Annotated in this window: 41 protein-coding genes, 3 tRNA genes and 2 pseudogenes (1 of these 46 running past the window's edge); 26 read left to right on the forward strand and 20 right to left on the reverse strand. The window is 75.1% G+C overall.

Annotation, left to right across the window (positions count from 1 at the left end; translation table 11 throughout):
- Positions 1 to 387: 387 nt before the first annotated feature.
- From ACIQ9P_RS24265 to ACIQ9P_RS24280, 4 genes are all read right to left on the reverse strand, one after another.
- Complete coding sequence (locus ACIQ9P_RS24265) at positions 388 to 1,104, reverse strand: nucleoside/nucleotide kinase family protein (RefSeq protein WP_402359794.1); 717 nt, start codon at positions 1,102 to 1,104, stop codon at positions 388 to 390.
- A 9-nt stretch (positions 1,105 to 1,113) separates the two neighbouring features.
- Complete coding sequence (locus ACIQ9P_RS24270; protein ID WP_402359797.1) at positions 1,114 to 2,097, reverse strand: LD-carboxypeptidase; 984 nt, start codon at positions 2,095 to 2,097, stop codon at positions 1,114 to 1,116.
- 107 nt (positions 2,098 to 2,204) lie between these two features.
- The gene (gene trpS / locus ACIQ9P_RS24275) at positions 2,205 to 3,347 is read right to left on the reverse strand and encodes a tryptophan--tRNA ligase (protein ID WP_402359800.1); all 1,143 of its coding nucleotides are present in this window, start codon (positions 3,345 to 3,347) and stop codon (positions 2,205 to 2,207) included.
- Positions 3,348 to 3,603: 256 nt separating this feature from the next.
- The gene (locus tag ACIQ9P_RS24280) at positions 3,604 to 5,118 is read right to left on the reverse strand and encodes an APC family permease (RefSeq protein ID WP_402360347.1); all 1,515 of its coding nucleotides are present in this window, start codon (positions 5,116 to 5,118) and stop codon (positions 3,604 to 3,606) included.
- A gap of 406 nt (positions 5,119 to 5,524) precedes the next feature.
- On the opposite strand from ACIQ9P_RS24280, the gene ACIQ9P_RS24285 reads away from it, so the two are divergent.
- Positions 5,525 to 6,643, forward strand: a complete 1,119-nt coding sequence (locus ACIQ9P_RS24285) for an ABC transporter substrate-binding protein (RefSeq protein WP_402359803.1) — start codon at positions 5,525 to 5,527, stop codon at positions 6,641 to 6,643.
- 348 nt (positions 6,644 to 6,991) lie between these two features.
- Positions 6,992 to 7,765 carry a hypothetical protein gene (locus tag ACIQ9P_RS24290; RefSeq protein WP_402359806.1) on the forward strand — a complete coding sequence of 258 codons (774 nt, stop codon included), beginning with the start codon at positions 6,992 to 6,994 and terminating at the stop codon, positions 7,763 to 7,765.
- A 93-nt stretch (positions 7,766 to 7,858) separates the two neighbouring features.
- Here ACIQ9P_RS24290 and ACIQ9P_RS24295 read toward each other — a convergent pair whose 3' ends face one another.
- Positions 7,859 to 8,395 (reverse strand): NUDIX hydrolase, encoded by a 537-nt coding sequence (locus ACIQ9P_RS24295; protein ID WP_402359809.1) that lies wholly within the window; start codon positions 8,393 to 8,395, stop codon positions 7,859 to 7,861.
- 188 nt (positions 8,396 to 8,583) lie between these two features.
- Here ACIQ9P_RS24295 and ACIQ9P_RS24300 point away from each other — a divergent pair, with 188 nt between their 5' ends.
- Positions 8,584 to 9,624, forward strand: a complete 1,041-nt coding sequence (locus ACIQ9P_RS24300) for an ATP-grasp domain-containing protein (protein ID WP_402359812.1) — start codon at positions 8,584 to 8,586, stop codon at positions 9,622 to 9,624.
- A 111-nt stretch (positions 9,625 to 9,735) separates the two neighbouring features.
- Here ACIQ9P_RS24300 and ACIQ9P_RS24305 read toward each other — a convergent pair whose 3' ends face one another.
- Positions 9,736 to 13,614 carry an ABC transporter ATP-binding protein gene (locus ACIQ9P_RS24305; RefSeq protein ID WP_402360350.1) on the reverse strand — a complete coding sequence of 1,293 codons (3,879 nt, stop codon included), beginning with the start codon at positions 13,612 to 13,614 and terminating at the stop codon, positions 9,736 to 9,738.
- Positions 13,615 to 14,138: 524 nt separating this feature from the next.
- Positions 14,139 to 14,825, reverse strand: a complete 687-nt coding sequence (locus tag ACIQ9P_RS24310) for a TetR/AcrR family transcriptional regulator (RefSeq protein ID WP_402359815.1) — start codon at positions 14,823 to 14,825, stop codon at positions 14,139 to 14,141.
- Between the two features lie 134 nt (positions 14,826 to 14,959).
- Here ACIQ9P_RS24310 and ACIQ9P_RS24315 point away from each other — a divergent pair, with 134 nt between their 5' ends.
- The 4 genes from ACIQ9P_RS24315 (at position 14,960) to ACIQ9P_RS24330 (ending at position 21,465) form a co-directional block, all read left to right on the forward strand.
- Positions 14,960 to 16,681 (forward strand): carboxyl transferase domain-containing protein, encoded by a 1,722-nt coding sequence (locus ACIQ9P_RS24315; protein ID WP_402359818.1) that lies wholly within the window; start codon positions 14,960 to 14,962, stop codon positions 16,679 to 16,681.
- 114 nt (positions 16,682 to 16,795) lie between these two features.
- The gene (locus tag ACIQ9P_RS24320) at positions 16,796 to 19,072 is read left to right on the forward strand and encodes an acetyl/propionyl/methylcrotonyl-CoA carboxylase subunit alpha (protein ID WP_402359821.1); all 2,277 of its coding nucleotides are present in this window, start codon (positions 16,796 to 16,798) and stop codon (positions 19,070 to 19,072) included.
- Positions 19,069 to 20,088: a hydroxymethylglutaryl-CoA lyase gene (locus ACIQ9P_RS24325; protein WP_402359824.1), complete on the forward strand. Its 1,020-nt coding sequence runs from the start codon at positions 19,069 to 19,071 to the stop codon at positions 20,086 to 20,088. Before ACIQ9P_RS24320 ends, ACIQ9P_RS24325 begins: the two co-directional genes overlap by 4 nt.
- A 189-nt stretch (positions 20,089 to 20,277) precedes the next feature.
- On the forward strand, positions 20,278 to 21,465 hold the full coding sequence (locus tag ACIQ9P_RS24330; RefSeq protein ID WP_402359827.1) for an acyl-CoA dehydrogenase family protein: 1,188 nt from the start codon (positions 20,278 to 20,280) through the stop codon (positions 21,463 to 21,465).
- 172 nt (positions 21,466 to 21,637) lie between these two features.
- Here the strand turns inward: ACIQ9P_RS24330 and ACIQ9P_RS24335 are convergent, their stop codons facing one another.
- The 3 genes and pseudogenes from ACIQ9P_RS24335 to ACIQ9P_RS24345 all read right to left on the reverse strand — a co-directional run.
- The gene (locus ACIQ9P_RS24335) at positions 21,638 to 22,426 is read right to left on the reverse strand and encodes a hypothetical protein (RefSeq protein WP_402359830.1); all 789 of its coding nucleotides are present in this window, start codon (positions 22,424 to 22,426) and stop codon (positions 21,638 to 21,640) included.
- A gap of 22 nt (positions 22,427 to 22,448) precedes the next feature.
- A complete protein-coding gene (locus ACIQ9P_RS24340) occupies positions 22,449 to 24,236 on the reverse strand; it encodes a hypothetical protein (protein WP_402359833.1) in 1,788 nt (595 codons plus the stop codon).
- Between the two features lie 164 nt (positions 24,237 to 24,400).
- Positions 24,401 to 24,841 (reverse strand): annotated as a pseudogene (locus ACIQ9P_RS24345) (universal stress protein); the annotation flags it as partial.
- A 766-nt stretch (positions 24,842 to 25,607) separates the two neighbouring features.
- Here ACIQ9P_RS24345 and ACIQ9P_RS24350 point away from each other — a divergent pair.
- From ACIQ9P_RS24350 to ACIQ9P_RS24375, 6 genes and pseudogenes are all read left to right on the forward strand, one after another.
- Positions 25,608 to 26,705, forward strand: a complete 1,098-nt coding sequence (locus ACIQ9P_RS24350; protein WP_402359836.1) for an HAD-IA family hydrolase — start codon at positions 25,608 to 25,610, stop codon at positions 26,703 to 26,705.
- 1,522 nt (positions 26,706 to 28,227) lie between these two features.
- Positions 28,228 to 29,436 (forward strand): annotated as a pseudogene (locus tag ACIQ9P_RS24355) (helix-turn-helix domain-containing protein); the annotation flags it as partial.
- Between the two features lie 647 nt (positions 29,437 to 30,083).
- On the forward strand, positions 30,084 to 30,686 hold the full coding sequence (gene orn, locus ACIQ9P_RS24360; protein WP_402359839.1) for an oligoribonuclease: 603 nt from the start codon (positions 30,084 to 30,086) through the stop codon (positions 30,684 to 30,686).
- Between the two features lie 158 nt (positions 30,687 to 30,844).
- Positions 30,845 to 30,920 (forward strand) — tRNA-His (locus tag ACIQ9P_RS24365).
- Between the two features lie 233 nt (positions 30,921 to 31,153).
- On the forward strand, positions 31,154 to 31,600 hold the full coding sequence (locus ACIQ9P_RS24370) for a DUF4442 domain-containing protein (RefSeq protein ID WP_320436388.1): 447 nt from the start codon (positions 31,154 to 31,156) through the stop codon (positions 31,598 to 31,600).
- Positions 31,601 to 31,748: 148 nt separating this feature from the next.
- A complete protein-coding gene (locus tag ACIQ9P_RS24375; protein WP_402359842.1) occupies positions 31,749 to 32,807 on the forward strand; it encodes a hypothetical protein in 1,059 nt (352 codons plus the stop codon).
- A 118-nt stretch (positions 32,808 to 32,925) separates the two neighbouring features.
- Here the strand turns inward: ACIQ9P_RS24375 and ACIQ9P_RS24380 are convergent, their stop codons facing one another.
- From ACIQ9P_RS24380 to ACIQ9P_RS24390, 3 genes are all read right to left on the reverse strand, one after another.
- Complete coding sequence (locus ACIQ9P_RS24380) at positions 32,926 to 33,396, reverse strand: GNAT family N-acetyltransferase (protein ID WP_402359845.1); 471 nt, start codon at positions 33,394 to 33,396, stop codon at positions 32,926 to 32,928.
- A 261-nt stretch (positions 33,397 to 33,657) separates the two neighbouring features.
- Positions 33,658 to 34,596 carry a spermidine synthase gene (locus ACIQ9P_RS24385; protein WP_402359848.1) on the reverse strand — a complete coding sequence of 313 codons (939 nt, stop codon included), beginning with the start codon at positions 34,594 to 34,596 and terminating at the stop codon, positions 33,658 to 33,660.
- A gap of 40 nt (positions 34,597 to 34,636) precedes the next feature.
- A complete protein-coding gene (locus tag ACIQ9P_RS24390; RefSeq protein ID WP_402359851.1) occupies positions 34,637 to 35,137 on the reverse strand; it encodes a hypothetical protein in 501 nt (166 codons plus the stop codon).
- Positions 35,138 to 35,543: 406 nt separating this feature from the next.
- Here ACIQ9P_RS24390 and ACIQ9P_RS24395 point away from each other — a divergent pair, with 406 nt between their 5' ends.
- Positions 35,544 to 37,211 carry a tetratricopeptide repeat protein gene (locus ACIQ9P_RS24395; RefSeq protein WP_402359854.1) on the forward strand — a complete coding sequence of 556 codons (1,668 nt, stop codon included), beginning with the start codon at positions 35,544 to 35,546 and terminating at the stop codon, positions 37,209 to 37,211.
- Between the two features lie 67 nt (positions 37,212 to 37,278).
- On the opposite strand, the gene ACIQ9P_RS24400 is transcribed toward ACIQ9P_RS24395, so the two are convergent.
- Positions 37,279 to 37,935, reverse strand: coding sequence for a histidine phosphatase family protein (locus tag ACIQ9P_RS24400; RefSeq protein ID WP_402359857.1), 657 nt, complete (start codon positions 37,933 to 37,935; stop codon positions 37,279 to 37,281).
- A gap of 255 nt (positions 37,936 to 38,190) precedes the next feature.
- On the opposite strand from ACIQ9P_RS24400, the gene ACIQ9P_RS24405 reads away from it, so the two are divergent.
- The 6 genes from ACIQ9P_RS24405 (at position 38,191) to ACIQ9P_RS24430 (ending at position 44,111) form a co-directional block, all read left to right on the forward strand.
- On the forward strand, positions 38,191 to 39,471 hold the full coding sequence (locus tag ACIQ9P_RS24405) for a hypothetical protein (RefSeq protein ID WP_402359860.1): 1,281 nt from the start codon (positions 38,191 to 38,193) through the stop codon (positions 39,469 to 39,471).
- A complete protein-coding gene (locus ACIQ9P_RS24410; protein ID WP_402359863.1) occupies positions 39,468 to 41,099 on the forward strand; it encodes a hypothetical protein in 1,632 nt (543 codons plus the stop codon). The genes ACIQ9P_RS24405 and ACIQ9P_RS24410 overlap by 4 nt, the downstream gene beginning before the upstream one ends.
- 8 nt (positions 41,100 to 41,107) lie before the next feature.
- The gene (locus tag ACIQ9P_RS24415; protein WP_402359866.1) at positions 41,108 to 42,535 is read left to right on the forward strand and encodes an AAA family ATPase; all 1,428 of its coding nucleotides are present in this window, start codon (positions 41,108 to 41,110) and stop codon (positions 42,533 to 42,535) included.
- Positions 42,536 to 42,791: 256 nt separating this feature from the next.
- Positions 42,792 to 43,181 carry a hypothetical protein gene (locus ACIQ9P_RS24420; protein WP_402359869.1) on the forward strand — a complete coding sequence of 130 codons (390 nt, stop codon included), beginning with the start codon at positions 42,792 to 42,794 and terminating at the stop codon, positions 43,179 to 43,181.
- Between the two features lie 135 nt (positions 43,182 to 43,316).
- Positions 43,317 to 43,916 carry a bifunctional DNA primase/polymerase gene (locus ACIQ9P_RS24425; protein WP_402359872.1) on the forward strand — a complete coding sequence of 200 codons (600 nt, stop codon included), beginning with the start codon at positions 43,317 to 43,319 and terminating at the stop codon, positions 43,914 to 43,916.
- 121 nt (positions 43,917 to 44,037) lie between these two features.
- Positions 44,038 to 44,111, forward strand: a tRNA-Lys gene (locus ACIQ9P_RS24430).
- Positions 44,112 to 44,266: 155 nt separating this feature from the next.
- Here the strand turns inward: ACIQ9P_RS24430 and pgi are convergent.
- Both pgi and ACIQ9P_RS24440 read right to left on the reverse strand, forming a co-directional pair.
- Positions 44,267 to 45,928: a glucose-6-phosphate isomerase gene (pgi, locus tag ACIQ9P_RS24435; RefSeq protein WP_402359874.1), complete on the reverse strand. Its 1,662-nt coding sequence runs from the start codon at positions 45,926 to 45,928 to the stop codon at positions 44,267 to 44,269.
- A 268-nt stretch (positions 45,929 to 46,196) separates the two neighbouring features.
- Positions 46,197 to 47,780, reverse strand: a complete 1,584-nt coding sequence (locus ACIQ9P_RS24440; protein ID WP_402359877.1) for a Na+/H+ antiporter — start codon at positions 47,778 to 47,780, stop codon at positions 46,197 to 46,199.
- 210 nt (positions 47,781 to 47,990) lie between these two features.
- Here ACIQ9P_RS24440 and ACIQ9P_RS24445 point away from each other — a divergent pair, with 210 nt between their 5' ends.
- Together ACIQ9P_RS24445 and ACIQ9P_RS24450 are read left to right on the forward strand one after the other, a co-directional pair.
- Positions 47,991 to 48,899 carry an NADP-dependent oxidoreductase gene (locus ACIQ9P_RS24445; protein ID WP_402359880.1) on the forward strand — a complete coding sequence of 303 codons (909 nt, stop codon included), beginning with the start codon at positions 47,991 to 47,993 and terminating at the stop codon, positions 48,897 to 48,899.
- Between the two features lie 88 nt (positions 48,900 to 48,987).
- A tRNA-Lys gene (locus ACIQ9P_RS24450) sits at positions 48,988 to 49,061 on the forward strand.
- 98 nt (positions 49,062 to 49,159) lie between these two features.
- Here the strand turns inward: ACIQ9P_RS24450 and hemC are convergent.
- Entirely contained in the window at positions 49,160 to 50,095 is a 936-nt protein-coding gene (gene hemC, locus ACIQ9P_RS24455; protein ID WP_402359883.1) for a hydroxymethylbilane synthase, read from the reverse strand.
- Positions 50,096 to 50,137: 42 nt separating this feature from the next.
- On the reverse strand, positions 50,138 to 50,932 hold the full coding sequence (locus ACIQ9P_RS24460; protein ID WP_402359886.1) for a DUF2306 domain-containing protein: 795 nt from the start codon (positions 50,930 to 50,932) through the stop codon (positions 50,138 to 50,140).
- Between the two features lie 228 nt (positions 50,933 to 51,160).
- On the opposite strand from ACIQ9P_RS24460, the gene ACIQ9P_RS24465 reads away from it, so the two are divergent.
- Together ACIQ9P_RS24465 and ACIQ9P_RS24470 are read left to right on the forward strand one after the other, a co-directional pair.
- On the forward strand, positions 51,161 to 52,495 hold the full coding sequence (locus ACIQ9P_RS24465) for a sensor histidine kinase (protein ID WP_402359889.1): 1,335 nt from the start codon (positions 51,161 to 51,163) through the stop codon (positions 52,493 to 52,495).
- Complete coding sequence (locus tag ACIQ9P_RS24470) at positions 52,492 to 53,211, forward strand: response regulator (RefSeq protein ID WP_402359891.1); 720 nt, start codon at positions 52,492 to 52,494, stop codon at positions 53,209 to 53,211. The genes ACIQ9P_RS24465 and ACIQ9P_RS24470 overlap by 4 nt, the downstream gene beginning before the upstream one ends.
- A gap of 49 nt (positions 53,212 to 53,260) precedes the next feature.
- Here ACIQ9P_RS24470 and ACIQ9P_RS24475 read toward each other — a convergent pair whose 3' ends face one another.
- Positions 53,261 to 54,502, reverse strand: coding sequence for an MFS transporter (locus ACIQ9P_RS24475; RefSeq protein WP_402359894.1), 1,242 nt, complete (start codon positions 54,500 to 54,502; stop codon positions 53,261 to 53,263).
- A 65-nt stretch (positions 54,503 to 54,567) separates the two neighbouring features.
- Between ACIQ9P_RS24475 and ACIQ9P_RS24480 the strand changes: the two genes are divergently transcribed.
- The gene (locus ACIQ9P_RS24480) at positions 54,568 to 54,930 is read left to right on the forward strand and encodes a MerR family transcriptional regulator (RefSeq protein WP_402359897.1); all 363 of its coding nucleotides are present in this window, start codon (positions 54,568 to 54,570) and stop codon (positions 54,928 to 54,930) included.
- Between the two features lie 73 nt (positions 54,931 to 55,003).
- Here the strand turns inward: ACIQ9P_RS24480 and ACIQ9P_RS24485 are convergent, their stop codons facing one another.
- On the reverse strand, positions 55,004 to 56,701 hold the full coding sequence (locus ACIQ9P_RS24485; protein WP_402359900.1) for a chitinase: 1,698 nt from the start codon (positions 56,699 to 56,701) through the stop codon (positions 55,004 to 55,006).
- A 314-nt stretch (positions 56,702 to 57,015) separates the two neighbouring features.
- Between ACIQ9P_RS24485 and ACIQ9P_RS24490 the strand changes: the two genes are divergently transcribed.
- A protein-coding gene (locus ACIQ9P_RS24490) for a S41 family peptidase (RefSeq protein WP_402359903.1) crosses the window boundary here: on the forward strand, positions 57,016 to 57,671 show its 5' end (the start). It continues 2,584 nt past the right edge of the window; only the first 656 of its 3,240 coding nucleotides appear in the window; its start codon is at positions 57,016 to 57,018; the stop codon falls past the right edge of the window.

Here is a 57,671-nt window from a genome sequence, read left to right on the forward strand (position 1 = left end):
TGACTTTTGGCACGCTGTTGAGTTCTCAAGGAACGGACACTTCCTTCAGGCGGCTTTCACACCGGCCCTCCGGGCGCTTCGTTCTTTCGTGTTCCCAGCTTATCAGACGTTTTCCGTGCCGTTCCCGGCGCTTCCTTCATCCAACTCGCTGGTGTCTTCTGCGGCTTGACGCCCCGTCCGACGTTTCAAACTCTAGCCGATCCCCGCCCCGAAAAGCGAATCCGGCCGCAATCCTCAAAAGCAGGCACACCGAATAGACCCTGGGCCGGAACGTATCGAAAGAAATAACGACACGACTGAGCCCGAATGGGATTGATGGTGTTCCAGAGGATTGGCCGCCCCGGGACCGTCCGCGCCGATGCGTGTCCGGTGCTCCCTGCCGAGCGACTACAGAACACTACGCCCGTTCGGAGGCAAAGGCAAACAGTCCGCCCGGACGATGCGGGTGCAGACCGCACGGCCGGCCTTCACGTACTCGCCGTTGGGGCGGTCGTTGCCCGTGACCCAGCGCCGGGCGGTGGCCTCGTCCCGGCCGCCGGCGCGGTGGCGGTCGAGGAGACGCGCCTCGCGGACGGCGTCGTCGGTCTCGACGTACCAGAGCTCGCGCAGCAGTCGGCGGGCCTCCGGCCAGGGGTGGTCCACGGAGGCGAGGTAATTGCCCTCGGTGACCACCAGGCGGGTCCGCGGGTGGACGACGTGGCGGGCGGCCACCGGTTCGTCGAGGTCGCGGTCGAAGTCGGGGACATAGATGTCCTGGAAGCGCTCGGTGGCGACCCGGCGCAGCAGGGCGACGTAGCCGTGCGCGTCGAAGGTGGCGGGTGCGCCCTTGCGGTGACCGAGGCCGAGGCGGTCGAGCTGGGCGGCGGAGAGGTGGAAGCCGTCGAGGGGGAGGTAGGCGGCACTGCCCGGGCCTTCCCGGCGTTCGACCTCGGCGACGAGGTGCCGGGCCAGGGTGGATTTGCCGGCGGCGGGCGGGCCGGCGAGTCCGAGGACGGTGCGGGCCTCGCTTCCGGGGCCTCGCAGAAGGCCGAGGGCGAGGGCCGTCAGGCTGTCGGCGCCGGGGGTGTCCCCCGTGCGGTCCCCGGTGGTGCGGTCCGCGTTCATGGGCGAACCCTACTCAGCGGGCGGCCCCGGCTGCGTGGGGCGGTCGGCGAGGGCGGGCAGGTCCAGGGTGAGGGTGCCGGCGTCGGCGTCCAGCAGGGCGGGGACCCCGAGCGGGACGGTGAGGGTGGACGGGCAGTGGCCGAAACCGAGCTCCCAGACGACGGGGATGCCGAGCGGTCCCAGCCGGTCGAGCATGACGTCCCGGACCCGGTCGAGCGGGCCGCAGCCCTCCCAGGAGCCGAGGGCGATTCCGGCGACGCCATCGAAGGCGCCGGAGCGCAGGAACTGGGTGAGCAGACGGTCGAGCTGGTACGGGTGCTCGTTGACGTCTTCGAGGATCAGGATGCTGCCGGCGTAGGAGGGGCGGGCGGCGCGGGTACCGCGCTCGGCGGCGAGGACGTGGGTGCAGCCCCCGGCGGTGACGCCGCGGGCCCGACCGGGGACGAGCGCGGTGGCGGTGGGTGAGGTGATGACGGTGGTGGCGGCGGGGTCGAAGAGGGTGCGGCGCAGGTGTTCGGCGGTGGGCCCGTCGCCGACGAAGCCGGCCGTGGCGCTCATCGGCCCGTAGAGGGTGGCCAGGCCGAGTTGCTGGGCGACGGCCTCGTGCAGGGAGGAGACGTCGCTGAAACCGATGAGGATCTTGGGCGGGGCGGCGCGCAGGGCGTCCCAGTCGAGCAGGTCGACCATGCGGTGGACGCCGTAGCCGCCACGGGCGCAGATGACGGCGGCGACGGTGGGGTCGAGCCAGGCGTCCTGGAAGTCGGCGGCGCGGTCGGCGTCGGAGCCCGCGAGGTGGCCGAGGACGGGGTGGGTGTCGAGGACGTGCGGGGCGACGGTGACGCGCAGTCCCCAGGAGCGGAGGACGGCGGTGCCCGCGTCGAGGCGCTGCGGGTCGATGGGACCGCTGGTGGCGACCACGGTGATGTGGTCCCCGGCACGGAGGTGCGGCGGGCGGGTCAGCCCTCGGCCGGGGGTGGTCGGGTGCTGGTCCATGGCCGGGTTCCTTCCGGGCGGGGGTGTTCGCGGGGCGGGTGTCGCCGGGGCGGGTGCTCCCGGGGCCGGCGCGGGACCGGCCCCGAGAGGTTATGCCCCGGCCGGGGTCACAGCGATCCCATCACGGCCCGCACTTCGGTGAGGGTGGCGTCGGCGATCGCGTTGGCGCGTTCGGAGCCGGTGCGAAGGACCTGGCGGATGTGGCCCCGGTCGGCGGCGAGTTCGGCGCGGCGGGCGCGGATCGGGCGGAGGTGCTCGTTCACGGCCTCGGTGACGGTGCGCTTGAGGGCGGCGGCGCCGCCGTCGCCGATCTCCTCGGCGATCTCCTCGGGGGCCCGGTCCTGGCAGAGGCCGGCGAGCAGGAGGAGGTTGGAGACCTCGGGGCGGCCGACGGGGTCGTAGCCGATGCGGCGCTCGGTGTCGGTCCTCGCGCCCTTGAGGAGGCGGGCGGTGGTGTCCTCGTCGGCGGCGAGGGGGACGGAGTTGCCGCGGCTCTTGCTCATCTTGCCGCCGTCGGTGCCGAGGAGCAGCGGTGCGGCGGACAGCAGGGCGCGGGGGCGGGGGAACACGGTGGTGCCGTCGGGGTGCGGGTACCGCTCGTTGAAGCGGCGGGCGACGGTGCGGGCGATCTCCAGGTGGGGCAGCTGGTCCTTGCCGACGGGGACGAGGTCGGCCTTGCAGAAGAGGATGTCGGCGGCCTGGTGGACGGGGTAGGTGAGCATCAGTCCGTTCACGGCGGCCTGGCTGGAGTGGGCGATCTCGTCCTTGACGGTGGGGTTGCGGTGGAGTTCGGCGACGCTGACCAGGCTGAGGAAGGGCAGCAGCAGCTGGTTGAGGGCGGGAACGGAACTGTGGGTGAAGATCGTGGCGCGGTCGGCGTCGATACCGGTGGCGAGGTAGTCGACGACGAGGTTCTCGGTGTGTTCGGCGAGGTGGTCGGCGAGGTCCCGGTCGGTGATGACCTGGTAGTCGGGGATGACGAGGAACATCTCGACGCCGAGGCGTTGGAGGTGGACGCGGTTGCGGAGGCTGCCGAAGTAGTGGCCGAGGTGGAGCGGGCCGGTGGGGCGGTCGCCGGTGAGGACACGATGGGCGGCCGGGTCGTCGCGGATGCCTTGGTCCAGGTCGGCCGGCCCGGTCAGGACGGTCGCGGCACTGGGGTCGGCGTTCGCCGCGGCGGTGGCGTCGGGGTCGGCCGCCGGGGCGGCGTTCGGGGCGGCGGGGCCGTTCGTGGTGGTCGGGCTGGTCACGGAGTTCTCCTCGGTACGGCGGTGTTCGCGGCCGTCCGGGGCTCGGGGCCCGTCCCGTCGGAGAAACGCGACAGGGCCGTCCATCCCGGACGGCCCTGGTCAGGCGTGGCTGGTGGCCGTCCTAGGACGGCCACCAGTCGAGACCTGCGAAGCGCTTCATGGGTTCGAGGGTAGCGCTGGCGGTGGCCGGCCCGCCGCCGGTTTTCCGCTCCCCCGCCGTACGCTGTCGCGGTCCTCCGCGGTCCTCCGCCGCCCGTCAGTCCTCGACGACGAGGGCGGGGGTGTCCTGGCGGAGGGTCTCGCCGCGGAAGAACGCGGGCCGGTAGGCGCCGTACCCGAACATCAGGACCGCGCCGAGCAGCAGGATGCCGACGCCGATGACGAACACCGAGCCGATACCGAGAACGGCGCCGCTGCCGTACTCCGGGTCCCAGGCGTCGGTGAGGGTCTGCAGGAAGACCCCGCCGAGCAGGAGGCCGCCGAGCAGGGGGGCGAGGCCCTTGAGGACGAGGTCGCGCAGGCTGTTCCGGAGCGAGCGGCGGAAGTACCAGACGCAGGCGAAGGCGGTCAGCGCGTAGTAGAAGCAGATCATCAGGCCGAGGGCCAGGATGGTGTCCTGGACGACGTTCTCGCTGATCACGCTCATGCCGACGTAGAACACGGCGGTGGCGGCGCCGGCGGCGAGGGTGGCGAAGCCGGGGGTGCGGTGGCGCGGGTGCACGGTGCCGAAGCGCGGCGGCACGGCCCGGTAGGCGCTCATCGCGAGCAGGGTCCGGGCGACCGGGATGAAGGTGGTCTGCAGGCTGGCGGCGGCGCTGGCGACGACGGCCAGGAAGAGCAGGATGCTCCAGGGCGAGCCGAGGACCGGCCGGGCCAGGGCGGAGAAGACGTTGTCGGCGGTGTCCGGGTTGCCGAGGCCGTTGCCGGTGCTGCCGACGCCCGCGAACATCTGGGCGGCGACGGCGACCAGCAGGTAGGAGCCGACCAGGGTGACCATCGAGATCATCGCGGCCCGGCCCGGGGTCTTGGCGCTGCCGCTGGTCTCCTCGTTCATGGTGAGGCAGGTGTCCCAGCCCCAGTACATGAAGATCGAGAGCGACAGTCCCGCGGTGAAGGCGCTGAACGAGCCGACCTCCAGCGGGTTGAGCCAGGAGGCGGAGAAACCGACGGAATCGGGCAGGTCGCCGGTGGCGGCCTTGCCGATGGCGATGCCCGCGAACAGCAGCAGGACGGCGAGCTGGAGCCCGACCAGGCTGTACTGGAACCACTTGGTGGCCGTCATGCCGCGGTAGCTCATCGCGGTGGCGGCGGCGATCAGCACGACGACGGTGGCCAGATGGACGGCCTTGTTGTCGTTGAGGTCGGCGACGGCTCCGCTGCCGGTCATCTCGCCGAGCATGAGGTACAGGAAGTCGGTGGCCACCCCGGCGAGGTTGGACAGCACGATGATGGTGGCGACCGTCAGACCCCAGCCGGCCATCCAGCCGACCCGGGGGCCGAATGCCTTGACCGTCCAGGTGAAGGAGGTGCCGCAGTCCGGGAAGTCCTTGTTCAGTTCCTTGTACGCGAACGCGACGAGCAGCATCGGCAGGAAGCCGGCCAGGAAGACCGCGGGCATCTGGACGCCGACGGCGGTGACCGTCGGTCCCAGGGTGGCGGTCAGGCAGTAGACCGGGGCGACCGTGGAGACGCCCAGGACCACGCTGCTCAGCAGGCCGACGGAATTGCCCCGTAGGCCCTTGTCCCCCGCTGCCCCCGTCGCCCCCGCCACCCCCGTGTCGGGGGCTCCACCACTGGTGCCACTGACCGGGGCACCCTGCGGAGCGGCGGGCGCCGTTGCCCGGCCGCTGCTTCCGTGCTCTGTGAGCTGCTGATCAACCACCTGCGCACCCTAGGTGCGGGTACCGAAGGTTGTGTAGGCCAACCCTTGGTGATTTGAACCACTCCCTTCGATTTCGCCGGACCAAGCTGATCGCTTGCCATTGATGCATGGGACATAAAGGCGTGTACCTTGATTTCAAAGGACTGAGGCCGAAGCGATTCGCCTGCTGTGTCATCTTTTGAGACGTTTTGCCATCGGTCGCGCGGGCCCGGTCGACGCCGACGGGAACCCCTCGCGGGATGTCGGGATAGGTTTGCCTTGCCTAACCCCCACCCCCGCCCCGAAGGAGCGCCGCGTGTCCCCCACTCCCGGCCACCCGACCACCCCCCGCCCCGGCCGACGGGCCCTGCTCACCGCGGCGCTCACCGGCGGAGCCGTCCTCGGCCTCGGCGGACTGCTCACCGCCTGCGGCAGCTCGGACGGCTCCGGCGGATCGACCGGAGCGGGCGGTTCCGGCGGCACGGCGAAGCCCTCCGGCGGCTCCTCCCCCGACCAGAAGTCCGTGAAGCAGGGCGGCGACGACTACGCCACCGTGATCGAGAAGATGAAGGGGTTCGGCACCGACGCCGCGCCCGGCGTCTACCCCCGCACGATCAGGCACGCGCTGGGCGAGACCGTCGTCCCGGCGAAGCCGACCCGGGTCGTCGTCCTCGACACCGGCGAGCTCGACAACGTCGTCTCGCTGGGCGTCCAGCCGGTCGGCGTGGTCCACACCGACGGCTCCAAGAGCATGCCGTCGTACCTCAAGGACAGGGCCGGCAGCCCCGCCGCCGTCGGCACCATCAACAGCCTCAATCTCGAGGCCATCGCCGCGCTCAAGCCCGACCTGATCCTCGGCAGCCAGCTGCGCGCCCAGGACCAGTACCAGCAGCTCTCCAAGATCGCGCCGACCGTGTTCTCGCTCCGCCCCGGCTACCCGTGGAAGGAGAACTTCCTGCTCAACGCGAGCCCGTTCGGCCTGGAGGCGGAGGCCAGGACCCAGCTGGACGCCTACCGGGCGGCGGCCGCGGCGATCGGCGCCGCGCTCGGCGACAAGCGGCCCACCATCACGCCGCTGCGCTTCATGCCCGGCAAGACCCGGCTCTACGCGGAGCTGTCCTTCATCGGCACCGTCCTCACCGACGTCAAGCTGCCGCAGCCCGCGATCGAGCAGGTCAAGGAGCTCGCGGTGGAGATCGGCCCCGAGCAGATCGACAAGGCCGACGCCGACTGGATCTTCTACGGGGTCTACGGCACTCCCAGCTCCACCAACCAGGACGCGGTGCTCGGCGGGGCGCTCTGGAAGACCCTGGGCGCCGTCAAGTCCGGGCAGGCGCGGCCGGTCCCGGACGAGACCTGGTTCCTCGGGCTCGGTGTGGCCGCCGCGAACGTCGTCCTGTCCGATCTGAAGGGCTTCGTGGCGCCCGGCGCCTGACCGACGCCCGACCGGCGCCCTCCGGGGGGAGGGCGCCGGGACGTACCCGGACGGGCCGGACCGGCGCGGGAACCGGGGAGCCCGATGGGACGTCAGGGTGTTGTGCAGGTGGGACCGGTGGTACGAGGGGGACTCGTGGGGCATGACGGCGTGGTCGGGCGCAGGGGACGGAAACGCGCTTGGAGCGCGTCGCCCGGTACGGGAGGATCGACGGGACCGTACCCCGAAGGGCCCGTGCCAATGACCACGCTCGACCGGACCGCCGTCGACCGGACGCCGTCCGCCCCATCCGTTTCGCCGGCCGTGAGTCTCCCGGCCTCCGTCCCCCCGGCGCCCGACCCCACTTCGGTGGACGGGGCGAACCGCTGCTCGGTCACGACGGCGGGCGGCGACGGCCGCACGGGCGGCACCGCCGGCGGCCTGCGCGGCGGCTCCGTGCCGCAGCCGCGCGGCGGAGACGCCGACGGCGGGGGCGAGGCGGACAGCACGGCCCCGGCGGGCGAGGACTCCCTCGGACTCCCACCGACTCCGGCCGACCCGCGGCGGACGGTCCCGGTACTGCGGGCGGCCTACGAGGAGCCGCGCGCCGCGTTCGGCCGACGGCCCTCGCCGTCGCGCCGACTGCGCCTGCTGCATCCGCTGACGACGACGGCCCCCGTCCGGGCGGACAGCGTGCGCACCGGCCCGGCGCCGGCCACGGGCGCGCCGGTCGTCCCCGGGGCGCGCGCCGACGACGACCGGCAGGCCGCCCGGCCGAGGGCGGCGGCGGCCGAACCCCAGCTGGGCGTACTGATCGGCGGCACACCCCGGCTGCCGGAGTCCGGTGGACGTCCGGGCCGCCCCGAGGAACGCCCCGCCGTCCGGGCCACCGCCGAAATCCTTCGGCTCGGCCGGGGGACCTGTCTGGTCGTGCTGCCCGTCTGGCGGCCCGCGATCGCCGTCTCGGTTCCGACCGAGCTGCTGCTCGACGCCACCGGGCTCGCCTTCGACCAGCTCGCGGAGGCGCGGCTCTCGGTCGTGATCAACCCCGGTGCCCTGCACGACCGGGAGCTGGAGCTCCGGGACTGGCAGGTCGGCCCGCCCGGGCGGCCGGGCCGGCGCGGTCGGCGGCGCCCGCTCTAGCCGGCGGCCTGGACGGCGGCCCCGGACGGCCGCGCTCCCCGGACGGCCGCTCCAGGCTGGTCGGGCGCGGTGGGGCGCGGTCGGGACCCGTGCTCAGGGGCGGGCGCGGCGGCTGTTCGGGATGTAGCCGAGATCGATGGGCCGGGGCTCGCGCCGCTCGGTGAGCCAGCCCTCCCGCACCTCGTCCAACAGCTCCGGCAGGCGGGGCGGCCAGAGCGCGTCCGCGTTCTCGTCCGCGAGGTCCGCCGGGGTCCACCAGCGCCAGTCGAGGATCCGGTCGGCGGCGTGCACCGCGCTGACGTCGCCGACGGGGCCCCGGTGCGGGCCGCCGGTGAGGTAGATGTGCTCGTGCTGGCGGACCGGCGTGCCGTGCCAGGTGAAGTCGTGCTCCCAGGTGCAGAGCAGCGGGCCGGGTTCGAGGTCCGACCAGCCCGTCTCCTCCCAGAGCTCGCGGCGTGCGCCCGCCCACGGCGTCTCGTCGGCCTCGATACCGCCGCCCGGCATGGTCCAGTGCACGCCGACCTCGCTGTTGTCGGAGCGCAGGAGGAAGACGGAGCCGTGCTCGTCCAGGACGACCGTCCTGGCGGCCCGGCGTGGGGTCCTTCGCGCGTTTCGCCACGGGTTTCGCATCGGGTCACTCTGCCAGCGGTCCGCGCCGGCCGTCGAACGGATTGCACCGCGCCGCCGCCGCCGTCGGCGTCGGCGACGGCGACGGCGACGGCGACGGCGACGGCGACGGCACGACCTGGCCGGTCGGGGCCGGTGGCGTCGGGGTTTTGACGGCTCGACGGGCTGTCCGTGGCCGTACCCTGACGCCCATGCCCGCACCCGCGTTCCTGCTCCCCTCCCATCCGCTGGACCCGCGCCGGATCGACCCCCGGTTCGTCCGGGAGGCCAGGTTGCTGCGGGACCTGGGCGGCGAGCACCACCTCGTCGACCACGACGCGCTTCTCGCCGGGGACGCCCGCGCGGCCGTCGACCGGGTCCCGGCGGGGCGCGGACCGTTCTGGTACCGGGGGTGGATGCTCCCCTCGGACCGTTACGCGGCCTTCGCCGCCGCCCTGGCCGAGCGCGGCGGACACCTGCTGACCAGTCCGCCCGGGTATGCGTCGGCGCATGAACTGCCGGGCTGGTACGGGGTGTTCGAGGGAGCGACGCCGCAGAGCGTCTGGCTGCCGCTGGCGGGAGCCGGGAACCGCCGCGGGGGCGAGGGCGGCGAAGGCGGCAAGGGGAACGGTGGCGGTGGTGGGGCCGGGATCGCGCCGCCCGGTCCGGAGCGCCTGGCGGCGGCCGTCGCCGGACTCGGCGGGCGCGGACCGGCGATCGTCAAGGACTACGTGGAGTCCCGCAAGGACGAGTGGGGCGAAGCCTGCTTCGTCCCGGAGCTGGCGGACCTCCCGGCCGTGGCCCGGGTGGTCGCCCGGTTCGTGGAACGGCAGGGCGACCGCCTGGCCGGGGGCGTGGTGCTGCGGCGGTTCGAGGAGTTCGCCCGGGTGGTGTGGGACGCCGACGACGCGTCGTCCGCCGGTTCCGGCCGCGGCCGGGGCCAGGACCCCGGGCTGCCCGACGACGGACGGGGCGGGCGACGGCGGGCGGTGGAGTCCCGGGTGTGGTGGCTGGACGGCGAGCCGGTGCTGGTCGGACCGCATCCGGACCTTCCCGGCTGCCCGTCCGACCCCGACCTGTCCGGGGTGCGGCCGCCCGTGCGGACGCTCGGCTGCCGGTTCGTCACCACCGATCTGGCCGAGCGGGCGGACGGCTCCGGCTGGCGGGTGGTCGAGGTCGGCGACGGGCAGGTGAGCGAACTGCCCCGGGGGATCGATCCTTCGAGGCTGCTGATCGCGCTGCTCGCGGCGTGAACGGCCGGGGCGGGCGAGGCGGGCGAGGCTGGCAGGGCGGGCGAGGCTGGCGGGGCGGGCGAGGCTGGAGCGAGGACCGCCCGCACCGCCCGCCCCGGCCGCACCGCCCGCTCATGCTCCGGCGATCACGTCCGCGGCCCGGGCGGTCGCCGGACCGGACCGGTGGTGCCCCTCCGCCACGAACGCCTGCCACAGCCGGGCGTACGCCCCGCCCCGCGCCAGCAGTTCCTTGTGCGTGCCGTCCTCGACCACCCGGCCGTGGTCCAGCACGACCACCCGGTCCGCGCGCTCCGCGGTGGTCAGCCGGTGCGCGATGACCAGGGTGGTGCGTCCGCCGCTGAGCCGGTCGGCGGCGTGGTTGACCGCCGCCTCGGTGGCCAGGTCGAGCGCCGCGGTGGCCTCGTCCAGGAGCAGGATGTCCGGATCGACCAGTTCGGCCCGGGCCAGCGCGATCAGCTGGCGCTGGCCCGCCGAGAGGTTCCGCCCCCGGCCGGCCACCTCGTGCTCGTAGCCGCCGGACAGCCGGAGGATCATGTCGTGCGCGCCGACGGCACGGGCCGCCGCCTCCACCTCGTCCGACGAGGCGCCCGGACGGCCGTACGCGATGGCCTCGCGGACCGTCCCGGCGAACAAGTACGCCTCCTGCGGCACCACCCCGAGGCGGTGCCGGTACTGGGCGAGGTCGTAGCGGGTCAGGTCGACGCCGTCGACCCGGACGGTGCCGGACGTCGCGTCGTAGAACCGGGCGACCAGCTTGACCAGGGTCGACTTGCCGGCCCCGGTCTCGCCGACCAGCGCCACCGTCTGCCCGGCCGGGATCCGCAGGCTGACCTCGGTGAGGACGTCCGGGGAACCGTCCGCGCCACCGTTGTAGGCGAAGCCGACACGGTCGAACTCGATCTCGCCGCGGAGCCGGGACGGGACCGGCACCGGGTCGTCCGCCTGCGCGGTGCTGGTCGGGGTGCGCAGCAGCTCGCGGATCCGGCCGAGGCCGACCGCCGCCTGCTGGTAGCCGTCGAACACCTGGGAGAGCTGGTTGACCGGGGCGAAGAACAGGTCGATGTAGAGCAGGTAGGCGACCAGCGCGCCGACGGTGAGGGTGCCCGCGTCCACTCGCGACGCTCCCACGATCAGCACCAGCGCGGCGGCCACGCTGGAGAGGAACTGCACGAACGGGAAGTACAGCGAGATGTAGAGCTGCGCCCGGACCCGGGCGTCCCGGTAGGCGATGCCCCGGGCGACGAAGCGGTCCGTGTTGGCGTCCAGCCGGCGGAACGCCTGGACGATCCGCATGCCGGCCACGTTCTCCTGGAGGTCCGCGTTGACCGTGCTGATGAGGTCCCGGGAGATCTCGTACTGGGCCTTGGACTTCCGGCGGAACACCAGGGTCGCGACCACCAGCAGCGGCAGCACCGCGAAGACCGCCAGGGCGAGTCCGGCGTCGATCACCAGCAGGGCGCCGAGGATGCCGAGGAAGGTCAGCAGGCTGACCACCGCCGTGACCACACCGGTCTGGAGGAAGGAGGTGAGCGAATCCAGGTCGGTGGTCATCCGGGTCATGATCCGACCGGAGAGCTCACGCTCGTAGTAGTCGAGGCCGAGCCGGTTGAGGTGGGCGAAGATCTTGAGCCGGAGCGTGTAGAGCACCCGCTCTCCGGTGCGGCCGCTGACCCGGTTCTCGGCGCCCTGCACCGCCCAGTCCAGCAGGACGATCACCAGGGCGGCGAGGGAGGCGACGACGACTCCGGTCATGACGCCCTTGCTGACGCCGTCGTCGATGCCGTGCCGGATCAGGATCGGCAGCACCAGGCCGGCGCCCGCGTCCAGGGCGACCAGGAACAGCGCCAGGGCGAGGGGTGCGCGGAAGGGGCGCAGCAGGCGGCGGAGGCTGAAGTCGGGGTCTCCCCGCTCGGCCTCGGCCCGGGGGATCTCCGGGTGGTCGGTGGCCGGCGGGAGGGTGGCGACCTGGGCGAGCAGGTCGGGCGCGGCGGTGCGGGCGGCCTTGGCCAGGGCCGGGGTGGGCATGACGGGTGCGGGGGCGCTCGTGCCGGTGCCGGTGACGCCTGCGCCTGCGCCTGCGCCGGTGTCGGTGTCGGCGTCGGCGTCGGTGGTGGCGTCCTGGACGGCCGCTTCGGTGGTGGGCGCCTCGGTGGTGGGCGCCGGGGGCGGGGCGGGGGTGTTCCGGCCCGCCTCGGGGTCGGTGATCAGGGCGCGGTAGCGAGGACATCGGGCGTCGAGTTCCTCGTGCGTGCCGATGTCGAGCAGGCGGCCGTGGTCCAGGACGGCGATCCGGTCGGCCAGCTGGAGGGTCGAGCGGCGGTGGGCGATCAGCAACGTGGTGCGGCCGGCCATCACCGAGCGCAGCGCGTCGTGGATCTCGGCCTCGATCTGCGGGTCCACGGCCGAGGTGGCGTCGTCGAGCAGCAGGATCCGGGGATCGGTGAGGATCGCCCGGGCCAGGGCGATGCGCTGGCGCTGGCCTCCGGACAGGGTGAGGCCCTGCTCGCCGACCTTGGTCGCGTAACCGTCGGGCAGCGCCCGGACGAACTCGTCGGCCTGGGCCGCGCGGGCGGCCGCGACGATCTGCTCGTCGGTGGCGTCCGGGCGGCCGTAGGCGATGTTGGTGCGGACCGTCTCGGAGAAGAGGAAGCTCTCCTCGGGCACGATGCCGACGGCGGACCGGACCGAGTCGAGGGTCAGGTCGCGCAGGTCGTGGCCGTAGAGCCGGACGGCGCCGTCCGCCGGGTCGTAGAACCGGGGGACGAGCTGAGCGACGGTGGACTTGCCCGACCCGGAGGCGCCGACCAGGGCCAGCGTTTCGCCGGGGGCGAGGCGGAGGTCGAGGCCGTGCAGGACCGGGGACGGGTGCTCGGGGTCGTAGCGAAAGCCGACCTGGTCGAACTCCAGCGCCACCTCGGTGGTGAGCGGTCCGACCACGCGCGGGCCGGCGTCCGGTGTCGCGTCGGTCTTCGCGTCGGTCTTCGCGTCGGTCTTCGCGTCGGGGGCGGTGCCCGGCTCCAGAGTCGGGTCGAGGACGACCGCGTCCGGACGTTCCCGGACCAGCGGCCGCTCGTCGATCAGCTGGAGCACGCGCTCGACCCCGGCCCGGGCCTGCTGGCCGACCGTGATCACCATGGTCAGCATCCGGACCGGACCGGTCATCTGCGCGACGTAGGTGGAGAAGGCGACGAAGGTGCCGAGCGAGACCCGCCCTTCGACCGCCAGCCAGCCGCCGAAGGCCAGCACCGCCACCTGGGCGAGCGCCGGCACGGCCTGCATGGCGGGGTTGTAGCGGCTGTTGAGCCGGACCGAGCGCAGCCGGGACGCGAAGAGGCGGCGAGCGGCCGTCTCCAGCTTGTCCAGCTCCTGCCCCTCCTGGCCGAAGCCCTTGACGACCCGCACGCCGCCGATCGCCTCGTCCACCACCCCGGCGACGGCCGCGGCCTCCTGCTGGGCGGCCCAGGTGGACGGGAACAGCCGCTTGCGGCTGAGCACCGAGACCCACCACAGCGCCGGGGCCATCACCAGCGCGACCAGGGTGAGCGGCGGCGAGAGCCAGACCATCACGCCGAGCGACATCACGAACATGAGCAGGTAGCCGGTCATCATGGGCAGCATCGAGAGCAGCCCGTTGACCAGTTGCAGGTCGGAGGTCGCGCGGCCGACCACCTGGCCGGTGTCGAGCCGGTCCTGGCGGTGGCCGTCGAGTCTGCCGAGCGAGCGGAAGAGGTCCGCGCGCAGGTCGTGCTGGACGTCGACGGCCAGCTGTCCACCGTAGTAGCGGCGGACCTGGGTGCAGCCGAACACGACGGCGGCGGCCAGCAGCAGGACGACGGCCCAGGGGGCGAGCGGCCGGGAGTGCGCGGTGATGACGTCGTCGATGATCAGCTTGGTGACCAGGGGCACCAGGGAGGTGACGGCCATGCCGAGCAGCGAGGCGCCGAAGGCGAGCAGGACGCTGCGCCGGGAGCGCCAGCAGTAGCCGAGCAGTCGTCGGAGCCAGCCCGCGCCCTCGGGGCCGTCGCTGTCGGCCGACGGGCCGGAGCCGTCGGGGGTGGCCGTGGGTCCGGGCGTCCCGTCCGGTCGGGCGTGCCCGTCCGTCGGCTCGTCCGGCGAAGTGCCCGGGGTGCCCGGTCGGGTACCGGGTCGGGTACCGCTCAAGGAAAGCTCCACCGTGGATCCGTGAGTCTCAGGCATATTTAGGGATGCTAACCATTCCGTCGGGTGGCCGCCATGGAATTTTCTGGCCGGGACGCGTCGGGGGTCCCGGCCCGACGGAGGGGGCAACAGCCCGCAGCCTGCGGTGATTCCCGCCGGACCGGACCGGCGCGCACCACCAGGGTCGCCGACCCGGCGGGCGCCGCCCACCGCCCACCGACCCAGGGGCCGGACCTCCCTTGGTCCTAGGTCGCGGCCGACCCGGCGTGGACGGTCGCGGCCGCACCGCGGCCCCCCGGCCGCGCCGTCGCCCGAACGGAGCAGCGCCACCGGGGGCGGCGGGCCGGGCCCGTGGGTCAGGCGGGCGCGGAGTCGGGGGTGCCAGGGGCGGGGGTGCCGGGAGCGCCTGCGGCGACGGAGGCGGCGGCCGCCGAGAACGCGCCGTGGGCGAGATCGTGCAGCAGCGCGGCCATCGCGTCGCGGGCGAGCCCGGCACGCTCGTCGCCCTGGGCGGGGTTCGGGCCGTGGCTGTGCGGGGTCGAGTTGATCAGCCCGAAGACGGCGTGCACGGACGCCCGCGCGACCGGCTCGGCGGCCGCGGCGGCCAGCGGCGGGTAGGCCAGTCGGACCACCTCCACCCACAGCTCCACATAGGCGCGCTGGAGGCGGCGGACGGTCCGGCGGTCCTCGTCGCGGAGGTTGAGCAGCTCCCGGTCGTGCAGCGTGATCAGGTCGCGGTCGTCGAGCGCGAAGTCGACGTGACCGCCGATCAGGGCGTCCAGCGCCGCGGCCGGACCCTCGCTGCCGCCCGCCCGACGGCGGCCCGCCTCCAGCAGCCGCTCACTGATGCCGACCAGCAGGTCGGCCAGCATCGCGTCCTTGCCGGCGAAGTGCCGGTACAGGCCGGGGCCGCTGATGCCGACCGCCTTGCCGATCTCGTCGACGCCCACGCCGAGGAAGCCCCGGGCCGCGAACAGTCGCGCGGCCTCCCTGCGGATCTGGTCGCGGCGGGCGAGCCCGGAGGCGGACGGGACGTTCGGCATGCGCCCCATCGTAGACAGTCGGGTTATCGATGGTTAACCTGGGCGGCGGAAGTTAACGTTCATTAACGTGTGGGGGTCGCGGGCTCACCGGCCCTGTCGGCCCACCTGCCGCCGAGGGCAAGGGAGCTCTTGGAATGGTCATCTCCACTGCCGGCGCACCCACCGGCATCAATGGCAGCGCGGCGGCCGGCACCCCGGCGGGCGGCGCGGCCCACGGCCGCGGCGCACCGGGCGCGGCCGCTCCGGCACCCCGGCTCGACAGCGCCGCCGACCCCGGGTCCGAGGCGTTCCGGACCAACACCGCCGCCCACCGGGCGCTGGTCGCCGAACTCCGCGAGAAGCTCGGCACGGCCGCGCTCGGGGGTGGCGCCAAGGCTCGTGCCCGCCACACCGCGCGCGGCAAGCTGCTCCCCCGCGACCGGGTGGACACCCTGCTCGACCCGGGCTCCCCCTTCCTCGAACTGGCCCCGCTGGCGGCCGACGGGATGTACGACGGCGCCGCCCCGGCCGCCGGGGTGATCGCCGGCATCGGCCGGGTCGCCGGGCGCGAGGTGGTCGTGGTCGCCAACGACGCCACCGTCAAGGGCGGCACCTACTACCCGATGACGGTCAAGAAGCACCTGCGCGCCCAGGAGGTCGCGCTGGAGAACCGGCTCCCCTGCGTCTACCTGGTCGACTCCGGCGGCGCCTTCCTCCCGATGCAGGACGAGGTCTTCCCGGACCGCGACCACTTCGGCCGGATCTTCTACAACCAGGCGCGCCTCTCCGCCGCCGGCATCCCGCAGATCGCCGCCGTCCTGGGCTCCTGCACCGCGGGCGGCGCGTACGTCCCGGCGATGAGCGACCAGGCCGTCATCGTCCGCAACCAGGGCACCATCTTCCTCGGCGGGCCGCCGCTGGTGAAGGCCGCGACCGGCGAGGTGGTGACCGCCGAGGAGCTGGGCGGCGGCGACCTCCACTCGCGGACCTCCGGCGTCACGGACCACCTGGCCGAGGACGACGCCCACGCCCTCTCCATCGTCCGCACCATCGTCGCCGGGCTCGGCCCGCGCGCCGCCCGCCCGTGGCCGCTCGCCCCGGCCGAGGCGCCGACGGTCGATCCGGCCGGCCTGTACGGGGCCGTCCCGGTCGACCCGCGCACGCCGTACGACGTGCGCGAGGTGATCGCCCGGCTGGTCGACGGCAGCCGGTTCGCCGAGTTCAAGGCCGAGTACGGCGCCACCCTGGTGACCGGCTTCGCCCGGATCCACGGCCACCCGGTCGGCATCGTCGCCAACAACGGCGTGCTGTTCGCCGAGTCGGCCCTCAAGGGCGCCCACTTCATCGAGCTGTGCGACCAGCGGGGCATCCCCCTCCTCTTCCTGCAGAACATCACCGGCTTCATGGTCGGCCGGCAGTACGAGGCGGGCGGCATCGCCAAGCACGGCGCCAAGATGGTCAACGCCGTCGCCTGCACCCGGGTCCCGAAGCTGACGGTGGTGATCGGCGGCTCCTACGGAGCCGGCAACTACTCGATGTGCGGGCGGGCCTACTCACCCCGCTTCCTGTGGATGTGGCCGAACGCCAAGATCTCGGTGATGGGCGGCGAGCAGGCCGCGTCGGTGCTGGCCACCGTCCGCCGGGACCAGTTGGAGGCGCACGGCGAGGAGTGGGCCACCGAGGCGGAGGAGGAGTTCAAGCGCCCCGTCCGCGAACAGTACGAGCGCCAGGGCAACGCCTACTACGCCAGCGCCCGGCTCTGGGACGACGGCGTCATCGACCCGATGGACACCCGGACCGTCCTCGGCCTCGCCCTCACCGCCTGCGCCAACGCCCCGCTCCCGGCTCCCGGCCCGTTCGGCGTCTTCCGCATGTAGCGCTCCTCCCGGGGCGGCGGCCCACCCGCTCCGCCGCCCTCCCCGGTGCCCGGCACCCACCCGGTGTCCGCCACCTCCTTCGTACGGCCCCCTCGACCCGGAGGAACGCCTCCCATGTTCGACACAGTCCTGGTCGCCAACCGCGGCGAGATCGCCGTCCGGGTGATCCGCACCCTGCGCCGGCTCGGTGTGCGCTCGGTCGCCGTGTTCAGCGACGCCGACGCCGACGCGCCGCACGTCCGCGAGGCCGATGTCGCGGTCCGGCTCGGCCCGGCCGACCGCAGCGACAGCTCCGCCGCCGAGACCTACCTGCGGACCGACCAGATCCTCGCCGCCGCCCGCCGGACCGGGGCCCGGGCCGTCCACCCCGGCTACGGCTTTCTCGCCGAGAACGCCGCCTTCGCCCGCGCCTGCGCCGACGCCGGCCTCGTCTTCATCGGTCCTCCTCCCGCCGCGGTCGAGCTGATGGGCGACAAGATCAACGCCAAGGAGGCGGTGCAGGCCGCCGGCGTCCCGGTGGTCCCGGGCAGCCGGGCCGCCGCGCCCACCGACGAGGACCTCGTCGCGGCAGCCGAGGGGATCGGCTACCCCGTGCTGCTCAAGCCCTCCGCCGGCGGCGGCGGCAAGGGCATGCGCCTGGTCCGCGACCCGGCCGAGCTGCCGACCGAGATCGCCGCCGCCCGGCGCGTCGCCCGCACCGCCTTCGGCGACGACACCCTGCTGCTGGAGCGCTGGATCGACCGGCCGCGCCACATCGAGGTGCAGGTGCTGGCCGACGCCCACGGCACCACCGTCCACCTCGGCGAGCGCGAGTGCAGCCTGCAGCGCCGCCACCAGAAGCTGATCGAAGAGGCTCCCTCCGTCCTGCTCAATCCCGAGACCCGCGCCGCCATGGGCGCCGCGGCCGTCCGGGCCGCCGAGTCCTGCGGCTACACCGGCGCCGGCACCGTGGAGTTCATCGTCCCCGGCATCGACCCGGACTCCCCCACCCCCACCGAGGGCGTGCGGGACTTCTTCTTCATGGAGATGAACACCCGGCTCCAGGTGGAACACCCCGTCACCGAACTCGCCGTCGCCGTGGCCGGGTCGGAGCGGCTGGACCTGGTCGAGTGGCAACTGCGGGTCGCCGCCGGTGACCCCCTCTCCTTCACCCAGTCCGACATCTCCTTCCAGGGCCACGCCATCGAGGCCCGGATCTGCGCCGAGGACCCGGAACGGGACTTCCTGCCCACCGGCGGACGCATCCTGCTCCTCGACGAACCCCGGGGCGAAGGCATCCGGGTGGACTCCGGGGTCGCCCCCGGGACCGTGATCACCAGCTCCTACGACCCCATGCTCGCCAAGGTCATCGCCTACGGACCCGACCGTCCGACCGCGCTGCGTCGCCTGCGCGCCGCCCTCGCGGACACCCGGATCCTCGGCGTCACCACCAACACCGGCTTCCTGCGACGGCTCCTCGCACACCCCGAGGTCACCGCAGGACGACTCGACACCGGCCTGGTCGAGCAGACGGCGCAGCAGCAGCCCGGGCTGCTCGCCTCGCCGTACTCCCCGGCCACCGCCACCGGGACCCCGACCTCCGAGGCCCCGACCTCCGGGACCGCGACCACCGCGACCTCCGACCCCCTGCCGCCGGAGGCACCGGCACCGGCCCACCTCCTCTACTACGCGGCCGCGCTCGCGCGGCACCTGGACCTCACCCCCGCCGCCGACGCCGACGGCTGGACCGACCCGTTCTCCCTTCCCTCCGGCTGGCGCCTCGGCGGCGACCCCGCCTGGACCACCCACCGGCTCCGCGTCCCCGGCCAGGACCCGGTGTCGGTGAGCATCCGTCCGATCACTGCGAGCAACGTAGCGGAGGCCACTGACAATCCGTCCGGGGCCGCCGCCGAGGTCGAGATCCGGCTCGGCGCCGGCCCGGTCCACCGGGCCCGGGCCGACCGCTCCGGGGACCGCCTCCGGCTGACCGTCGACGGCCTGCGGACGGGCTTCGCCCTCGCCGACGACCGGGCCTCCGCGTCCGCCGCCGGCCCGGTGACCTGGCTGGGCATCGACGGCGACGCCTGGCCGGTGCACGGCCACGACCCGGTCGGCGAGGGCGCCGCCGACGGCGCCGCCCACCACGGCGCCCTGACGGCACCGATGCCGGGCACCGTCACCGTCGTCAAGACCACCGCCGGGGAGACGGTCCGCAAGGGCCAGCCCCTGCTCGTCCTGGAGGCCATGAAGATGGAGCACGTGATCTCGGCCCCGCACGACGGCACGGTGAGCGAGCTCCGGGCCACCGCCGGCGCCACCGTGGCGATGGAGGAACTGCTGGTCGTGGTGACCCCCGCCGAGGCCGGGGCCGCTCCCGCGGCCGCCGGCCCCGTCCCGGCGGTGCGGTCGTGACCGCCGCCGCGCCGAGAGGCGCCGGCCCCGCGCACGAGCCCGACGCCCTCGACCTGGGACTGCCCGCCCCGGTCCGCGCCCCCGGCCTGCCCGAGGAGGTGCGGATCCACGAGGTCGGTCCGCGCGACGGGCTGCAGAACGAGAGCGCCCTCGTCCCGGTCGAGGTCAAGGCCGAGTTCATCGACCGGCTGGCCGCCGCCGGGCTGCGCACCGTCGAGGCCACCAGCTTCGTCCACCCGAAATGGGTGCCGCAGCTCGCCGACGCCGAGGAACTGATGCCCCGGCTGGCCGACCTCCGGGACCGCCTCCCCGGTCTGCGGCTGCCGGTGCTGGTGCCCAACGAGCGCGGGCTCGACCGCGCGCTGGCCCACCACGCCACCGATGTCGCGGTGTTCGCCAGCGCCACCGAGACCTTCGCCCGCCGCAACCTCAACCGCTCGGCGGACGAGGCGCTGGCGATGTTCCGCCCCGTGGTGGAACGGGCCTCGGCCGCCGGGGTCACGGTCCGCGGCTACCTGTCGATGTGCTTCGGCGACCCCTGGGAGGGTCCGGTCCCGGTCGCCCGGGTGGTCCGGGCCGGCCAACGGCTGCTGGAGATGGGCTGCGCCGAGCTGAGCCTCGGCGACACCATCGGCGTGGCCACCCCGGGCCAGGTGACCGACCTGCTCGACGGGTTCGCGGCGGCGGGCGTGCCGGTCGAACGGCTGGCGGTGCACTTCCACGACACCTACGGCCAGGCGCTCAGCAACACCCTGACCGCGCTGCGCGCCGGGGTGACCGCCGTGGACGCGTCCGCCGGCGGACTGGGCGGCTGCCCCTACGCCAAGAGCGCCACCGGCAACCTGGCCACCGAGGACCTGGTGTGGATGCTGCACGGCCTGGGCATCCGGACCGGCGTCGACCTGCGCGCCCTGGTCGCGACCAGCGGCTGGATGGCGCGCCGGCTCGGCCGGCCCAGCCCGTCCCGCACGGTCCGGGCGCTGCTCGGCGCCGCCGGGGCCGGAGCCTCGGACTGACGCGCCCCTCCCCGTCGACCCGGCGACCGTCCGCCCGGCCGGCACCCTCCGGACCCGGCCGTCCGACCGCCGGCCGCTCCACCCCGTTCATCCGTTCTTCGCACCGCCCGCCGTCCGTCACACCCGCACGGACGGCGGCCGCCCCGACCACGCCCGCGCCCACCCCGGCGGGGCTCCAGGAGGATCACCATGCTCGACCACCGGTTGAACACCGAGTACGAGGAACTGCGGCGCACCGTGGCCGAATTCGCCCAGGACGTGATCGCGCCGAAGATCGGCGAGTACTACGAGCAGGGCGAGTTCCCCTACGAGATCGTGCGGGAGATGGGGCGGATGGGCCTGTTCGGCCTGCCGTTCCCGGAGGAGTACGGCGGCATGGGCGGCGACTACTTCGCGCTCTGCCTGGTACTGGAGGAGCTGGCCCGGGTCGACTCCTCGGTCGCGATCACCCTGGAGGCGGCGGTCTCGCTCGGCGCGATGCCGATCCACCGGTTCGGCACCGAGGAGCAGAAGCGCGAGTGGCTGCCCCGACTGACCTCGGGCGAGCTGCTCGGCGCGTTCGGCCTGACCGAGCCGGAGGGCGGTTCCGACGCCGGGGCGACCCGCACCACCGCCCGGTACGACGAGGCCACCGACGAGTGGGTGATCAACGGCACCAAGTGCTTCATCACCAACTCCGGTACCGACATCACCGGTCTGGTCACCGTCACCGCGCTCACCGAACCGATCGCTCGTTCGAGTGAAGAGGGCGAATTCTCCTCGCCCCGGCGCGAAATCTCCTCCATCATCGTGCCTACCGGGACCCCCGGGTTCCAGGTGTCGAAGAAGTACTCGAAGGTCGGATGGAACGCATCCGACACCCGCGAACTGTCCTTTACCGACTGCCGCGTTCCCGCGGCCAACCTGCTGGGCGAGCGAGGTCGCGGCTACGCCCAGTTCCTGCGGATCCTCGACGAGGGCCGCATCGCGATCGCCGCCCTGGCCACCGGCCTGGCCCAGGGCTGCGTCGACCAGTCCGTCCTCTACGCCGGTACCCGCCGCGCCTTCGGCCGGCCGATCGGCTCCAACCAGGCCATCCAGTTCAAGCTCGCCGACATGGAAATGCGCGCCCACACCTCCCGCCTCGCCTGGCGGGACGCCGCTTCCCGGCTGCTGCACTCGGAACCGTTCAAGAAGGAGGCCGCGATCGCCAAGCTGTACTCGTCGGAGGCCGCCGTCGACAACGCCCGCGAGGCGACCCAGATCCACGGCGGGTACGGCTTCATGAACGAATTCCCCGTCGCGCGCTTCTGGCGGGACTGCAAGATCCTGGAGATCGGCGAGGGCACCTCGGAGGTGCAGCGCATGCTCATCGCGCGGGAGCTCGGCGTCTCCTGAGGCCGCGACAGGTCACGCCCCCGCGCATCGTCCGCCGACCTCCGGCCCCTCGACTCCCTGGTCGACGGGCCGGGGCGGGGGACCGGGGTCGGGGTCGGCGTCGGCGTCGGGGGGCGATGCGGGAGGCGGGGGCGGCTGGGCAGGACGGTTGGGAGGGCGCTCGACAGAGCGCTCAGGAAGAGGAGGGAGCCACCGAGGATCCACCCGCGTCGATCTGGTCGTACCGGGTCAGCGCGAGTTCGAACGCCGTCGGCGCGACCCTGACGGCACCGTCGAACGGGCCGCTGAGCTGGAACACCATACTGACCGCGAACGCCACCGAGGCCCCCACGAACCCCATCAGCACGAGGTTGCGGCCGTTGGCCGTCAACCCGATCACCGGCGGCGTCGCCAGGACGAGCACCGACCCCACCACCAGCCCTCCCAACGCCAACGTCGGCACCTGCGCGCGGACATCGGACAACCGGGCGTTCCGCCGCGCGTAGACGTCCGTCAGGCTTCGCAACACATCGACCTTGGCCGCGAGTTCGGACGGGTCCTGGCTCCGTACCGCGTCCACCGAGACCCGGATCCGGTCCGCCGCCGCCCAGGCGTCGGCGCTGCCGTGCCCCTGGCCCATCTGCGCCCATTCGTCCCCGATCACCTGCCCGGTGTAGTCGCGCACCCGCTCCTGCACGACCGGCCGGTCCGGCCCCGGCAGCAGCCGCGCCGCCCAGTACACCTCGGTCAGGGCGCGGGACTCCTCGTAGGTGTGCTGGCGGGCCGTGTTGAGCTGCTGCCAGGCACCGGCGATGGCGAAGCCGGTGAAGAGCGCGAAGAAGCCGAGCACCGCCGCGCCCGCGAAGCTGATCGCGGACGGGTTGGTCGCACCCTCGCGGGAACCGCGGGACCGACCCACCAGTGCACCGATGACCAGGGCGAGCGCCGCACCCGCCAGCGCCGCCACGACATTGACCCACATCTACCGCTCACTCCCCCGGAGTTCAGTCGCCACCGCCACCTCCGGGCCCGGACCTCGCACGCTGCCGCACCGACAGGGCGGCGGACAGCACCACCAGAACGGGGAGCATGATCGCCAACAGCAGCAGCATCACCTCACCCGCGTCCCAGTCCTCGTCCCAGTCGAACGGCCCGTCGTCCGGGCTCCGAGCGGCCGAGGCCGCGTTCCCCCTCGGGGTCGGCGCGGCGGAATCACCCGACTGCCCCGGACCGGCGGACGAGGCGCCGGGACCGGGACCGGAGCCTCCCGACGCGCCCGCGCCCGCTCCCGCTCCGCCGACGGCGGTACCCGCGCTTCCAGCAGCACCGGCGGCATTCGCGGCACCCGCGGCACCGGCGGCACCGGCGGCCGGCACGGCTTGGAAGGGGCTCGCGGGCAGGCCGAAGGCGCTGGTCCCCGGACGGTAGGGCACCGCGGAGCCCGCTGCTGCTGCGGCGGCGGCGCCGGCGGTACCCGGTGCGGCCGCCTGTCCGGCCGCTGCCGCCGCGTTGGCACCGGCATTGGCACCGGCGTTGGGAGCGGCATTGGGAGCGGCGGCCGAACCGGCCGGCGGGGCAGCGGCGTTGGGAGCGGCAGGGTTGGGGGGCAACGCGTTGGCGGCGACTCCGGGGGCGGCGGCCGGAGGCGCGCCCGCGGGGTTGGCGGAACCCGGGGCCGGTGGGCGTCCGCCGTCGGTCGACCCGGCGGCGGTGCCCTGGCCCGGACCGGCGCCCGGCGGCACCGAGTCGGGGCCGCTTCCCGACGGGACGGAGGCCGGACTCTGGCCCTCGTAGTCGCCCGCGGCCTCGGCGGCGACCGGCCGGGGCGGCAGCGGGCGGCCGTCCTGGCCGACCGCGCCGTCGACCGCGAGGCCCTCGACGCGCGCCACACCGGTGTGCCGGCCGGGCACGGCCGAGCCCTCGGCGGCGCAGTCCAGGGGCTTCCCCGGTTCCAGCAGCCCGGCGGCGGACTGTCCGGTGCAGCTGACCGGTCCCGCCCCGGGCAGGTGCTCCGCCACGCTGACCGCGCTGATCGGCGAATCCCCGACCGCGTCCACCCGGTAGCGCAGCCGGAGGTCCCCGCCGGCCGCCATCGGCAGCGCGCGCCGTCCGGACCTCCGGACGACGGAGAGGGAGGCGTCGGCGGCGGCGCTCACCTCGACCCCCACCTCGACGCCCCGGTCAGTACTCCGGTCCGCGCCCCGGTCGCTGCCCCGGTCCGCGCGGGCCACCACACCGGAGCCGGTCGGGGTGCCGACCCGGGCCAGGGCCATGCCGGCGACCAGTCCGCGATAGCCGGCCTGCGCGGTGGCCACGGCCTGGGGCATTCCCTTGGGGGCGGCGGCCTCGACCCGGACCTCGGTCCGCTGCGGGCCGCCGTGGGCCGGGAGGGTGGCCGAGCACTCCACCACGCCCAACGGCGCCAACACCAGCGGCTGTTCGCCTCCACAGACCACCGGCGCGCCGGAGACCTGGGGGTCCTTCAGGGAGGTGACGGTCAACCGGTACTCGGCCCGGTTCGTCAGCCGGTAGACACGGAGCAGCGGTTCGTCGGCGCGGACCCGGACCTCGCCGCCGGTCGCCCCGTTGGTGCGGACCTCCAGCCGCACCGCGGCGCGGGCCTCGCCGCCCGCGGGACGGACCGTCGGCGTCCGTGGCGCACCCGCCGCCGCGGCTCCGGCCGGGACCAGGAGGAGGGCGAGCGGTACAAGAAGGGAGAGGGTACGGCGGAGCGAACGATCGAGGTGACGGCGCGGGGAACGATTCGGCGGCGAAGCTGACCCAACGATCACCCGGTCATTGTTCGTCGCCGTCCCATGGCGATCCGGGCAGCGCCGCGTGCTGTCGGCAGGGACAACACGTTCGGCCCATATCCGACCGGCGCGACGACCTCTCACGACCTCCCACGCCACCCACAACCGCACCCGCGGCCCTGGAGCAGCAGCACCCCCGAACGTCAGGGGATCACGATCACCGGGCGGTTGGCGCGGCGGGCGAGACGGCCGGAGACCGAGCCGAAGAGCTTGCCGAGCAGTCCGTGCGTGGTTCCGACCACGATCGCGTCGGCGGCGAACTCCCGGCCGACCTCCTCGATCTCGTGGCAGATGTCGCCACCCCGCTCGACCAGGATCCAGGGCACTCCGGCGAGGAAGTCCGCGCAGGCGAGTTCCAGGCCGAGCACCTCCGTCCGGTGGTCGGGGAGGTCCACGAAGACCGGCGGTTCGCAGCCGGCCCACACGGTCGCGGGCAGACGGTTGGCGACGTGCACGATCACCAGTCCGCACTGGGAGCGGCGGGCCATGCCCACCGCGTAGGCGAGGGCGCGCTCGCTGGACAGCGAGCCGTCGAAGCCCACCACCACACCGTGCCGGAAGGCGGGGTCGCAGGACTTGGCGGGTGCCTCCCGAACGGCTGCCTCTCCGGCGGCTCCGGTCGCGCCGACGGTGTCCGGGCGGTCGGCGCCCGGTCCCGGCCGGCCGGTCACCGGGGGCTCCTGGGAGCCGGACCGCCGGGCGTCCCGCCGCTGACGGAAGGCCGAGCCGGCACGGCCACGGCGCGCGAGGTTGCGAAGGGGGCGGGCGAAACCACCGCTCCGGGCGTCCGCGCCCGGTTCCCCCGGTCGGGAAGGCTCAGAACCAGCCATGGCACAAGGCTCTTCGAAGGAGATGGGCCGACAGGAGAGGACAACGCTGCCCGAGCGGCAGGCCCGCCCACGGGAAGTCGTCGGTCTGCACCGAGCACCACCGCTTGTGACCTGTTCCTTTCAGAGTACGACGGGCGGGGCGTACCGCCCAGCCACGCGGCCTCGGGGCGACAGTCTTCCCGCGAACGAGGGATGCGCGTGCCGACGGCCGTGCGCCCCTTGCCCGAGCGCGAGAACGCCCCTCCGGCGAAGGAGGTTCCCTGGAGCTTGACTGAGCGGACCGGGCGGCGCAACAGGGCTCCGGGACACCGTGACCGGACTGTCATGGATCGATGACGATCCGTTGCGGGCCGGTCACCGGGCAGTGAGGCGGCCCGGACCGCCACCCGCCCCCGGGGCCATGCCGGGCCCGGCGGGGCCGAACCGCCCCGGCACCCCGTTTCAGCCAATACGTACGGGTTCGCGACGGTGCCCGGCATTTGCCAGCTGCATAGGCGGGGCCGCTGGCACCATGCTCGGCATGCCCCTGCTCCTGCTCGACCTCGACAACACGCTGCTCCCCAGGGACGCCGCATTCCGGGCCTGGGCTCAGGATTTCCTGCTCGAACGGGCCCTGCCGCCCGCCGACGTCGAGTGGCTCGCCACCATCGACGGCGGCGGCTACGTGCCGCGCAGCACCGTACTGTCCGCCGCCCGCCGCCGCTACGGCCTGGACGAGTCGCTCGACCGGCTGCTCGCGCACTACCGGCGCGGCATCAACGCCCACATCCACTGCCCGGCGCGCAACCTCGACGCGTTGCGGGCCGCGCGCGCCGCCGGGTGGACGCTCGGCATCGTCAGCAACGGCAACACCGGGCCCCAGCTGGAGAAGATCCGGCGGACCGGCCTCGGGCCGATGGTCGACGGCTGGGTGATCTCCGAGGAGGCCGACTGCCTCAAGCCGGACCCGCTGATCTTCGAGATCGCGGCGCAGCGGTGCGGCGTCGCGCCGACCGGGGACTGGGCCTCGCGGACCTGGATGGTCGGGGACCACGCCCCCGCGGACATCGCCGGCGCCGAACTGGCCGGGCTGCGGAGTGTCTGGCTGCACCACGGCCGCCCCTGGGCCGAGCCCGGCTACCGGCCCACCCTCAAGGCGGCCGGTCTGCCGGAGGCTGTCGGGCAGGTGCTGTCCGCCCGCGGTGCCCCGTCGCCCCGACCCGGGGTGCGCGCCGGGGCAACGGGTGCGCGACGCGGGCCCGTCACAAGCAGCCCCGCCGTGAGCACACCTGCCGCGAACACATCTGCCGCGAGCGCACCGGTGGCGAGCGGAGCGCGGGCCGGGGCGGTGGTGGAGCCGACTGCGGCGGCGCAGAGCGGCGCGCACCACGGCGTGCGTTTCCTGTCGTCCGCCCCGGACGGCGGGCGTGCGCCTTCTGTCGCGCACGCCGACGGCAGTGCCCCGTCCGCCGCGGAGGCCGGATCCGCTGTCCGAAACCGGCCCGGCGGGTTTGCCCGGCTGCCCGGCGGCGGCCCCGGGGCGGCGCCGCCGGTCCCGCTCCCGGTCCGGCTGTCGCCGGCATCACCGTCGACGCCGGCTCCGGACGACTCGGCGCCGAGTCCGGCCCGCGCCGGGTAGCGGATCGCGATCCGGGCCCGCGCCCGGGAATGCGCCCGCCGGACCACCCGCCCACCGTCGGCCGCCGCCCCGCCGACCGATCCACCGCTCCCGACCGGCCCAAGGAAGGGCAACCTCACCCTCCGTCAGTAGTTGATCCGAAAACGATCGAGGACCCGGCACGGGCGCGGGGGGCCGCACCCGTGCCGGCCGGGCCGTCCGCCACCTTCCGGCCCGGCCGGGGCCGACCGGATCCCGCCCGCAGGCCACCCCGCCAGTAGCGGGATCGACACCGTCAGTTCCGGTTCCCGTACGGCCGGTTCGTGCACAGGTCGGTCTGCCCGGCCCCACCCGGCGCCGCAGGCCGGCCTCCGTACGGGCATCACGGCCGGTCCGGCGGCCGCACGGCCGCGCCATCGTTGGCCGGTTCGAGCCGGCGGCGATCTCCGCAGGAGATCGGTGACATGACGTCACCAGTTCCCGGTTTGCGGCCCAGGCACTGGCCGGATGAAGCCTGGGAGGCGCATGCTCCGAAGCTGTGCGCCCCGCCTGTGCACCGCCTATTTTCGGTCAATCTCGCCCGGGTCCCCTGCCCTTGGGCAAATCCGCAGCCCAGGCGCACCGGCCGGGCACGTCGGAGCCGGACGCCCCAGGACACGTCCCGCGACAACCAGCCACCGTTGCACCGACCCCCTTCCCAGAAGGGTCGACGGGTGCCACGCTTCGTGATCGAATGCATCACGCCAAATTGCCATGTCGACATAGCGTCGGATGGTGAACTTGTCACAACGGCAACGGTCCACCCGATAGATTCGATCTTGGCCAGCAGTGCCGCATCACCACACCACACCACCGAGGGGGCTTGAGCGCCTTGAGCAGGGTGAGCAGGAGCGACGCGGGTCCTGACAGCGGCCAGCCCGTGGCCGGCATCGCGGGTCGTTCCGCGAGAGGCACCGGCTCCCCGGCCTCCACCGCCAACACCCGTCACTCCGGCACCGCCTCGTACCCCTCCTATTCCCCTGCGGCCCCGACAGCCCCGGGCGCACCGTCCGCACCAGGTGTCACACCCGGTCCGGGCGCACCGTCGGGCACGGGCTCCCCGTCCTTCCCGGTCACCCCGGAGCACGGCGGACGCCCCGTCAGTCGATCGAACGTCAGCCACGGGGGCGGGTACGGCGCGGGTCCGGACGGCCGAGTCGGGGCGTCGGTTACCGGCCATTCCGGGAGCCAGGGCGGGCACCAGAGCGGTCAGCAGAACGGTCAGCAGAACGGCCACCCGGGCAACGGGTACGGCCACCCCGGCAACGGGCACCCGGGCGGCCACGGCGGCCCGGAGAGCGGCTTCGCGGCCTTCGCCGCGACGGGGGCGCCCGGCGCGGGCCTCGGCGCGGTCGCCCACGGCATGGTCGGGGCGGCGGCCTCCACCGGCCCGCTCGGCCTCGGCGCGGCCGGACACGGCGGCACCGGACACAGCGGCGCCGGACACGGCCACAGCGGCCACGGAGGCTCCGCGGCCGGTCTCAACGGCTCCTCGACACCCGCGATGGCCGCCTCGCCGCGCAAGCTCTCCGGCCGTCGCCGCCGGGAGACCGTCGCCGTCCTGATCTTCGGCGGCGCGCCGATCTTCGAGAGCTCGATCCCGCTCTCGGTCTTCGGCGTCGACCGCCAGGACGCCGGGGTGCCCCGGTACCGCCTGCTGGTCTGCGCCGGTGAGGAGGGCCCGCTCGCCACCACCGGCGGCCTCACCCTCTCGGCCCCCTACGGGCTGGAGGCGCTCGCCCGGGCGGGCACGATCGTCGTACCGGCCTGGCGCTCGATCTCGCAGCCGCCGCCGGTCGAGGCGATCACCGCGCTGCGCAAGGCGCACCACGAGGGCGCCCGGATCATCGGCCTGTGCACCGGCGCGTTCGTCCTGGCCGCCGCCGGACTGCTGGACGGCCGCCCGGCGACGACGCACTGGATGTACGCGCCGACCCTGGCCAAGCGCTACCCCCGGGTGCACGTGGACCCGCGCGAGCTGTTCGTCGACGACGGTGACGTGCTGACCTCGGCCGGCACCGCCGCCGGGATCGACCTCTGCCTGCACGTGGTGCGCAGCGACCACGGCGCCGAGGCGGCCAACGCGCTCGCCCGCCGCCTGGTGGTGCCGAGCCGGCGCAGCGGCGGAGGACAGGCCCAGTACATCGATCAGTCTTTACCGGAGGAGATCGGCAACGATCCCCTGGCCGAGGTGGTCACCTGGGCGCTGGAGAACCTCAACCAGCAGTTCGACGTCGAGGTGCTGGCGGCCCGCGCCTACATGAGCCGGCGGACCTTCGACCGGCGGTTCCGGACGCTGACCGGCAGTGCCCCGCTGCAGTGGCTGATCACCCAGCGGGTGCTGCAGGCGCAGCGGCTGCTGGAGACCTCGGAACTGTCGGTGGACGATGTCGCGCGCCGTTGCGGCTTCCGTTCGCCGGTGGCGCTGCGCGGGCACTTCCGCCGTCAGCTCGGGGTCTCGCCGGCCGCGTACCGGACGAGCTACCGGGCCCGGCGGCCCGGCGTGTCCGCCCAGGTCTCCGCCGTGTCGGCGGGCGGTGACCTCCGGTCCACCGGCGCGATCGCCTCGCCCGCCTCGGCGGCCGCCCTCGGCGGGACGGTACCGGGTCAGCTCGGCGGGCACCCGGCGCTCGGCGGCCACGGCCTGCCGGGCGGGCACGGAGCGGTCCCGGCCCCGGGCTTCCCGGGCGGGCCGGGTGCCGCCGCGCACCCGGGCCAGCACGGGCAGCCGTCCGGGCCGGGCGTCCACGCGCGGGCCGGGCAGCCGTACCCGCAGCAGGCGGCCGGGCACCAGGCGCACCCCGGGCAGCCGGGGACCGGCCGCGGTCCGGCGCGGCCGCCGATCGTCCCGGCCCAGCCGGGGCCCGGCGCGGGCCGGCCGCCCCGGACGGCGGAGCACGCCGCCGCCGAGGACGGGCACCCCCAGCCGGGGGCGCGCGGCCAGGGCCAGGGACACCGGAGCGCGGCCGAGCGACCGCAGGAGGACTCCGCGGCGGGTGCCGCCGGCCGGGTGCACGGTGCGCCCGGCGGGCGTCTGCCGGCTGTCGCCCCGGGCTCGGCGGCGGAGGCGCGGGCCCGGCAGGCCCGGGCGGGTCAGCTGCGTCCGCAGGGCGCCCGGAGCGCCGCGGCCGAGGCCCGGGAACCCCGCGAGGCACGGTCCGCGCGGGACGCCCGCCCGGCGCACCCCGGCGGCCATCCCGTCCGGGACGCCAGGGAGGTCCGGGAGGGCAGGGAGACCCGCGAGGTCCGGGAGGCGGACGGCCGCACGCCGGACGAGCACGGTTCCGAGGGCTACGCCCCGGCGCCCCGCTCGGCTCCTTCGGTGCCCGCGGCGCGTGATCGCGCCGTAGGGTGAGTGGCGTGAATGACCGTTTGGTATGGATCGACTGTGAAATGACAGGTCTCGACCTCGACCGGGATGCCCTGGTCGAGGTCGCGGCACTGGTGACGGACTCCGAGCTGAACATCCTCGGCGAGGGTGTGGACGTCATCGTCCGCCCGCCGGCGGAGGCGCTGGCCAACATGCCCGACGTGGTGCGGGCGATGCACACCTCGTCCGGGCTGCTGGACGAGCTGGAGCACGGTGTCACCCTGACCGAGGCGGAGGCGCTGGTGCTCGCCTATGTGCGCGAGCACGCGCCGGAGGCCGGGCGCACCCCGTTGTGCGGGAACTCGGTGGCCACCGACCGGGGCTTCCTGAGCCGGGACATGCCGGCCCTGGAGGGCCACCTGCACTACCGGATCGTGGACGTCTCCTCGATCAAGGAGCTGGCCCGCCGCTGGTACCCGAAGGCGTACTACAACAGCCCGCGGAAGGGCGGGAACCACCGCGCGCTCGCCGACATCCGCGAGAGCATCGACGAACTGCGCTACTACCGCGAGGCGGTGTTCGTGGCCCAGCCCGGTCCGGACACCGACACCGCGCGCGCGATCGCCGAGAAGTTCCAGCCCCCGGCGGGCTGACCCGCCGACCCACGCCCCGTTCCGGTCGGGCGTCCGGGCTCCGGACGCCCGACCGGAACGGGGCGGCGGAAACCCTGGCGCGAGCACCCTCTCGGATCCTGTAGAGTTCTTCTTGTCGGAACGGGAACGCCGAAGGGCGGGAACGGTCCGGACTGATGGTGGGTGTAGCTCAGTTGGTAGAGCACCTGGTTGTGGTCCAGGTGGCCGCGGGTTCAAGTCCCGTCACTCACCCCATGACCCCGAGGGTCGGTCTCGTCAAGAGGCCGACCCTCGGGGCTTTTTCGCGTTCCCTCACCTTCACGCCCCCTTCACCTCCGCGCTCCCTCACCTCCGCGCTCCCCGCGCCCCCGCTCCGGCGGCGCGGGGGCGAGGGCGCTGCGACGCGGGCCGCACCGTGGTCCGCGTCTCATCTTTTTCCCCGGTCACAGCCCTGCCGCCGAAAGCTACCGACTAGTAACGTTGCTGCCATGACGACACCTTCGATCGGCCAGCTGCTCGACTCCACCGTGCCGATGGCGCGGACCCTCAAGCTGGAGTACCTGGAGACCTCTCCCGAGCGCGCCGTGCTCCGGCTGCCGGACCAGCCCGAGTACCACAACCACGTGGGCGGCCCCCACGCCGGCGCGATGTTCACCCTCGCCGAGTCAGCCAGCGGCTGCATCGTCCTGGCCGCGTTCGGCGACCAGCTCTCGCGCGCGGTGCCGCTCGCGGTGAGTGCCGAGATCGCCTACAAGAAGCTCGCCATGGGTGTTGTCACGGCCACCGCGGTGCTCGGCCGGCCGGCCGCCGAGATCGTCGCCGAGCTGGACAAGGGCGAGCGCCCCGAGTTCCCGGTGACCGTCGAGATCACCCGTGCCGACGGCGCCGTGACCGGCGTCATGACGGTGGTCTGGACGCTGCGCCCGAACTCCTGAGCACCGGCGACCGCCCGGCCGCCGGGACGGGAGCGGCGGAGCCGTCGTACGGCGGCACGCGCGAATCGCGTGGATCGCACGGATCACGATGACTGACCGTGACGGCGCGGCCGTGACCTCACGGCCCGCCCGCTCGTTCTCGATTCACGTGCGAGCCAATCACGCGACCAGTGGCCCGGAACCCGCCCGACGGACCGTCGGCGGCAGGTGGCGTCCGGCCGGGTGGCGTGCGGCCCGGCGGTGGCTGCCCGGCCCCCGGGCCGTCGCGGCCGGCGGGGCACTCCTCGCTCAGCTCTGGGGTTTCGGCGCCCCCGCCGCCTGCGCGGCCGACACCGAGGCACCCCCGGGACCGGCCAGCCGGTCCGTCGGCCGGGCCCTGGCCGGCGGCGCGGCGCCGGCCGGGCACCCGGGCGGAGCCCTGGGCGGTGGCTCCCCCACCGGGACCGCCGTCGGCCGGACGACGGCACCCGCCGCCCGCGCCCCGGCCGCCGCACCCGTCCCCTCGCCGTCCCCCTCCCCCGAAGCCGGCCCGCCGTCCGGGCCCGACCTGCCGGGACAGGACCCGCCCGCCGGGCTGCTCGACCGGATCACCGGCCCCGTCCCCACGAACGCGCCCGGAGCGGGCACCGCGACCGTCGGCGCCGTCCCGGAACTGGACGGCGCGACCGCCGTCGTCGGTAGCGTGCTGCAGGACCGGATCCGGGCCGGCGGGCTCCCCCTGCCGGGACAACGGGCCGCTCTGCCCGACGCGTTCGCGATCGCCTCCGGACTGCTGGACACCGCGCCCGCCGCCTCCCGCCCGGCCGGGGCGGGCACGCCCCGGGGCGAGTCGGCCGACGGACCGGCGGGCGGTTCCGCCCGCACCGGCGGGAGTGCCGGGGCCGCCCGGCCCGGCGGCGACCAGCGCCACCCCGCGGCCCCGCCCCCGGCCCCCGCCACGTCGGACCGGCCGCAGCGGTCGGCCCCCGCACGCCCCGACGCCGCCGGTGCCGCCCCGACGGCCGGGCCCGTTCCCGGCCGACCCGTGACCGAGGGCCCGGCGTGGGTGGCGCCGGAGGCCGCCCGGACCACCACCGCGACGGCCGCCGTCACCGTCGCCCACGACACCGCGGGCACCGCGACCGCCGTCCTCGCCCCGATCGCGGCCGGGCTGGCCCTGACCGGGGCCGCGATGTACAAGCACCGGGGCCTGCCGAGGGGGCACTGAGCACCGCCTCCCGACGCGACCCTCGAAGCACCCGCGCCCGAAGCGTCCGCGCGGGAATCCCCCCGCACCCGCACCCCCCGTGCCCGAGGCCCCCGTGCCCGTCGACGGTCGACGGTCGTCAGCGGTCGGTGGACGGCCCGGGCAGGTGCAGGGTGAGGACCGGCAGTTCCCGGCCGGGGATGGAGCCGGACGCGACGGTGCCGGTGCGGACGGCGCCCACGGCCAGGTAGAACGGCTCGGCGTGCGGGTCGGACTCGACGACGATCCTGGTGAAGCCCAGGGCGGCGGCCTCCGCGCACAGGTGCTCCACCAGGCGGCGGCCGATCCCCCGGCCGACCGCGTCCGGTTCGACGAAGAGCATGTCCATCTCGCCCTCCGGCGGCGCCCCGGTGAGGGTGACGAAGCCCAGCACCCGGCCGTCGTCCTCGGCGACCGTCGTGCGGTCGGCCTCGATCCGCCCGGGCTCCAGCGTGAGTTCGGCCCGGCACGCCTCCATGAAGGCTGCGTCGTAGCCGAGATGGGCCTTCGATCGCAGGGCCAGGGCACTGAGTGCCGCCGCCTCGCTCGGCCGGGCCGGTCGGATCGGCATGACGTGCGCCCCTCCTGGGTCGGGTCGGCCCGGTCGGGTCCCCGCCGCGCCGGCCCCATTGTCGGCGGCCACCCGGCGCAACAGCCAATCGGGCGTCAAGTCGCCTGACCCCGAGGCCGGTCGGGCATCGGTTCGGTCGAACGCGGGGCCGACCGAACACCCGCCGGACCACCGCCCCGCGGAAGCACCGCCCCCCCCGCCGGACCACCGCCCCGCCGGACGCGTGGGCCCGGCGGGCCCGTTCGGACGGCGCCGCCACGACTACCGGAAGACGCCGGGGGGCGGGGCCGGGGACGGAGCGGCGGCGGCGTCGGTCACCGGGGTCGCCCCGGCGGCGAAGTCGGCGAGGGCGCGGCCGTGTTCGACCCGGCCGAGGGCCGCGTCGGAGGCCACCCGGCGGGTGAGGTCGGCCAGCGGGAGCGGGGTGTGCGCTGCGGCCAGGATCAGATTGCCGAACCGCTTGCCGCGCAGCACCGCCGGGTCGGCCACCAGGCAGAGTTCGGGGAAGACCGCGCCCAGGGTGGCCACTTGGGAGCGGGCGAAGGCCAGTGTCGAGCCGTCGGCGATGTTGGCGGCGTACCAGCCGCCGGTCGCCAGGGCCCGCGCGGCCAGTGCGGTGAACTCGACGGTGGTGCAGTGGGCGGGCACCCGGGCGCCGGAGAAGACGTCGGCGATCACCAGGTCCACGCTGCCCTCGGGGGTGCGCTCCAGGACGGCGCGGGCGTCGGCCCCGCGCACCTTGACCTGCCAGCCGCGCTCCAGCGGGAGTTCGGTGCGGACCAGGTCGGTGAGCGCGGTGTCGATCTCGGCGACCTGCTGGCGCGAGCGCGGGCGGGTGGCGGCGACGTAGCGGGCCAGGGTGAGGGCACCGCCGCCGAGGTGGAGGACGGTGAGCGGACGGCCGGGCGGGGCGACCAGGTCGACCAGGTGGCCGAGCCGGCGCTGGTACTCGAAGCCCAGGTGGGTCGGGTCGGCGAGGTCCACCAGGGACTGCGGCGCGCCGTCGACCAGCAGCGACCAGGCGGCGGGGCGGTCGCGGTCCGGGCGGAGTTCGGCGAGGCCGGAGTCGACGGCCCGGGTGAGCGGACCCTGCGCGTGGGTACGGCCCCCGGGGCCGGTGGCGGCCGGGTCGTCCGCGGCGGCGGTGCGGCCCCGGTCGGTGGTGCGGCCGTCTCGGTTGCTTCGTCCCATACCGGCCATTATCGCCGCTCCGGTGGTCCGGCCCGGGGCGGCGGCGGCCTCAGAACGGACCGAGGCCGCCCGCGGTGAGGGTGCAGGCGGCCTCGCAGAGCGCCGAGCGGAGGACCCAGGCGTCGGTGGGGCGGACGGCGCAGTCGGCACCGGACGGGGGCATCACCCAGCGCGGGTCGGTGGCGGGCGGCAGTTGGGCGCCGGCGGTACAGGAGCTGCCGGGCAGGTGCCAGGTCGCCGAGGTGCCGGCCGGGACGAGGAAGGAGACGGTGGCGCCGTTGCGGCTCTGCAGCACGGCACCGCAGGCCCGCCGCAGCCGCAGGATGTCGACCGCCTCCAGTCCGTGCCGCAGGGCGACGGTCACGGTGTCGTGGGCGGCGGCCGGGGCGCGGTCGCGGTCGGCGGCCGGGCGGCGGGAGGGTGCGCCGCCGGACGGCGGCCGGGAGGGGCCACGGTCGTCGGCGGACTCGGGCAGCAGGGCGGGGGCGGCGGCGGCCGGCATCCCGCCGGCGACCAGGCGGCGGTAGTGCGGTACTCCAGTGGCGGGCATGGGCCCTCCTGTCACCTCGTCGGGGGTGGAAGCCGCGCCGCCCGGCGTGGGGGTGCCGCTGGGGCTGCCGCGGCGGGGGTGCGGCAGGAACGGCGGAGGGGCTTCTACGTAACAGCACAACGCCGGTCGGCCCCCCGAGGCCACGGGGCGCCTTACAGCAAGGCATGGCATTTCATGGCGGATCCCGGCAACTACGCCCGTTTTGCCCGGTATTGATGGCACATCATCCGTCGACGCACTGTGGCCGACCGGTGACTCCCGGTACTGTCGGTGCCGCGCCCGGCGGTCCGTCGGGCCCCAGCGGACCCACTCGTGGCCGGGCGCCCCCGCCGCCCCACCGCCGCCCGACCCCGGCACCACCACCCGCAGCACCCCGGCACCACCACGCACCACCACGGAGCGCACCATGGCAGCCACCCCACCGGCCGAGCCGAACCGCCCGTCGCCCAACACCGTGATGCGCGCCCTGCGCGGCGACCGTTCGCCGGGCGAGTTCGCCCTGGCCGTGCGCCGGGCGGCCCGTGAGATCGGCGAGCACGTCTCGTGCGACGCCCGATACATCGGGCGGGTCGAGTCCGGTGAGATCCGCTGCCCCAACTACGCCTACGAGCGGGTGTTCCGGCACATGTGGCCGGACCGGCCGCTCACCGAACTGGGCTTCGCCCCTCGTATCGCCGTCCGGCGCCGCTCGACGGACGGCGGCACGGGGGACGGGGCCGGGGTCGTCCCCGGACCGCGCTCCGGTCCGCCCCCCGGACGGCACCCGGGCGCCGCCGGCCCGGACGGCGGACCGCCGTCCCCGCTCCATCCCCCGTTCCCGCCCCTGCCCGCCCCCAGATCTCCGCTCTCCACCCAACTCCCGTACGCTGCATGGCCGTACGCGGAACCGCCCCCACCGGAGGGGCTCCCGGTGCCGAGGTTCGCGACGGCGCCCCGGGGGCCCGCCGAACCGCACCATCCCGACGAGGAGAACGACGACGTGCGTCGCCGTACGTTCCTGGCCGGCGGCCCCGCCGCGCTGGCCACCGTGATCGGCATCGACCGGCCCGCCCCGGCCGCCGCGGCCGACGCCCCCCGCACGGCGGCCGCCCGCCCCTGGCCGCCCGCCCGCCCCGGACCGGGCGACGACTTCGTGCCGGGCCGGCCCGGAGCCGTCCCGCCGCCCCGCAAGGTCGGCGCGGCCGAGGTGTTCGGCGTCGAGCAGGCCGTCCGGGAGATCCGGCTGGCCGACGACGCCCACGGCGCCGACGCGCTGTTCGAGCAGGCGGGCCGCTCGCTGCGGTCCGCCTACGTCCTCCTCGACGCGTGCGAGTACTCCACCGAGACCGAGCGCAGGCTCCAGGCCGGCGCGGGCGAACTGGCCGTCTCGGTCGGCTGGTTGGCCCACGACTCGAACCGGCTCGCGGACGCCCGCTCGTACTACGCCGAGGCGCTGGCCACCGCGCGGATGGCCGGGGACGCCGCGCTGGAGGCCCATGTCTTCTGCAACAGCGCCTTCCTCGCCCGCGACGCCGGGCGGCCCCGGGAGGCGCTGCGGGCCGCCCAGGCCGGACAGTCCGCCGCCCGGGAGCTCCACTCGGACCGGCTGTTCGCCCTGCTCGCGATGCGCGAGGCCGGCGGCTGGGCGCTGCTCCAGGACCGCGCCGCCTGCGAGCGGGCGGTCGCCCGGGCCTGCCGGTACTTCGACCGGGGCCCCTCCGGGAACGACCCGGAGTGGATGTCGTTCTTCGGCGAGGCCGAACTCGCCGGACTGCAGGCCCAGTGCTGGTCCGCCCTCGGGGACTGGGAGCGGGCGAGCGAGCGCGCCGGGCTGGCGATAGCGCTCCAGAAGCCGCACTTCGTCCGCAACCGGGTGCTGTACACCGCCGAACTCGCCCACGACCGGCTCGGCCGCGGCGACCTGGCCGGCGCGGCCGAGCACGGATCGGCCGCCGTGAAGCTGTTCGACGACGTGCGCTCGGCGCGGATCCGGTCGATGCTCGCGGACACCGCGCAGCGGCTGCGCCAGCACCGGCGGGTGCCGGAGGTCGGGCGCTTCCTGGCCGCGTACGGCGCGGCGACGGCCGCCGCCTGAGCCACGGCCCGCCCGGCCCACCCGAACCTCCGTGCCGCCGACCCCCGGCCCGGGACCTGGCCCCCGGTCAGGACCTGTGCGTGAGGGTCTCCAGGTGACCCTGGTCGTTCCAGAGCTCGACCGCCGGCGCGCCGTACTCCCAGGAGAGGATGCAGAGCGCGGCCGTGCCGAGCTTGAACCGCTGCGCGAACTCGGGCGGCAGGCCCAGCCAGCGAGCGGTCAGGATGCGCAGCAGGTGGCCGTGGGCGAAGAGCACCACGTCGCGGTCGGCGCAGTGCATGACGGTGGTGTCCGGCTCCGGCACGCCGTGCTCGGTGTTGAGGTCGGCGAGGAGGGCGTCGACCCGGGCCGCGACGTCGGAGAGCTTCTCGCCGCCGGGCACGCCGTCGCGCCAGATCAGCCAGCCGGGGTGGTCGGCGGCGCGGATGTCGGCGCCGGTGCGGCCCTCGTAGCTGCCGTAGTCCCACTCCATGAGCTCGGGACGTTCGACGGCCCGGTCGCCGAGGCCCGCCAGCGCGCAGGTCTCCTTGGCGCGGTCGAGCGGGCTGGTGAACACGAGGGCGTCGGGCAGGCCGTTCCAGGGCTCGGCCGCGAGGCGGACGCCGAGCGCCCGGGCCATCGCGCGGCCGTCCTCGGTCAGCGGGATGTCGGTGCGGCCGGTGTGGCGGCCGGTCGCCGACCACTCGGTCTCACCGTGGCGGACCAGCAGGATTCGGGCGGGCATGGCAGGCTCCTCGCGATCGGGGCGGGTGTCGACGGTCGGCCTCGCCATCGAGCACCGGACTCCATGATCCCCCACCCGCGGAGCGCCCACGATCCCGGCCTCCGGCTCCCGCTCCACCGGGCCGCGAGGGCCGGTCGGCCGAGGGCGGCGCCCGGTCCGGCGCGGAGCCGACGGCGGCCGCGACGGCCGCCCGTTCGTCGCCAACGGCCGGTTCCGGCCGGATTGTCGGAGCCGGATGCGACACTGGGCCGCACCATGAACGTCTCGACGAACGCCCCGCTCCGCGGGCCGGCGGAGCCGCTCGCCCAGCGGCTCGCCGAGCTGCGCGGACCGGCGCCGCAGCGCAGTCTGAACGCCCGAGCCCTCGCCGCCCTGGCCGCCAATCCGGGGTGCCACCGCCGCGCCGTACTGGACGCCGCCGGGGTGGACAAGACGGCACTGGCCGCCCGTCTCGGCCGCCCGGCCCCCTTCGGCCGGTCACCGCTCGCGCTGGCGCGCGGCGTCGTGTTCGAGGCCCGGCTGAAGGAGAACGGCTACGCGGCTCTGCTGGAGCCGCTGCGCCACCGGCTCGGGCCGGCGGGCGAGGACGGCCCGCTGCTCGTACCCGACCTGCTGCTCTCCTCCGGTCCGGCGGTGCGGGCCGAGCGGACGGCGGCGGCGCTCGCGGAGGCGGCCGCCGAGGAGCACGCCTGGACGCTGCTGGACCATCCGCTGCTGCGGCTGGACGTGGCCGGTTCGACCGCCTACCTGGAGCCGGACGCCGTCGTGGTGCACGGCGGCCGCTGCACGGTGGTCGAGATCAAGTCCTTCCCGGTGCTGGACGGCAGCGCCGACCCGGGCAAGGTGGGCGCCGCCGCCCGCCAGGCGGCGGTCTACGTACTGGCGCTCCAGGAGGCCGCGGCGGCGCTGGCCGGGCTGGCGGTGGACCCGGACCCGTACGCCGAGCAGCGGCTGCCGGGCAGCCCCCGGACGACCGTGCTGCTGGTGTGCCCGGAGGACTTCGGCAGCCGGCCGACGGCGGTGCCGGTGGACGTCCGCCGCGAGCTGGCGACCACCCGCCGCCAGCTGAGCCGGATGACCGGCATCGAACGGCTGCTGGCGGTGCTGCCGCCGGGGGCGGACTTCGACCTCACCCCCGGCCCGGACGGCGCCCCGGTCCGGTCCACCGAGGAGCTGGAGGAGTCGGTCGGAACGGTGCCGGCCGCGTACAGCCCGGACTGCCTCTCCACCTGCGAGCTCGGCTTCCACTGCCGGGCCCAGGCCCGCTGCGGGGACCAGGTCGAGCAGCTCGGCCGGGGCGTCCGGGGCGAGCTGGGCAGCATCCGCACGGTGGGCGAGGCCCTGGCGGTGGCCCGGACCGGGCCCGGCGGCGGCGGCGAGGACGGTGACAACGACGACGGCAGTAACGACGGCAGTGGCGAGGACGGAGACCGGGACGGGACGGACGAGGCCGCCGCCCGGCTGACCTACGCCGCCGCCCTGCGGGCCGAGGCACTCGGCCGCCCCCACCCGGCCGGCCCGGAGGGCGGGCGATGAGCCTGCTGACCACCCTGGCCCGGCTGGAGGCCGTCCGCGGCGGCCGCGCCGAGCCGCTGGCCACCGTCCGCCACCGGCACCTGTCGGAGCGCCCGATGGTGCTCGTCCCGCTGACCTCCGCCGGTGAGGACGGCGCCCCGCTGGCCGTCCTGCTCGGCACCGACCGGGACGCGCCGGTGCTGCACATCGTGCCGCAGCCGCTCAACCGCACGCTGCGCTCCGAGTTCCTGGCCGACCTGGCCGCCGACCTGCTGCCCTACCTGGAGTCCTTCGGCGCGGAGGTCGAGCTGGTCGAGGGCTCCGAGAAGGACCCGGAGACGGGCGCCAAGTCCCCGGTGGTCCGCGAACTGTGCGCGGACGCGCCGCAGCTGGTCGTGCCGAACAGCGGGGGCGTGCGCCACCTGGCGCTGCTCGGCCGCTCGACCCGGTTCCGGCGCACCGCCGAGGACGAGGACCCGGGCCCGTTCCCGGCCCCGGCCCGGGTGCCGCTGCTCGGCCGCTGGCTGACCCACCTCGCCGAGCGCTCGGCGGTGCCCGGGTCCAGCCTGCTGCTGCCGATGACCGGACTGCTCGCGCGGCACTGGGCCACCGGCCAGAGCCACCTGGAGGACCAGCACCTGGCCGCCCTGCTGGCCTGGCACACCCCGCCGGAGGGGCTGACCGGCGCGGCGGCGGCCGAGCTCGCCGAGACCGGGCGCAACGCCGAGGGCCGACTGGTCCGCCCACCGGCCGGCCCGACCACCGACCCGGTGTTCGACACCAAGGTGCTCGCCCCGGCGATCGCCCGCTACGACGCGGCCGCGACGGCCCTGCGCGCGGCCGAGGGCCCCGGCGGCGGGGACGTCGCGGCGGCCCGGGAGGCCGTCCGGGTCTCCGTCGACCGGCTGCGCGCCGTGCTGCGCGCGGAACTGCTGCCGGCCTGGCACGACGTCTGGCACGGCCTGGACCTGCTGCGGGCGCTGCCCCCGGCCGGCCACCTGGCCGAGCGCTGGACCGGCGACCGCTGGTCGTACACCGGCCACCGGGACCGGCTGGCGGCCGGAGAGCCCCCGCAGCCCCGGGTCGACGACGCCGTGACGGCCGCCCGCAAGCTCGCCCAGCGCGAGCGCGAGCAGACCCGGCTGGACGTCCAGGAGGCACTGGACGACCCGCTGGCGATGGCCGAGCACCGGCTCTCCGGGGAGGCGTTCAGCGGGGTGGTGACCGAGGTGGTGCCGGACTACGACACCACCGGCCGCTCCCCCAAGCCGCGCCCGCTGGTGACGGTGCGCACCGGCGACCGCCCGCACGCCGACCCGGGCCGGGAGGTGCACCGGGTCCGGGAGCCGCCGGGCCCGGAGGCGGGGCCGGCGCCGGCGGCGCAGAAGGCGGTGATCGCCGCCGTCGACCCGGAGGCGGGCACCGTCACCGTGCGGGTGCTGTCCGGCATGGGGCGCAAACGGGAGCCCGAGCCGGGGAGCCTGCCCGAACCGGGCGAGCGGGTGACCTTCACCCTGTTCGAGCTGACCGTCCGGCAGGCCGCGCCACTGCCCGATCCGGACGACACCCCGTGGACGCACGGCGGCCCGCCCGGCGCCGTCGTCACCGTGCGGCCGGCCGTGGCCGGAACCGCCGAGGACTGGGAGTGATCCGGCCGATGAGCAGCACCGAACAGACCGCTCCGCACGCCGGCCCCGGTGGTCCGGCCGGGGAGCCGACACCCGGGCCCACGCCCGAGCCCACGCCCGGGGCGGCGGCGGACGCGGCGGTGGCGCGGATCCTGGAGGCGACCGTCCGCCCGGCCGTCGGCGCGCCGCGCGGTGTCGTGGTGGACTCGCCGCCCGGCGCCGGCAAGTCCACCCTGGTGGTGCGCGCCGCCCGGGAGCTGGTGGCCGCCGGGGAGCGGCTGATGATCGTCGCCCAGACCAACGGCCAGGTGGACGACCTGGTCGACCGGCTGGCCGTCAAGGCCCCCGACCTGACGATCGGCCGGCTGCACGCGGCGGACGCCCGCCCGGGACCGGAGGTGCTGCGCCACGCCAATGTGACGCCCTCGGACAAGGTCGCGGAGCTCGCCGAGCTGGACGTGGTGATCTCCACCTCGGCCAAGTGGCAGTGGGTGCGGGCCGAGCAACCGTGGCGGCACGCGATCGTCGACGAGGCGTACCAGATGCGCTCGGACGCGCTGCTGGCGGTGGCCCGGCTGTTCGAACGGGCCCTGTTCGTCGGCGACCCGGGCCAGCTGGACCCCTTCACCGTGGTCGGCACCGACCAGTGGGCGGGCCTGTCCTACGACCCGTCGGGCAGCGCGGTGGTCACCTTGCTCGCGCACAACCCGCAGATCCGGCCGCACCGGCTGCCGGTGTCCTGGCGGCTGCCGGCCAGCGCGGCGCCGCTGATCTCGGGGGCGTTCTACCCGTTCACGCCGTTCCGTTCGGGCACCGGGCCCGGGGACCGGCTGCTGACCCCGTCGACGCGGCCGGACGGTTCGGCGCTGGACGCGGCGATCGACCGGGCCGCCGAGCACGGCTGGGCGCTGCTGGAGCTGCCCGCCCGGCACACCGTTCGGACCGATCCGCAGGCGGTGGCGGCGGTGGCGGCGACCGTGCGGCGGCTGCTGGACCGGGGGCTGACCGCCCACTCCGAGCAGGGGTCGGCCCCGCTCACGGCGGACCGGGTCGCGGTCGGCACGGCCCACCGGGACCAGGCGGCGGCGGTCCGGGCGGCGCTGGCCAAGGTCGGGGTGCCGGTGGACGGGGCGGCCGGCCCGGCGGTGACGGTGGACACCGCGAACCGGCTGCAGGGCCGGGAGTACGACGTCACGGTGGTGCTGCACCCGCTCTCCGGGCGGCCGGACGCGACCGCGTTCCACCTGGAGACCGGCCGGCTGTGCGTGCTCGCCTCCCGGCACCGGCACGCCTGCATCGTGGTGGCCCGGGCCGGGATCGCGGAGCTGCTGGACGAGCATCCGGCCACCGAACCGGTGCAGTTGAACGTCCCGGTGGCCTTCCCCGACGGCTGGGAGGCCAATCACCGGGTGCTGCACCACCTGTCCGGGCACCGGGTCCGGTTGGGCCGCCCCTGAGACTCCGGCCGCGCCCCTACCGCGGCCCCGGCCCGCCGCGTCCGGTCCGGCGGGGGCGCGGCAAGGGGCGCGGCGGGGCACATCGGGGCTCCCGGCGGACGCGCGCCCCCGGCGCGTCCGCCGGGAATAGCGCCCGGGCTCGCACCGTTCCGTTACCGGCCGCCGCCGCGAGACAATGGACGGCGGCCACGACCGGGCGGCGCCCGTCCCGAGCTGCCGCCGCCCGCCCCCATCGAGCACCCGGAGGTGTCCGTCCATGCCCGACCCCCAGACGCAGACGTCCGACCCGAGCGGCCCCGGCGCGGGCGCCGGTGCGGCGCCCGGCCGGAGGAAGCGTCCGGTGCAGCTGCTGTTCGAGCCGCAGGCCGACGCACCGGAGCCCGAGCGCTTCTTCGACCTGGAGTCGATCGACGACCCGGCCGAGCTGCTGCGGCGCTCCACCGAGCTCGCCCTGGCCTTCCGGGCGGCGGCCGAGCGGGCGACCGACTTCCAGGCGGTCGCGGCCGCGCAGCTGGCGGACCCTCGCCGTTTCGACGCGCTGTCCGGGACCGAGATCGCGGCCCGGGCGGACTGGACCCCGGACTACGCGGCCAAGATGATCGAGTACGGCCGCACCCTGCTCCAGCCCCGGCGGCACGAGGACTGACACCCGGCCGCACGAGCACCGGCCCGGGCACACCGGCCCAGGCCCCGGCCGCACGAGCACCGGCCAGGACCCCGGCGGCCGCGATCGGCGTCCGACGCCCCTGGCATATGCCGGAGGAAGCGGAAGGGTACGCCGATGCCCGCCCCGCTGTCCGGCGAACCGAAGTTTCCCTCCCGGTCACGACCCGGACACCCCAGGCTGCTGTCCGTGGACATCTGGACCTATCAGTCGGTGGAGTACGTGACCGTGGCCGGGGAGACCTGGCTCGCCTCCGCCAGCGAGTACCCCCGCAGCATGCGCGCCCTCTGGGAGTCCCGGCCCTGGGCGCCCTCGGTCCTGCCCTGCGGCCGGGCCTTCGACGTGATCAGCATGCCGTCACTGTTCGGCCGCCGGGTGCTGGACGAGCTGTGGACCTCCGGACCGGGCTGCGGGCCGGTCGCGGTCTTCCGGGGGCGGACGCTGCTGTTCGTGCAGCCGGGGGCAGCCCCCCGGCTTCGGCGGCTGCTGGCCTGGGAGGAGTGGGCCCGGGACGTGCCACCGCTGCTCTGCCACGGGAAGGGCGACACGGTGACCGTGCCGCCGGTGCAGCGGATGGTGAACGGCCCGGACTCGCCCGGGCTGGGCTCCGGACGCTGGATCGTCGCCCCGGAGAGCCGGGAACCCTGGCTGCCGGGCGCCTCCACCGTCCTCTGGGCCTGCGTCCGGGCGGCCCGCGAGCCGGTCGGCGCGGCCTGAGCCGCCGCCGCCCCGGGCCGGTCGCGAGGGCCGGACAGCGGCCCTGGCAGCCGCCCGGACAGCCCCGGTATTCGATTTTGGCCGGACCGCGCCCCGCTGCTACAGTCCTCTCTGTCAGCAGGCGCCGCTAGCTCAGTTGGTTAGAGCAGCTGACTCTTAATCAGCGGGTCCGGGGTTCGAGTCCCTGGCGGCGCACAGACAACCGGAAGGCCCCTCGCGCGAGCGGGGGGCCTTCCGGCGTTCCCGGTCGTTCCCGGTGCGGTCCCAGCCGGGAACGACCGGGGCCGCCGCCCGCCGGAGCGGACGACGGCCCGGAAAGGTCCGGCCACCGGACCCGGACCCGGCGCGCCTCAGCGGCCGCGCAGCTCCCGGTAGCGGGCCACCAGCGCGGCGGTGGAGCTGTCCAGCTCCTCCGCGCCCGCACCGGTCAGCAGCACCGGCTCGATGCGCTTGGCAAGCACCTTGCCCAGCTCGACGCCCCACTGGTCGAAGGAGTCGATGTTCCAGATCGCGCCCTGCACGAACACCTTGTGCTCGTAGAGCGCGACCAGCTGGCCGAGCACCGACGGGGTCAGCGCACCGGCCAGCACGGTGGTGGTCGGGTGGTTGCCCCGGAAGGTCTTGTGCGGGACCAGCTCGGCCGGCACCCCTTCGGCGGCGACCTCCTCGGACGTCCGGCCGAAGGCCAGCGCCTGGGTCTGGGCGAAGAAGTTGGCGAGCAGCAGGTCGTGCTGGGCGGCCAGGCCCGGCAGCAGGTCGGCGACCGGCTCGGCGAAGCCGATGAAGTCCGCCGGGATCACCTTGGTGCCCTGGTGCAGCAGCTGGTAGTAGGCGTGCTGACCGTTGGTGCCGGGGGTGCCCCAGACCACCGGGCCGGTCTGCCAGCCCACCGGCCTTCCCTCGCGGTCCACCGACTTGCCGTTGGACTCCATGTCGAGCTGCTGGAGGTAGGCGGTGAACTTCGACAGGTAGTGCGAGTACGGCAGCACCGCGTGCGCCTGGGCGTCGAAGAAGGCGCCGTACCAGACCCCGAGCAGGCCGAGCAGCAGCGGGACGTTCTCCTCCGGCGGGGCGGTGCGGAAGTGCTCGTCGACCAGGTGGAAGCCGTCGAGCATCTCCCGGAACGCGTCCGGGCCGATGGCGATCATCAGCGAGAGGCCGATCGCCGAGTCGTAGGAGTAGCGGCCGCCGACCCAGTCCCAGAACTCGAACATGTTCGCGGTGTCGATGCCGAAGTCCGCGACGCCCTCGGCGTTGGTGGAGAGCGCGACGAAGTGCCTGGCGACCGCGTCGGTGCCGGCGCCCAGCTCGGTGAGCAGCCAGTTCCGGGCCGAGACCGCGTTGGTGATGGTCTCGATGGTGGTGAAGGTCTTGGACGCCACGACGAACAGCGTCTCGGCGGCGTCCAGGTCGCGGACGGCCTCGTGCAGGTCTGCGCCGTCCACGTTGGAGACGAAGCGCACGTCGAGGTCGCGCCGGCTGAAGGAGCGCAGCACCTCGTAGGCCATCGCGGGGCCGAGGTCGGAGCCGCCGATGCCGATGTTGACGACGGTGCGGATCCGCTTGCCGGTGTGGCCGCGCCACTCGCCGCCGCGGACCTGCTCGGCGAAGGCGCCCATCCGGTCCAGCACCGCGTGCACGGCGGGGACGACGTTCTCGCCGTCGACCTCGATCACGGCGTCGCGCGGGGCGCGCAGCGCGGTGTGCAGGACGGCGCGGTCCTCGGTGGTGTTGATCCGCTCGCCGCGGAACATCGCGTCCCGCAGGGCGGCGACGCCGGTGGCCCCGGCCAGCTCGCGCAGCAGGGCCAGGGTCTCGTCGGTGACGAGCTGCTTGGCGTAGTCGACGTGCAGGTCGCCGACCTGGAGGGTGTAGCGGCGGCCGCGCTCCGGGTCGGCGGCGAACAGCTCGCGCAGGTGCGTGTCGCCGAACTCCTCCCGGTGCTTGGCGAGGGCGGCCCACTCCGGGGTGCGGTCCAGCGGGGTACGGGCGTCGGCGCGGGTCTCCGACATCGGTGGCTCCTCGTTTCCTCGGGGTGCGGATACCGGCAGGACCGGGCTGGAGGGTGTGGCGCGGCCGTGCGGGTCCTCGGGGTTCGCCGACTCCGTTGACGGCCTTGCCCGGGGTCAGCCTATGCAACGCCGGGGGCCCCGGCGCACATTCCGTTCGTCGGCGTCCGGTCGGGGTTCCCGCTGTTCGGGCGCGCTTCGCGGGGTGTCCGTCCGGCCGTCACGGTCCGTCCGCGCGACCCGCCGTGGAGTCGCCCGGACGGACGGGGCGTCACTTCCGTTCGGATCGCAGGTCGAGGCCGCGCAGCACCCGGTCGACGAGTTCCGGGTCGGCGCCGGGCTCGGCGCGGGCGACCAGCATCTCCCGCCGGGAGGCGGCGATCATCTCCTGTTCGACGCTGTGCGCCGCGCGCCACTGGGCGAGCCGCAGCTTCGCCTCGGCGGCCTCCTCCTCGGCGTAGTTCTCGGGGCAGAGCCGGGCCAGCCGGTCGTGCTGACGGTCCCGCAGGCGGTCGGCGACCTCGGCGGGGAGCTTGTCGGCCTCCTCCAGTTCGCCGAGCCGGTGCAGTCCGGCCCTGGCGGCCCGCCACCACAGCTGCCGGACCTCCTGCTCGTGCGCGTCGTGGTCGATGTCGAGGTGGAGCCGCTTGGCCAGCCAGGGCAGGGTGAGGCCCTGGACCAGCAGGGTGAAGAGCACCACGCTGAAGGCGATGAAGACCAGTCGGCCGCGCTCCGGGAAGCCCTCGCCGCCGTCGACGGTGAGCGGGATGGCGAGGGCCAGGGCGACAGTGGCGACCCCGCGCATGCCGGACCACCAGAGCACCACGCTCTCCTGCCAGCTGATCGGGGTGTCCTCCTCGGAGCCGGACCGCAGTCGCCGGGAGAGCCAGCCGGCCGGGAGCAGCCAGAGCAGCCGGACCACCACCACGACGGCGATCACCACGGCGGCGTCGCCGAGCATGCCGGTCCAGCCGGAGCCGGCCTCCTTGAGGACGGTGGCGAGTTCGAGGCCGATCAGGCCGAAGGCGACGCCGGTGATGAGGATCTCGACGATCTCCCAGAAGGCGTTGCCGACCAGCCGGTAGGCGACGGCGTCGGCGTCGGCGGCCCGTTCGGCGAGGTAGAGGCCGCAGACGACCACGGCGAGCACGCCGGAGCCGTGGATCTCCTCGGCCAGGCTGTAGGCGGCGAAGGGCACCAGCAGGTTGAGCGCGACCTGCTGGGTGGGGTCCTCCAGGTAGGAGGCGATCTTGGTGTTGGCCCAGCCGAGGGCGACGCCGATGACGACCGCGAGCACGGCCGAGAGGACGAAGCGCAGCACGGCACCCTCGCCGGAGAAGTCGCCGCCGACCACGGCGTCGATGGCCAGCGAGTAGACGACGATCGCGGTGACGTCGTTGAACAGGCCCTCGCTCTCCAGGATGGCGACCAGTCGGCGGGGCAGTCCGACGCTGCCGGCCACCGCGACGGCGGCGACCGGGTCGGGCGGGGAGACCAGGGCGCCGACGGCGATCGCGGCGGCGACCGGCAGGCCGGGCAGCAGCCAGTGCACGGTGCCGGCGACGACCACGGTGGTGACCACGACCAGGGCGACGGCGAGGAGCAGGATGGAGCGGATGTTGGCCTTGAAGTAGCGGACCGAGGAGCGCCGGGCGACGGCGAAGATCAGCGGTGGCAGGACCAGCGGCAGGATCAGCTCGGGTTCGATCGCGATGTCGGGGATCTGCGGGATCAGGGCCATGGCGATGCCGAGCAGGGTCATCAGGACCGGCTGCGGGACCCCGGTCCGGCGGGCCAGCGGCATGGTCACCACGGAGGCGAGCAGCACCAGGAAGAGCAGGGGCAGCTGGCCCACGGGGAGGTCCTCTCGGTGGCGGCGGGTGGTCGGACGCGGGCATGGCCCGGGCCGCCGTCGAGGATAAATCTGACAATGATCTCAACTTGGGCGACACGCCGGAGGGGGTTGACCTCAAGCGCGCTTCAGGTCCGAGGATCGGGTCGTCCCGCGGTCGCCCCGACCGAACGGGCACGGCAGGGCGCGACAGCACGTGACAGGAGTCCCGGCATGAAGGCAGTGACCGTCCCCCGGTTCGGCGGCCCCGAGGAACTGCGGGTGGCCGAGGTCCCCGACCCCGTCCCCGGCCCGGGGCAGGTCCGGGTCCGGGTCCACGCCGCCGGCGTGCAGCCGGTGGACCTCGCGATCCGGGAGGGCCGGGCGCCGTACGGCCTCGAACTCGTCCCCGGGCTGATCCCGGGCAACGAGTTCGCCGGGGTGGTCGACACCCTCGGCCCCGGCGCCGGGGGCTGGGCGGTCGGTGACGAGGTCCTGGGCTTCCGGGTGCTCGGCAGCGCCGCCGAACTGGTCGTCGTCGAGGCGGACCGGCTGGTGCGCAAGCCGGCCGGGATGCCGTGGGAGCACGCCGGGGCGCTGTCCGCCTCCGGGCAGACCGCGCACGTCGCGCTCGACGTGCTGAAGGTCGGCGAGGGCGACACCCTGCTCGTCCACGCCGCCGCGGGCGGGGTCGGCACGGTCGCCGTCCAGCTGGCCCGGGCCCGGGGCGCCACGGTGGTCGGCACCGCGAGCGAGCGCAACCACGACCATCTGCGGGCGCTCGGCGTGATCCCGGTCGGCTACGGCGAGGGGCTGGTGGAGCGGGTCCGGGCGGTGGCGCCGCAGGGGGTGGACGCGGCCTTCGACGCGGCCGGGCGCGGGGCGCTGGAAGCCTCCGTCGAGCTGGTCGCCGACCGGTCCAGGATCGGCACCGTGGTCGACTACCCGGCGGCCGCGCGGCTGGGCGTCGTCGGTGTCCGGGGCGAGCGGACGGCGGCCCGGCTGGCGGAGCTGGTCGGACTCTGGGAGGCGGGCGGGCTGCGGCTGGAGATCGCCGGGACCTTCCCGTTGGAGCGGGTGGCCGACGCCCACCGCCTGGTGGGTGCCGGGCACGTCCGGGGGAAGGTCGTCCTCGTCCCCTGACCGGCACCACGGTCCGGACCGTCGGGGGGCGGTCCGGACCGATTGTGTGTTTCCCGCGCTGACCAGGTACTGTATCTCCCGTCAGCAGGCGCCGCTAGCTCAGTTGGTTAGAGCAGCTGACTCTTAATCAGCGGGTCCGGGGTTCGAGTCCCTGGCGGCGCACCGACGGTCGAAGGCCCCCTCGCAGCAGCGAGGGGGCCTTCGGCGTTCCCCGGCCCGGTCCCCCGCAGCCGTTCCGGGGACCGGGGGCCGGGAACCGATCAGTGCGGGATCGCGGCGATCAGCTCGGAGGCGCCCTGCCGCTTCAGGGCCAGGGCGGTCGCGGTGCCGAGGTCCTCCGGGCTCAGCGAGCCCGCCCACTCGTGAGCGTCCAGGACCTGCTTGCCGTCCGGGGTGAAGACCCGGCCGCGCAGCGAGAGCCGACCGTCCTCCTCGGCCTTGGCCCAGCCCGCGATCGGCGAGTTGCAGTGGCCCTGGAGCACGTGCAGGAACATCCGCTCGGCGCTCGCCTCGCGCCAGGTCGCGTGGTCGCCGAGGCCGACGACGGCGTCGATGGTGGCGGTGTCGTCGTCGCGGCACTGCAGGGCGAGGATCCCGGCACCGATCGGCGGGCACATCACCTCGACCGGCAGCACCTCGCTGATCCGCGCGGTCTCGCCGATCCGCTCCAGCCCGGAGAGCGCGAGCAGCAGCGCGTCCGCCTCCCCCGCCGCCAGCTTGGCCAGCCGGCTGTTGGCGTTGCCGCGGATCGGCACGTACTCCAGATGCGGGTGGGAGGCCGAGAGCTGGGCCCGCCGGCGGACCGAGGAGGTCCCGATCCGGGTGCCGGGCGGCAGCTCGTCCAGGGTCAGGCCGTCGGGGTGGACCAGCGCGTCCCGGATGTCGTCGCGGCGCAGATGGGCCGCGAACACGGTGCCGGCCGGCAGCGGGCGGTCGGCCGGCACATCCTTGAGGCAGTGGACCGCGAGGTCCGCCTCGTCGGCGAGCAGCGCGGCGTCCACCTCCTTGGTGAACGCGCCCTTGCCGCCGAGGTGGGCCAGGTCGCCCATCCAGCGGTCGCCGGAGGTGGTCACCGGGACCACCTCGGTGCGCACCCCCGGGTGCAGGGCGGCGAGTTCGGCCCTGACCCGCTCGACCTGGGCGAGCGCCATCGGCGAGGAGCGGGAGACGATCCGGATCAACTCTGCGGTGGTCATTGCTGGATGATAGGTCGTCAGCGGCCCGGTCCCGGCATCGGGTCACCCGGCCGGCGGCGCGACCGGGGCGGGACCGGGACGGGCGGCCGGACCGGGACGGACGGCCGGGGTCAGTCCCGGGAGCCGGGCGATCACGTGTTCGGCCACCACCAGGTTGATCAGCCAGCAGGTCCAGGCGGCGGTGGCGTACGCCTGCTCGAACGGGACTCCCGCCAGGTCCATCACCGGCAGCCAGATCCGCAGGGTCGCGGCGGCCATGATCAGCGCGAAGGAGCGGATCGCCCAGGCGGCGTGCCGGCGGGTGTCGCGCCGCCGGGCGGCCCGCCAGGCCAGGGCCGAGCTCACCAGCAGCAGGACGGCCAGCCCGGTGAAGCCGATCGGCGCGACCGGGCCGACCAGCCCCCGGGGCGCCATCAGCAGGCCGCCGACGCCCGCGGCCAGGACGGCGAGCAGGTAGAGCCGACCGGTCAGCCGGTGCAGCGCCGGACGGCGGGCGCGCAGCCGGGGCAGGAACTGCCACGGGCCGAGCAGGATCGCCAGCACCCCGCCGCCCACGTGCAGGACCAGCGAGCCCCGGTGGGCCAGGTACACGGCGCGCTGCTGGTCGAGGAAGACCTCCGGGTCGAGGGTGAGGTAGCGGGCGGTGAACAGGGCGGTGAGGAAGGCGAACGCCGTGACCGTCCACCAGCCCGCCCGGCGGGCCCCGGCCCGGCCGGCGGTGTTCGGAGCGGGAGCGGCGGTGGGGACGGTGACGGTGACGGTGCCCACGGTGGTGGCGGAGTGCGGGGCGGCGGGGTACGGGGCGGCGGTCGGGACGCGGGGATCCGGAGCGTTCATGGCCCGGACGCTACGGAGCGGACCCGCCCGGCCGCGTCCGCCCACCGGGGTCCGCCGGCCTCCCCCGGACGGGGAGCGCGGACACCCCCGGCGGGGTCGGCGCACCCCCGGTCGGGCGGGTCCGGAATACCCCACCAGGGCGATGCGCCGGGCGGACGGCCGCCGCTACCGTACGGCCCGGCGCCCGCACCTCCGCGCGGCGGCCACTCCCCCCGAACCGGAGCCGCCATGAGCCCGCCGCCCCGCACCCGGGCGATCCGGACCGCACCGGCCCCCCGGGCCTGCTCGGACCCCGCCGACCCCGCCGACCCCGCCGCCCATTTCGACTCCGCTGTCTCTTCCGTCTCTTCCGGCCGCTCCTCCTCTTCCGGCCCCTCGGTCCTCGACGCGTCCAGGTCCTCCGCGCCCGGCCCCTGGTCGGCCCGGGCCCTGCGGGCGGTCCGGGCGGTGCCGGCCGGGCGCTGGGACCTCGCCCTGGCCGGCGGCTTCCTGCTGCTGATGGCCGTCGAACGGATCGGCGCGTCCGCCGAGTTGCACGGCGGCCTGCCCCTGGCGCTGGCGCTGACCGTGGCGGTGGCCGGTCCGCTGGCGGTCCGGCGGAGCAGGCCGCTGGCCGGCTACCTGGTCGGCGCCGCCGCCCTGTCGGTGGAGGCGCTGTTCGTCCTGCCGAGCCCGGTCTCGCCGTACGCCGACCTGATCGGCCTCTACTCGCTGGGCCTGTACGCGCCCCGGCGGCGGGCCTGGTACGGGCCGTTCGCCGCCCTGCTGGGGATGGCCGCCTACTTCGCCGACCTCGGGCACGACTACCCGGTCATCCCGGCCGGGGTGCTCTTCCTCTGGCTGCTCGGCTGGGCCGTCGGCTACGGCACCGCGCGGCGGGCCGAGGAACGGGAGGCCGCCCGGTGGCGGCTGCGCCGGGAGGTGGTCACCGAGGAGCGCGCCCGGCTGGCCCGCGAGCTGCACGACTCCGTCGGCCACACCCTCAACGTGGTGCTGGTCCAGTCCGGGGCCGCCCGGCGACTGCTCGACCGCGACCCCGAACGCACCCGGGAACTGCTCTCCGGGATGGAGCACACCGGACGGGACGCGCTGGACGACCTCGACCGGGTGCTCGGCCTGCTGCGGCGCGAGGGCGATTACGGCGACGACGGCGAGGGGGCGGCCCCGCAGCCGGGCCTCGCCGACCTGGAGCGGCTGGCCGAGCGGCTCGGCCGGGCCGGCCCCCGGGTGCGGGTGCGGATCGACCCGGCGGCCCGGCGGGTGCCGCGCAGCCTGGACGTGTCGGCCTACCGGATCGTCCAGGAGGCGCTGACCAACACCGTCAAGCACGCGGGCGCCCGGACCGTCGAGGTCACCGTCCGCCGCGCGGGCGGGCGGCTCGCGGTCGAGGTGTGCGACGACGGCCGGGGCGCCCCGGCCGGGTACACGCCCGGCCGGGGACTGCTGGGCGTGGCCGAGCGGGTGTCGATGCTCGGCGGCCGGGTGGAGCACGGACCGATCGGCCCCGACGGGCCGGGCGGACCCGGCGGATTCCGGCTGCGCGCCGAACTGCCGGTCCCGTGACGGCCGCCGACGACCAGGGCGGACCCGGGGTCCCGAAGGTGCGGGTGGTGGTCGCGGACGACGACGCGCTGCTGCGGGCCGGGGTCTCGCTGGTCCTGGAGACGGACGACCGGATCGAGGTGGTCGGCCAGGCCGCCGACGGGCTGGCCGCCGTCGCCCTCTGCCGCGCGCTGCTGCCGGACGTGGTGCTGATGGACGTCCGGATGCCCGGCGTCGACGGGGTGGAGGCGACCCGCCGGATCGTCGCCGCCGGCATCCCCACCCGGGTGCTGGTGCTGACCACCTTCCACCACGACGACTACGTGTGGGGGGCGCTGCGCGCCGGGGCGGCCGGCTTCCTGCTGAAGCGGGCCTCGGCCGAGCGGCTCGTCGACGCCGTGCACACGCTGGCCGGGGGCGAGTCCGTGCTGGACCCGGCGGTCACCCGGGACCTGGTCGCCCAGGTGGTCGGCCGGGACGGCGGCCGCCCCCCGCCGGAGCCGGAGGACACCCGGCTCGCCCAGCTGACGGCGCGGGAGCGGGAGGTCCTGCGGCTGGCCGCCGAGGGGCGTTCCAACCAGGAGATCGCGGCGCTGCTGGTGCTCGCCGAGTCGACCGTGAAGACCCATATGAAGCGGATCCTGGCGAAGATCGACGCCCGGGACCGCGCCCAGGCGGTCGCCATCTCCTACCGCGGCGGCCTGATGCCGCGCCAGGGCCCGGGGGGCGGGTACTAGGGCGCCGGGCCGGGCCCTCACATCGCGCGGCCCGGCTCAGGACGCGGGGTCAGGCCGCGGGGCCGGGGCGGCGGGCCGGGAAGCCGTGGGCGCGGGCGGCCAGGACGACCGCGAGCACGACCAGCAGCAGGAGCAGCACCGCCCACGGGAAGGAGCCCGCGCCCAGCCGGTCCAGCAGCAGGCCGCCGGCCACGCCCCCGCCGGCCATCGCCGCGTTCCACAGGGTGACCAGCACCGTCTGGGCGGCGTCCGCCTGCTCGCCGCCCGCGTCGCCGAGGGCGGTCTGCAGCAGGGTGGGCATGCCGCCCCAGCCGAGTCCCCACAGCACGGCGGCCGCGTACACCGCGAGGGTACTGCCGGTGGCCAGGCCGAGGACGGCGGCCGCGGCGGCGATCAGCAGCGCGCCGCCGACGGAGAGCGCGCGCAGCCGGCGGTGGATGTGCGCGCCGGTGAACCAGATGCTCACCAGCGAGGCCGCGCCGAAGGCGAGCAGCACCGCGTCGGTGGCACCGCCCATGCCGCGCCGGTCGAGGAAGGGCGCGATGTAGGTGTAGAGGACGGTGTGGGCGAGGACCAGGACGACGGTCACGGCGAGCACCGGGGTCACCCCGGGGACGGTGAGGGAGCGCAGCACCGGGGTCCGTTCGCCGCGGGCCCGGCCGGGCACCTCGGGGACGGCCGCGGCGATCCAGCCGGTCACGCCGACCGCGACCGCGGTCATCAGCAGGAACGGCACCCACCAGCCGAGCGCCTCGCCGAGGAAGGTTCCGGCGGGCACGCCCAGCGCCAGCGCCAGCGGTAGCCCGGCCATCGCGACGGCGATCGCCCGGCCCTGGAGCTCGGGCGGCGCGAGCAGCCGGGCGTACCCGGCGAGCAGGGCCCAGGCGAGGCCGGCGGCGACCCCCGCGAGGAAGCGGGCGGCCATCGTGAGCGGGTAGTCGGTGGAGAACGCGGTGACGGTGTTGGCGGCGGCGAAGCCGGCCATCGCGGTGAGCAGCAGGCGCCGTCGGCCCCAGCCGGCGGTGGCGGCGGTGAGCGGGACGGCGGTGAGGGCGGTCCCGACGGCGTAGACGGTGACGGCCTGGCCCATGGCGGACTCGCCGACGCCGAGGTCGGCGCTCATCGCGGGCAGGACGCCGGCCGGCAGGGTCTCGGTGAGGGCGGTGACGAAGACCGCGGTGGCGAGGGCCAGCAGGGCGGGGAGGGGCAGGGTCGCCGGGGCGGGGGCCTGAGCGGTGGCCCGGGCGGTGGGCGAGGTGGTCCGGACGGTCGTCCGTGGAGTGGTCCGCATGCCGGATATGCTCGAACCCTCACATCGATGTGAGGGTCAAGGCGACCGACTGTGAGGTGGGGCACATGCGGATCGGCGAACTGTCCGAGCGGACCGGGGCGTCCCGGCGGCTGCTGCGGTACTACGAGGAGCAGGGCCTGATCCTGGCCGAACGCTGCGCCAACGGCTACCGCGCCTACGACGGCACGACGGTGGACCGGGTGCTGCAGATCCGGGGGCTGCTCGACGCGGGGCTGCCGACCAGGATCATCAAACAGATCCTGCCCTGCCTCGACAAGCCCCGCACCATCCACTTCGAGCACGCCACCCCGGAGATGATCGCCACCCTGGAGCGGGAGCTGGCCGGGATGGGCGAGCGGATCTCCTGCCTGACCCGCAACCGGGACGCGATCGCGGAGTACCTGGAGGCGGTCCGGGTGGACCGCTGAGCGGCGGGTGCGTCCGACCCACCGCCGCCCAGCGGTCGTTCCGGTGCGGCCGGGGGCCGCGGTCGGGCAGCGGTCAGCGGCGGAAGTAGGAGTCGAAGTTCTTCGAGAACTCCCGGTTGCCGAACTGGTCCCAGTTGATGGACCAGGTCATCAGACCGCGCAGGCCGGGCTGGGCGCCCGCCTTCGGGACGTAGCTGCCGCAGTTGGCGAGCTTGGTGAGGCAGTCCAGCGCCTTGTTGACCTCGGCCGGGGCGACGTAGCCGTTGCCCGCGTTGGTGGTGGCCGGCATGCCGATGGCGACCTTGGAGGCGGGCAGCGCCGGGAACACGTTGTTGGTGTTGCCCGCCACCGGGAAGCCCTTGAGCAGCATGTCGGTCATCGCGACGTGGAAGTCGGCGCCGCCCATCGAGTGGTACTGGTTGTCCAGGCCCATGATGGAGCCGGAGTTGTAGTCCTGGACGTGCAGCAGGGTCAGGTCGTCGCGCAGGGCGTGGATGACCGGCAGGTAGGCGCCCGCCCGCGGGTCCTGGCCGCCCCAGGGGCCGGAACCGTAGTACTGGTAGCCGAGTTGGACGAAGAAGGTCTCCGGCGCCATGGTCAGCACGAAGTTCGGGCCGTACTTGGCCTTGAGCGTCCGGATCGCCGAGATCAGGTTGACGATGACGGGGCTGGTCGGGTTCTTGAAGTCGGTGTCGCCGGTCTGGAGCGACAGCGAGTGGCCCTCGAAGTCGATGTCCAGGCCGTCCAGGCCCCACTTGTCGATGATCGCCGAGACCGAGCTGACGAACGTGTCCCGGGCGGCGGTGGTGGTGAGCTGCACCTGGCCGTTCTGGCCGCCGATCGAGATCAGCACCTTCTTGCCCTTGGCGCGCTTGGCCGCGATGGCGGCCTTGAAGTCGGCGTCGGACTCGACGGTCGGGCACTCGGTGACGGGGCAGCGGTTGAACCGGATGTCGCCCGAGGTGACGGAGGTCGGCTCGCCGAAGGAGAGGTTGATGAAGTCCCAGGAGTCCGGGACGTCGGCCACCCGGGTGTAGCCGGCACCGTTGGCGAAGCTCGCGTGCAGGTAGCCGACCAGCGCCTTGGATCCGGGCGGCGGGCTGGTCGGGGTGCCGGTGGGCGTGACGGTCGGGGTCACCGTGGGGGTGACGGTCGGCGTCACGGTCGGGGTCACCGTGGGAGTGACGGTCGGCGTGACCGTCGGGGTGGCGGTGGGCGTCGCGGTCGGGCTGGGGGCGCCGGGGCCGTCGAGCGAGACGTCGTCCGCGTAGTAGGTGCCCTGGCCGTACCAGCCGTGGGTGTAGACGGTGGCGCTGGTCTGGGTGGCGCCGGTGGTGAAGGCGACGCTCAGCTTCTGGTAGGCGCCGCCGGTACCGGGCGTCCAGGTCGAGGTGCCGCCGTCCACACCGAGGTAGACGTACGAGCCCTTGACGTAGGCGCTGAGCGTGTAGGCGGTGTTCGGCGCGACGGCGACCGTCTGCGCGCAGCGGGCGCTGTCGCCCGCCGAGGCGGCCCCGGCGAGGGCGTAACTCCCGCCGTGGGACTGGCCGGTGACAACGCTCCCGGTGCCGGCGGAGCAGCTCCAGGGGCCGAGGGCACCGCTCTCGAATCCGCCGTTGACCAGGAACTCCCCGGCCGAGGCGCTGGGCGCGAGGCCCAGGGTGAGGCCGACCATGGTGGCGGCGGCGACGGCCGAGGCGGTACCGGCGGCCAGCAGGGCGCGCGGCCGCCGACGGGCGGGCGCGGGCGGGTTGACGAGTGATCTGCGCATGTGGGGGACTCCTCGCGGAGGCGCGGGTGTGGGGGCGTCCGGGGCACGCCGGGGGGCGCACCGACGGTGGGGGAACGGTGCGGACCGGCCTACGAGTTGGACTAGACCACTGAAGTGGATCCGGCCGTTCGGTGTCAATGGTCCAGACCGGTTCCGGGCGCCGGGGAGCGCAGGTCGGAGCCGGTCCCCGGAGCCCGGAACGACGGACCGGAGCCGGTCCCCGGGGTCGGGCGCGGCGGGCCGGAGCGGGCCCCGCAAATCCGGAATCCATTGCTCCGGTTGCCGGGCGTGATCCCCGGCCGAAGCATGGAAGGGTGACGTCGCCCGGCTACCTCCGCCACCCCCACCTGCGCGGGGGCCTGCTGGCGTTCACCGCCGAGGACGACGTCTGGATCGCCCCGCTCGACCCCGACGCCACCGGCGCCGTCACCGGAACCGGCCGGGCCTGGCGGATCAGCTGCGACCGCACCCGGGTCAGCCACCCCCGGCTCTCCCCCGACGGCCGCACCCTGGCCTGGACCGGCTGGCTGAGCCTCGCCCCCGAGGTGTGGACCGCCCCCGTCGACGGCGGCGAGGCCCGCCGGCTCAGCCACTGGGGCAGCCAGGACACCCGGCTGCGCGGCTGGCTGCCCGACGGCGAACTCCTCGCCGTCACCTCGTACCACGAGCCCTTCGGCCACTACACCTGGGCGCACGCCCTGCCCGCCGACGGCAGCCCCGCCCGCCGGATGCCCTGGGGACCGGTCGGCGACGCCCAGGTCGGCCCCGCCCACACCGTGCTGCTCACCGGCTCCGCCCCGCACGAACCCGCCGCCTGGAAGCGCTACCGGGGCGGCGCCACCGGTCGGCTCTGGGTCGACGGCACCCGGATCCTCGCCGACCTCCCCGGACACCTCGCCTCCCCGATGCCGGTCACCGCCGCCGACGGCGACCGGATCGCCTTCCTCTCCGACCACGAGGGCATCGGCAA

The sequence above is a fragment of the Kitasatospora sp. NPDC094019 genome, assembly GCF_044764505.1.
Lineage (GTDB): Bacteria > Actinomycetota > Actinomycetes > Streptomycetales > Streptomycetaceae > Kitasatospora.

Coding starts and splice junctions, on each gene's coding strand:
- ACIQ9P_RS24300 (WP_402359812.1), top strand. CDS start 8,584: ATGCCCGCACCCGCGTTCCTGCTCCCCTCCCATCCGCTGGACCCGCGC.
- ACIQ9P_RS24460 (WP_402359886.1), bottom strand. CDS start 50,932: ATGAACGCTCCGGATCCCCGCGTCCCGACCGCCGCCCCGTACCCCGCC.
- ACIQ9P_RS24410 (WP_402359863.1), top strand. CDS start 39,468: ATGAGCCTGCTGACCACCCTGGCCCGGCTGGAGGCCGTCCGCGGCGGC.
- ACIQ9P_RS24380 (WP_402359845.1), bottom strand. CDS start 33,396: ATGCCGATCCGACCGGCCCGGCCGAGCGAGGCGGCGGCACTCAGTGCC.
- ACIQ9P_RS24350 (WP_402359836.1), top strand. CDS start 25,608: ATGCCCCTGCTCCTGCTCGACCTCGACAACACGCTGCTCCCCAGGGAC.
- ACIQ9P_RS24295 (WP_402359809.1), bottom strand. CDS start 8,395: ATGCGAAACCCGTGGCGAAACGCGCGAAGGACCCCACGCCGGGCCGCC.
- ACIQ9P_RS24310 (WP_402359815.1), bottom strand. CDS start 14,825: ATGCCGAACGTCCCGTCCGCCTCCGGGCTCGCCCGCCGCGACCAGATC.
- ACIQ9P_RS24320 (WP_402359821.1), top strand. CDS start 16,796: ATGTTCGACACAGTCCTGGTCGCCAACCGCGGCGAGATCGCCGTCCGG.
- ACIQ9P_RS24465 (WP_402359889.1), top strand. CDS start 51,161: ATGAGCCCGCCGCCCCGCACCCGGGCGATCCGGACCGCACCGGCCCCC.
- ACIQ9P_RS24370 (WP_320436388.1), top strand. CDS start 31,154: ATGACGACACCTTCGATCGGCCAGCTGCTCGACTCCACCGTGCCGATG.
- ACIQ9P_RS24420 (WP_402359869.1), top strand. CDS start 42,792: ATGCCCGACCCCCAGACGCAGACGTCCGACCCGAGCGGCCCCGGCGCG.
- ACIQ9P_RS24405 (WP_402359860.1), top strand. CDS start 38,191: ATGAACGTCTCGACGAACGCCCCGCTCCGCGGGCCGGCGGAGCCGCTC.
- ACIQ9P_RS24425 (WP_402359872.1), top strand. CDS start 43,317: ATGCCCGCCCCGCTGTCCGGCGAACCGAAGTTTCCCTCCCGGTCACGA.
- pgi (WP_402359874.1), bottom strand. CDS start 45,928: ATGTCGGAGACCCGCGCCGACGCCCGTACCCCGCTGGACCGCACCCCG.
- ACIQ9P_RS24445 (WP_402359880.1), top strand. CDS start 47,991: ATGAAGGCAGTGACCGTCCCCCGGTTCGGCGGCCCCGAGGAACTGCGG.
- ACIQ9P_RS24485 (WP_402359900.1), bottom strand. CDS start 56,701: ATGCGCAGATCACTCGTCAACCCGCCCGCGCCCGCCCGTCGGCGGCCG.
- ACIQ9P_RS24480 (WP_402359897.1), top strand. CDS start 54,568: ATGCGGATCGGCGAACTGTCCGAGCGGACCGGGGCGTCCCGGCGGCTG.
- ACIQ9P_RS24335 (WP_402359830.1), bottom strand. CDS start 22,426: ATGTGGGTCAATGTCGTGGCGGCGCTGGCGGGTGCGGCGCTCGCCCTG.
- ACIQ9P_RS24385 (WP_402359848.1), bottom strand. CDS start 34,596: ATGGCCGGTATGGGACGAAGCAACCGAGACGGCCGCACCACCGACCGG.
- ACIQ9P_RS24475 (WP_402359894.1), bottom strand. CDS start 54,502: ATGCGGACCACTCCACGGACGACCGTCCGGACCACCTCGCCCACCGCC.
- ACIQ9P_RS24270 (WP_402359797.1), bottom strand. CDS start 2,097: ATGGACCAGCACCCGACCACCCCCGGCCGAGGGCTGACCCGCCCGCCG.
- ACIQ9P_RS24400 (WP_402359857.1), bottom strand. CDS start 37,935: ATGCCCGCCCGAATCCTGCTGGTCCGCCACGGTGAGACCGAGTGGTCG.
- ACIQ9P_RS24415 (WP_402359866.1), top strand. CDS start 41,108: ATGAGCAGCACCGAACAGACCGCTCCGCACGCCGGCCCCGGTGGTCCG.
- ACIQ9P_RS24395 (WP_402359854.1), top strand. CDS start 35,544: ATGGCAGCCACCCCACCGGCCGAGCCGAACCGCCCGTCGCCCAACACC.
- ACIQ9P_RS24315 (WP_402359818.1), top strand. CDS start 14,960: ATGGTCATCTCCACTGCCGGCGCACCCACCGGCATCAATGGCAGCGCG.
- ACIQ9P_RS24265 (WP_402359794.1), bottom strand. CDS start 1,104: ATGAACGCGGACCGCACCACCGGGGACCGCACGGGGGACACCCCCGGC.
- hemC (WP_402359883.1), bottom strand. CDS start 50,095: ATGACCACCGCAGAGTTGATCCGGATCGTCTCCCGCTCCTCGCCGATG.
- ACIQ9P_RS24330 (WP_402359827.1), top strand. CDS start 20,278: ATGCTCGACCACCGGTTGAACACCGAGTACGAGGAACTGCGGCGCACC.
- ACIQ9P_RS24390 (WP_402359851.1), bottom strand. CDS start 35,137: ATGCCCGCCACTGGAGTACCGCACTACCGCCGCCTGGTCGCCGGCGGG.